This window comes from Pseudomonas sp. FSL R10-0056 (assembly GCF_009600105.1).
Taxonomy (GTDB): domain Bacteria; phylum Pseudomonadota; class Gammaproteobacteria; order Pseudomonadales; family Pseudomonadaceae; genus Aquipseudomonas; species Aquipseudomonas bubulae.
This window is the reverse complement of sequence record NZ_WIWL01000185.1, coordinates 1-50,947: the sequence shown is the minus strand read 5'-3', so window position 1 is coordinate 50,947 and position 50,947 is coordinate 1. Positions and strand designations below refer to the sequence as shown.

At 56.2% G+C, this 50,947-nt stretch carries 57 protein-coding genes and 1 tRNA gene; 45 read left to right on the top strand and 13 right to left on the bottom strand.

Annotation, left to right across the window (positions count from 1 at the left end; translation table 11 throughout):
- Nucleotides 1-516, top strand: a 516-nt coding sequence (locus GHO42_RS15070) for an energy transducer TonB (RefSeq protein ID WP_153384161.1), incomplete at its 5' end; no start/stop codon positions are given.
- 150 nt (nt 517-666) lie between these two features.
- Here the strand turns inward: GHO42_RS15070 and GHO42_RS15065 are convergent.
- A complete protein-coding gene (locus GHO42_RS15065; RefSeq protein WP_368668064.1) occupies nt 667-1,812 on the bottom strand; it encodes an IS481 family transposase in 1,146 nt (381 codons plus the stop codon).
- A gap of 192 nt (nt 1,813-2,004) precedes the next feature.
- On the opposite strand from GHO42_RS15065, the gene GHO42_RS15060 reads away from it, so the two are divergent.
- The gene (locus GHO42_RS15060; RefSeq protein WP_095000592.1) at nt 2,005-3,495 is read left to right on the top strand and encodes a DASS family sodium-coupled anion symporter; all 1,491 of its coding nucleotides are present in this window, start codon (nt 2,005-2,007) and stop codon (nt 3,493-3,495) included.
- Nucleotides 3,496-3,592: 97 nt separating this feature from the next.
- Here GHO42_RS15060 and GHO42_RS15055 read toward each other — a convergent pair whose 3' ends face one another.
- From GHO42_RS15055 to GHO42_RS15025, 7 genes are all read right to left on the bottom strand, one after another.
- Entirely contained in the window at nt 3,593-3,946 is a 354-nt protein-coding gene (locus GHO42_RS15055) for a Na+/H+ antiporter subunit G (protein WP_095000591.1), read from the bottom strand.
- Nucleotides 3,943-4,221: a K+/H+ antiporter subunit F gene (locus tag GHO42_RS15050; RefSeq protein ID WP_048358261.1), complete on the bottom strand. Its 279-nt coding sequence runs from the start codon at nt 4,219-4,221 to the stop codon at nt 3,943-3,945. The genes GHO42_RS15055 and GHO42_RS15050 overlap by 4 nt, the downstream gene beginning before the upstream one ends.
- Entirely contained in the window at nt 4,218-4,706 is a 489-nt protein-coding gene (locus tag GHO42_RS15045) for a Na+/H+ antiporter subunit E (RefSeq protein ID WP_095000590.1), read from the bottom strand. The genes GHO42_RS15050 and GHO42_RS15045 overlap by 4 nt, the downstream gene beginning before the upstream one ends.
- Nucleotides 4,703-6,388 carry a monovalent cation/H+ antiporter subunit D gene (locus tag GHO42_RS15040; RefSeq protein WP_153327610.1) on the bottom strand — a complete coding sequence of 562 codons (1,686 nt, stop codon included), beginning with the start codon at nt 6,386-6,388 and terminating at the stop codon, nt 4,703-4,705. Before GHO42_RS15040 ends, GHO42_RS15045 begins: the two co-directional genes overlap by 4 nt.
- Nucleotides 6,385-6,729 carry a Na+/H+ antiporter subunit C gene (locus tag GHO42_RS15035; protein WP_003446102.1) on the bottom strand — a complete coding sequence of 115 codons (345 nt, stop codon included), beginning with the start codon at nt 6,727-6,729 and terminating at the stop codon, nt 6,385-6,387. The genes GHO42_RS15040 and GHO42_RS15035 overlap by 4 nt, the downstream gene beginning before the upstream one ends.
- The gene (locus GHO42_RS15030) at nt 6,729-9,671 is read right to left on the bottom strand and encodes a monovalent cation/H+ antiporter subunit A (RefSeq protein WP_095019769.1); all 2,943 of its coding nucleotides are present in this window, start codon (nt 9,669-9,671) and stop codon (nt 6,729-6,731) included. Before GHO42_RS15030 ends, GHO42_RS15035 begins: the two co-directional genes overlap by 1 nt.
- Before the next feature lie 180 nt (nt 9,672-9,851).
- The gene (locus GHO42_RS15025) at nt 9,852-10,787 is read right to left on the bottom strand and encodes a DMT family transporter (RefSeq protein WP_256670599.1); all 936 of its coding nucleotides are present in this window, start codon (nt 10,785-10,787) and stop codon (nt 9,852-9,854) included.
- Nucleotides 10,788-10,874: 87 nt separating this feature from the next.
- Between GHO42_RS15025 and GHO42_RS15020 the strand changes: the two genes are divergently transcribed.
- The 5 genes from GHO42_RS15020 (at nt 10,875) to GHO42_RS15000 (ending at nt 15,600) form a co-directional block, all read left to right on the top strand.
- Nucleotides 10,875-11,438 carry an XRE family transcriptional regulator gene (locus GHO42_RS15020; RefSeq protein ID WP_178126971.1) on the top strand — a complete coding sequence of 188 codons (564 nt, stop codon included), beginning with the start codon at nt 10,875-10,877 and terminating at the stop codon, nt 11,436-11,438.
- A gap of 194 nt (nt 11,439-11,632) precedes the next feature.
- Nucleotides 11,633-11,706 (top strand) — tRNA-Cys (locus GHO42_RS15015).
- A gap of 417 nt (nt 11,707-12,123) precedes the next feature.
- On the top strand, nt 12,124-13,299 hold the full coding sequence (locus GHO42_RS15010) for a PP2C family serine/threonine-protein phosphatase (protein ID WP_153327609.1): 1,176 nt from the start codon (nt 12,124-12,126) through the stop codon (nt 13,297-13,299).
- Nucleotides 13,300-13,411: 112 nt separating this feature from the next.
- Complete coding sequence (locus GHO42_RS15005; RefSeq protein ID WP_153327606.1) at nt 13,412-14,476, top strand: protein kinase; 1,065 nt, start codon at nt 13,412-13,414, stop codon at nt 14,474-14,476.
- Nucleotides 14,473-15,600, top strand: coding sequence for a serine/threonine-protein kinase (locus GHO42_RS15000; protein ID WP_153327604.1), 1,128 nt, complete (start codon nt 14,473-14,475; stop codon nt 15,598-15,600). Before GHO42_RS15005 ends, GHO42_RS15000 begins: the two co-directional genes overlap by 4 nt.
- A 121-nt stretch (nt 15,601-15,721) precedes the next feature.
- Here the strand turns inward: GHO42_RS15000 and GHO42_RS14995 are convergent, their stop codons facing one another.
- The 4 genes from GHO42_RS14995 to GHO42_RS14980 form a co-directional block, all read right to left on the bottom strand.
- The gene (locus tag GHO42_RS14995; protein WP_153327602.1) at nt 15,722-16,786 is read right to left on the bottom strand and encodes a tyrosine-type recombinase/integrase; all 1,065 of its coding nucleotides are present in this window, start codon (nt 16,784-16,786) and stop codon (nt 15,722-15,724) included.
- A gap of 3 nt (nt 16,787-16,789) precedes the next feature.
- Complete coding sequence (locus GHO42_RS14990) at nt 16,790-17,026, bottom strand: DUF4224 domain-containing protein (RefSeq protein ID WP_153327600.1); 237 nt, start codon at nt 17,024-17,026, stop codon at nt 16,790-16,792.
- A gap of 7 nt (nt 17,027-17,033) precedes the next feature.
- Nucleotides 17,034-17,315, bottom strand: coding sequence for a pyocin activator PrtN family protein (locus GHO42_RS14985; protein WP_153327636.1), 282 nt, complete (start codon nt 17,313-17,315; stop codon nt 17,034-17,036).
- 187 nt (nt 17,316-17,502) lie between these two features.
- A complete protein-coding gene (locus tag GHO42_RS14980; RefSeq protein ID WP_153327598.1) occupies nt 17,503-18,165 on the bottom strand; it encodes a S24 family peptidase in 663 nt (220 codons plus the stop codon).
- 104 nt (nt 18,166-18,269) lie between these two features.
- Here GHO42_RS14980 and GHO42_RS14975 point away from each other — a divergent pair, with 104 nt between their 5' ends.
- The 36 genes from GHO42_RS14975 to GHO42_RS26430 all read left to right on the top strand — a co-directional run bounded on the left by GHO42_RS14975 (nt 18,270) and on the right by GHO42_RS26430 (nt 46,631).
- Complete coding sequence (locus tag GHO42_RS14975; RefSeq protein WP_153327596.1) at nt 18,270-18,497, top strand: YdaS family helix-turn-helix protein; 228 nt, start codon at nt 18,270-18,272, stop codon at nt 18,495-18,497.
- A gap of 64 nt (nt 18,498-18,561) precedes the next feature.
- The gene (locus GHO42_RS14970) at nt 18,562-20,916 is read left to right on the top strand and encodes a VapE domain-containing protein (RefSeq protein WP_153327594.1); all 2,355 of its coding nucleotides are present in this window, start codon (nt 18,562-18,564) and stop codon (nt 20,914-20,916) included.
- 267 nt (nt 20,917-21,183) lie between these two features.
- Nucleotides 21,184-21,597 (top strand): hypothetical protein, encoded by a 414-nt coding sequence (locus GHO42_RS14965; RefSeq protein WP_153327592.1) that lies wholly within the window; start codon nt 21,184-21,186, stop codon nt 21,595-21,597.
- Between the two features lie 219 nt (nt 21,598-21,816).
- Nucleotides 21,817-22,149 (top strand): phage holin, lambda family, encoded by a 333-nt coding sequence (locus tag GHO42_RS14960; RefSeq protein ID WP_153327590.1) that lies wholly within the window; start codon nt 21,817-21,819, stop codon nt 22,147-22,149.
- A gap of 2 nt (nt 22,150-22,151) precedes the next feature.
- Nucleotides 22,152-22,445: an HNH endonuclease gene (locus GHO42_RS14955; protein ID WP_153327589.1), complete on the top strand. Its 294-nt coding sequence runs from the start codon at nt 22,152-22,154 to the stop codon at nt 22,443-22,445.
- 117 nt (nt 22,446-22,562) lie between these two features.
- Nucleotides 22,563-23,084 carry a phage terminase small subunit P27 family gene (locus GHO42_RS14950; RefSeq protein ID WP_153327587.1) on the top strand — a complete coding sequence of 174 codons (522 nt, stop codon included), beginning with the start codon at nt 22,563-22,565 and terminating at the stop codon, nt 23,082-23,084.
- Nucleotides 23,050-24,810, top strand: coding sequence for a terminase large subunit (locus tag GHO42_RS14945; RefSeq protein WP_153327585.1), 1,761 nt, complete (start codon nt 23,050-23,052; stop codon nt 24,808-24,810). The genes GHO42_RS14950 and GHO42_RS14945 overlap by 35 nt, the downstream gene beginning before the upstream one ends.
- Nucleotides 24,810-26,072 (top strand): phage portal protein, encoded by a 1,263-nt coding sequence (locus GHO42_RS14940; protein ID WP_153327583.1) that lies wholly within the window; start codon nt 24,810-24,812, stop codon nt 26,070-26,072. The genes GHO42_RS14945 and GHO42_RS14940 overlap by 1 nt, the downstream gene beginning before the upstream one ends.
- Complete coding sequence (locus GHO42_RS14935; RefSeq protein ID WP_153327581.1) at nt 26,069-26,815, top strand: head maturation protease, ClpP-related; 747 nt, start codon at nt 26,069-26,071, stop codon at nt 26,813-26,815. The genes GHO42_RS14940 and GHO42_RS14935 overlap by 4 nt, the downstream gene beginning before the upstream one ends.
- A complete protein-coding gene (locus tag GHO42_RS14930) occupies nt 26,808-28,052 on the top strand; it encodes a phage major capsid protein (RefSeq protein WP_153327579.1) in 1,245 nt (414 codons plus the stop codon). Before GHO42_RS14935 ends, GHO42_RS14930 begins: the two co-directional genes overlap by 8 nt.
- A 1-nt stretch (nt 28,053) precedes the next feature.
- On the top strand, nt 28,054-28,395 hold the full coding sequence (locus GHO42_RS14925; RefSeq protein ID WP_153327577.1) for a head-tail connector protein: 342 nt from the start codon (nt 28,054-28,056) through the stop codon (nt 28,393-28,395).
- Nucleotides 28,395-28,718 carry a phage head closure protein gene (locus GHO42_RS14920; protein WP_153327575.1) on the top strand — a complete coding sequence of 108 codons (324 nt, stop codon included), beginning with the start codon at nt 28,395-28,397 and terminating at the stop codon, nt 28,716-28,718. The genes GHO42_RS14925 and GHO42_RS14920 overlap by 1 nt, the downstream gene beginning before the upstream one ends.
- Nucleotides 28,711-29,145, top strand: a complete 435-nt coding sequence (locus tag GHO42_RS14915; protein ID WP_153327574.1) for an HK97-gp10 family putative phage morphogenesis protein — start codon at nt 28,711-28,713, stop codon at nt 29,143-29,145. Before GHO42_RS14920 ends, GHO42_RS14915 begins: the two co-directional genes overlap by 8 nt.
- Before the next feature lie 2 nt (nt 29,146-29,147).
- Complete coding sequence (locus tag GHO42_RS14910; RefSeq protein WP_153327572.1) at nt 29,148-29,495, top strand: DUF3168 domain-containing protein; 348 nt, start codon at nt 29,148-29,150, stop codon at nt 29,493-29,495.
- 8 nt (nt 29,496-29,503) lie between these two features.
- A complete protein-coding gene (locus GHO42_RS14905; RefSeq protein ID WP_153327570.1) occupies nt 29,504-29,974 on the top strand; it encodes a phage tail tube protein in 471 nt (156 codons plus the stop codon).
- The gene (locus GHO42_RS14900) at nt 29,974-30,414 is read left to right on the top strand and encodes a phage tail assembly chaperone (RefSeq protein WP_153327568.1); all 441 of its coding nucleotides are present in this window, start codon (nt 29,974-29,976) and stop codon (nt 30,412-30,414) included. The genes GHO42_RS14905 and GHO42_RS14900 overlap by 1 nt, the downstream gene beginning before the upstream one ends.
- Nucleotides 30,415-30,428: 14 nt before the next feature.
- Nucleotides 30,429-30,734 (top strand): DUF4035 domain-containing protein, encoded by a 306-nt coding sequence (locus tag GHO42_RS14895; protein ID WP_218576007.1) that lies wholly within the window; start codon nt 30,429-30,431, stop codon nt 30,732-30,734.
- 43 nt (nt 30,735-30,777) lie between these two features.
- Nucleotides 30,778-31,383: a hypothetical protein gene (locus GHO42_RS14890; RefSeq protein ID WP_153327566.1), complete on the top strand. Its 606-nt coding sequence runs from the start codon at nt 30,778-30,780 to the stop codon at nt 31,381-31,383.
- A gap of 77 nt (nt 31,384-31,460) precedes the next feature.
- Entirely contained in the window at nt 31,461-31,775 is a 315-nt protein-coding gene (locus GHO42_RS14885) for a hypothetical protein (protein ID WP_153327564.1), read from the top strand.
- A complete protein-coding gene (locus GHO42_RS14880; protein ID WP_048358209.1) occupies nt 31,775-32,068 on the top strand; it encodes a DNA-binding transcriptional regulator in 294 nt (97 codons plus the stop codon). Before GHO42_RS14885 ends, GHO42_RS14880 begins: the two co-directional genes overlap by 1 nt.
- An 83-nt stretch (nt 32,069-32,151) precedes the next feature.
- Nucleotides 32,152-35,400 carry a tape measure protein gene (locus GHO42_RS14875; protein WP_178114922.1) on the top strand — a complete coding sequence of 1,083 codons (3,249 nt, stop codon included), beginning with the start codon at nt 32,152-32,154 and terminating at the stop codon, nt 35,398-35,400.
- Complete coding sequence (locus GHO42_RS14870) at nt 35,400-35,741, top strand: phage tail protein (RefSeq protein ID WP_153327559.1); 342 nt, start codon at nt 35,400-35,402, stop codon at nt 35,739-35,741. The genes GHO42_RS14875 and GHO42_RS14870 overlap by 1 nt, the downstream gene beginning before the upstream one ends.
- A 90-nt stretch (nt 35,742-35,831) precedes the next feature.
- Complete coding sequence (locus GHO42_RS14865) at nt 35,832-36,191, top strand: hypothetical protein (protein WP_153327557.1); 360 nt, start codon at nt 35,832-35,834, stop codon at nt 36,189-36,191.
- Nucleotides 36,192-36,256: 65 nt separating this feature from the next.
- Nucleotides 36,257-36,955, top strand: a complete 699-nt coding sequence (locus GHO42_RS14860; protein WP_153327555.1) for a phage minor tail protein L — start codon at nt 36,257-36,259, stop codon at nt 36,953-36,955.
- Nucleotides 36,956-36,957: 2 nt separating this feature from the next.
- A complete protein-coding gene (locus GHO42_RS14855) occupies nt 36,958-37,728 on the top strand; it encodes a C40 family peptidase (RefSeq protein ID WP_153327553.1) in 771 nt (256 codons plus the stop codon).
- The gene (locus GHO42_RS14850) at nt 37,725-38,306 is read left to right on the top strand and encodes a tail assembly protein (RefSeq protein ID WP_153327552.1); all 582 of its coding nucleotides are present in this window, start codon (nt 37,725-37,727) and stop codon (nt 38,304-38,306) included. Before GHO42_RS14855 ends, GHO42_RS14850 begins: the two co-directional genes overlap by 4 nt.
- Nucleotides 38,307-38,309: 3 nt before the next feature.
- The gene (locus GHO42_RS26135; protein ID WP_256670598.1) at nt 38,310-39,725 is read left to right on the top strand and encodes a host specificity protein J; all 1,416 of its coding nucleotides are present in this window, start codon (nt 38,310-38,312) and stop codon (nt 39,723-39,725) included.
- Nucleotides 39,726-39,743: 18 nt separating this feature from the next.
- Nucleotides 39,744-41,789, top strand: a complete 2,046-nt coding sequence (locus GHO42_RS26130) for a host specificity protein J (protein WP_256670597.1) — start codon at nt 39,744-39,746, stop codon at nt 41,787-41,789.
- Entirely contained in the window at nt 41,789-42,082 is a 294-nt protein-coding gene (locus GHO42_RS14840; protein ID WP_153327550.1) for a hypothetical protein, read from the top strand. The genes GHO42_RS26130 and GHO42_RS14840 overlap by 1 nt, the downstream gene beginning before the upstream one ends.
- Nucleotides 42,082-42,756: a hypothetical protein gene (locus tag GHO42_RS14835; protein WP_153327548.1), complete on the top strand. Its 675-nt coding sequence runs from the start codon at nt 42,082-42,084 to the stop codon at nt 42,754-42,756. The genes GHO42_RS14840 and GHO42_RS14835 overlap by 1 nt, the downstream gene beginning before the upstream one ends.
- Nucleotides 42,757-42,788: 32 nt before the next feature.
- Complete coding sequence (locus GHO42_RS14830; protein ID WP_153327546.1) at nt 42,789-43,361, top strand: glycoside hydrolase family 19 protein; 573 nt, start codon at nt 42,789-42,791, stop codon at nt 43,359-43,361.
- Nucleotides 43,362-43,522: 161 nt separating this feature from the next.
- Nucleotides 43,523-43,768, top strand: coding sequence for a type II toxin-antitoxin system Phd/YefM family antitoxin (locus GHO42_RS14825; RefSeq protein ID WP_153327544.1), 246 nt, complete (start codon nt 43,523-43,525; stop codon nt 43,766-43,768).
- Complete coding sequence (locus GHO42_RS14820; RefSeq protein WP_153327542.1) at nt 43,758-44,039, top strand: type II toxin-antitoxin system RelE/ParE family toxin; 282 nt, start codon at nt 43,758-43,760, stop codon at nt 44,037-44,039. Before GHO42_RS14825 ends, GHO42_RS14820 begins: the two co-directional genes overlap by 11 nt.
- Before the next feature lie 155 nt (nt 44,040-44,194).
- Nucleotides 44,195-44,989, top strand: a complete 795-nt coding sequence (locus GHO42_RS14815; RefSeq protein WP_153327540.1) for a DNA adenine methylase — start codon at nt 44,195-44,197, stop codon at nt 44,987-44,989.
- 251 nt (nt 44,990-45,240) lie between these two features.
- A protein-coding gene (locus tag GHO42_RS14810) for an IS3 family transposase (RefSeq protein WP_153327538.1) occupies nt 45,241-46,403 on the top strand; the annotation gives its coding sequence in 2 pieces (ribosomal slippage) (nt 45,241-45,496 and nt 45,496-46,403; 1,164 coding nt in all).
- 9 nt (nt 46,404-46,412) lie between these two features.
- On the top strand, nt 46,413-46,631 hold the full coding sequence (locus GHO42_RS26430) for a DUF2514 family protein (RefSeq protein ID WP_178126972.1): 219 nt from the start codon (nt 46,413-46,415) through the stop codon (nt 46,629-46,631).
- A gap of 429 nt (nt 46,632-47,060) precedes the next feature.
- On the opposite strand, the gene GHO42_RS14800 is transcribed toward GHO42_RS26430, so the two are convergent.
- Complete coding sequence (locus tag GHO42_RS14800; protein ID WP_153327534.1) at nt 47,061-47,873, bottom strand: glycosyltransferase family 32 protein; 813 nt, start codon at nt 47,871-47,873, stop codon at nt 47,061-47,063.
- A 588-nt stretch (nt 47,874-48,461) separates the two neighbouring features.
- Between GHO42_RS14800 and GHO42_RS14795 the strand changes: the two genes are divergently transcribed.
- Both GHO42_RS14795 and GHO42_RS14790 read left to right on the top strand, forming a co-directional pair.
- Nucleotides 48,462-49,549, top strand: a protein-coding gene (locus tag GHO42_RS14795; protein ID WP_178126970.1) for an IS3 family transposase whose coding sequence is annotated in 2 segments (ribosomal slippage) — nt 48,462-48,714 and nt 48,714-49,549 — 1,089 coding nt in all. Because the reading frame shifts where the segments join, the coding sequence is not laid out codon by codon here.
- A 98-nt stretch (nt 49,550-49,647) separates the two neighbouring features.
- Complete coding sequence (locus GHO42_RS14790; RefSeq protein WP_153327531.1) at nt 49,648-50,286, top strand: hypothetical protein; 639 nt, start codon at nt 49,648-49,650, stop codon at nt 50,284-50,286.
- Nucleotides 50,287-50,947 lie beyond the last annotated feature (661 nt).

Here is a 50,947-nt window from a genome sequence, read left to right as displayed (position 1 = left end):
GTTGAGGCCAGGCCCGAGGTGGTCAAGCCTAAAGTGGACCCGCAGATCCAGGCGCGCAAACTGGAACAGGCGGCACTGGCGCGCAAGCGGGTCGAGGAGCAGAAGCAGGCGCAAGTGGAGCAACAAAAAGCCGCGCAGCAGCGCGCCGAACAGGTTGAGGCCCAGCGTCAGCAGGCCGTGGCTGAACAGGCCCGGGTTGCAGCGGCGGATAATGCCCGCCGAGCGCAACAGGCCGCTGCGGCGGATGTGCGTCAGTACCTGCCCATCAGCAAACAAGCCCCGGACTACCCGCAACGGGCACTGGACAAGGGCATTCAGGGCGATTGCACGGTGGAGTACTCGGTAACGCCCCAGGGCAAGGTCGACAACCCCAAAGTGGTGGGCAACTGTCACCCGGCGTTTATTCGTCCTTCACTGGTGGCGGCGGCGACGTTCCGCTACCAGCCGCGCATGGTCGATGGCCAGGCAGTGACGGTGCCGGGGGTGCGTAATACCTTTCACTACAAGATCCAGTAGCCCAAAGCCCCCTCACCCTAACCCTCTCCCAGAGGGAGAGGGGACTGATTGGCGTTGAGTTTGAATCCGCGTGCGGTCAGCTCCCTCTCCCTCTGGGAGTGTATGGACCGGGGACATCGCGAACACTTTGTTCGGAGACATAGCGAACAGTTAGCGCAGCGATTTCCCTGATATTACAACTCCGGTCACCCTGTCAATTTGGGCAATACGATGGCTTCCCCAGAAGACATCGTATTGCCCATCCCGAGTACCGTCTCTTACCCCTACACGCTCGCCTACAAACCCTTTCCCCAATTTCCAGGCTTGGCCGTGCCAGTAAATCTCACCTTTGGGCTGTACTTTTCGTACGTCTAGATCACTACTGTATTCGAGCGGAGCCAGTACTTCCTGATACGCCCTTGAGCTGGACGTGTAGCGAGAAGCCGGTACCTGCATGCCGATACCACCATGCGGGCGCTCGTGGTTGTAGACCTGGCGCCATTCATCCAGTGTGAGCTGTGCGCTGGACAGGTCTATCAGGCACATTCCCTTGAACACTTCCCTGATCATGCTGCGATGTTGTCTCTCCAGCTTGCCCTGCGTTTGAGGGTGATAGGGCCGCGAGTGGCTCACCTTTACGCCCTGGCGCATGATCCAGATCTCCAGCCCCGTGTAGCTCTCCGGCTCGTCGCCCCACGGCGCGCCGTTGTCCATCGTCATGCGGTTCGGCAGCCCGTACTGGCGAAAAGCATTGATCAGATGGGCCTGAACCGTGCCGCGCTGCTCGTTGCCGCAGGCAGCGATGGTCAAAAGAAAGCGAGAGTGGTCATCCAGCACGGTCAAGGGATGACAGCGCCCGGTGCGCATGGGCACATGGCCTTTAAAGTCCATTTGCCACAGGTCATTGGGCTGCTCGTGCTCGAATGAGGTGAAGGGCCTGACGAGGCCTGCTTGAGGGTCAATGCGGTCATTACGCTTGAGAATGGCATGAACCGTACTCGCTGCCGGCATGGTGCTGCCACGTCGCTCAAGGCACCCCTTGATCTTGCGTGCGCCCCAGCCGGTGTGCTCGATGTTGAGCGCCAGGATTTGTTGCTCGGGCTCCGGCGCGGTTCGATTGGGCGAAGTGTGGGGGCGACGGGACTGATTTCTCAGCCCGTCCTTACCCGCACACTGGAAGCGTTTGAGCCATTTATAGGCAGTTGTCCGACCGATATTGAAGTGCTCGCACAATGCTGTGATGTTGGCGCCTTCGGCCAAAGCTAAGGAGACAAATTCAAGACGAAGATCCATGGCGGACATCTCTTTCCAGGACACATCACACCTCCTTAAGGGGTCAATGTGTCGTATTAAAAGTGTTCGCGATGTCTCCGAACATTATGTTCGCCATGTCCCCGGTCCATACAGGGAGAGGGTTGGGGTGAGGGTGCCTCTGAGCTGATCAATATCAAAACCCATCCGCTGCTCTTGACCTATGCTCCACGGGTTTTCAAGCTCAAGGAGATGGCCATGAATGCGCCTGCAACCAGCCCCACGCCGGCTACGGCAAAAGCAAAACTTCCCATTGGTCTGGTGATAGCAGTCCTGGTCATGATCGGCATCCTGCTGCTGCCACTGCCCGCCGACTTGCCGGTAGCCGGTCATCGCATGCTGGCGATCCTGGCATTTGCCGTGGTGGTATGGATCACTGAAGCGGTGTCGTACGAAGCCAGCGCCATCATGATTACCTCCCTGATGGCATTCCTGATCGGCATGGCGCCCACCCTGGCGGACCCGTCCAGGCTTTACGGCACCTCTGCTGGCATCACCATGGCCCTGACCGGGTTTTCCAATGCTGCCCTGGCCCTGGTGGCGGGTGCCCTGTTTATCGCGGCTGCCATGACCCACACCGGCCTTGACCGGCGTATTGCCCTGGTCACCTTGTCGCGTATCGGCACCAGCACCCGACGCATTTTGCTGGGGGCGATTGCGGTCACCATTTTGCTCAGCCTGGTGGTACCCAGTGCTACGGCGCGCAGTGCCTGCGTGGTACCGATCATGATGGGGGTGATCCTGGCCTTCGGCGTGGACAAACGCTCCAACATTGCTGCCGGGATCATGATTGTCGTGGCCCAGGGCACCAGTATCTGGAACGTCGGCATTCAAACCGCGGCGGCACAGAACCTGCTGACCGTAGGCTTTATGGACAAGATGCTCGGTGCGCGGGTGAACTGGCTCGACTGGCTGATCGCCGGTGCACCCTGGGCCATCATCATGTCGGCGGTGCTGCTGTTTGTGGTGCTGAAAATGCTCCCGCCAGAGAGTGACAGCATCCCCGGCGGCAAAGAGGCCGTAGAAAAATCGCTGGCCGAACTGGGCCCCATGACCGGCCCGCAGAAGCGCCTGATGGGCGTATCGATCGCCTTGCTGCTGGCCTGGGCCACCGAGGGCAAGCTGCACAGTTTTGACACCACTTCGACCACCTATGCCGGCCTTGTATTCTTGCTGCTGCCGCGCTTTGGCGTGATGACCTGGAAAGACGTGCAGTCGCGTATCCCCTGGGGCACCGTGATTGTGTTCGGGGTGGGTATCAGTTTGGGTACGGCCTTGCTCACCACCCAGGCCGGGCAGTGGCTGGGCGGGCAGGTGGTGGCCAATACCGGGCTGGATCAGGTAGGGCCGCTGGGGATCTTTGCGATTCTGGGCGCGTTTTTGATATTGATTCACCTGGGCTTTGCCAGTGCCACGGCATTGACCTCGGCCTTGCTGCCGATTCTGATCGCGGTGCTGCAAACCTTGCCGGGCGAATTCAACCGCCTGGGTATGACCATGCTGCTGGGTTTTGTGGTCAGCTACGGTTTTATCCTGCCGATTAACGCCCCGCAAAATATGGTGTGCCTGGGCACCCAGACCTTTACCGCGAAACAGTTCGCCAAGGTCGGGTTGATCGTTACGGCGGTGGGTTATCTGCTGATGCTGCTGTTCGGTGCCACGTACTGGAGCTGGCTGGGCTGGATGTAGCCCAGTGGGTGGGAGCGGGCTTGCCCGCGATGGGCGCACTGCGGTCTGACAGACACACCGCGTCGTTCCTATCGCGAGCAAGCCCGCTCCCACAGGTTCAGTTAGCGTTTTCGCTACGTCCGCCGCTGCTGACTTCCGCAGGTACATCCTCGCCCGCCATGCGCTTGCGGAACAGCGAAGTCCGCGCCAGCAGCAAGGTGGTCACCGGCACGGTAATCGACAACAGGATCGGCATCAGCCAGGCATGCAGTACCGGGGTCGATTTAAGGGCGGAAAAGTACAGAATCGAGGCCAGGGCCACGCCCCAAGCGCCAAGAGTCGAAGCCAGTGCCGGCGGGTGCATGCGCTGAAAAAAATCCTTGAGGCGCAACAACCCGATAGCGCCGCACAAGGCAAACAGGCTGCTGAGCACCAGCAGCACAGCCACCGATATTTCGATCCAGAGACTCATTCGATCACCTCGCCACGCAGCAGGAATTTGGCCAGCGCAAACGAGCCGACAAAGCCAAACAGGGCAATCAGCAGTGCGCCTTCAAAGTAGGTGTCACTGGCGTATCTGATACCCAGCACCAGCATCATCAACATGGCCAGGATATACAGATAGTCCAGCGCCAGAACCCGGTCCTGGGCCGAAGGGCCCTTGAACAGGCGGATCACGGTCAAGACCATTGCCAGGCTGAAAATAAACAGGCTGAGCAGGATGGCATTGGTGAGCAGGGCACTCATTCAAAAATCTCCATCAATGGGCGCTCGTAGGCGGTTTTGAAGTGCTCGATAAACGACGCCTCGTCATCCAGGTCGAACACGTGCAGCAACAGCACGCTGCGGTCCAGCGCCAGTTCCGACCAGATGGTGCCGGGCACCACGGTGGTGATCATCGACAGGGCGGCAAGACCGTTGGCATCGCGCAGGTCCAGGGGGATTTTGATAAACCGCGAACGGGGCGGATTTTTGCCGGCGCGCAGTACACCCCAGGCCACGGCAATATTGGAGGCCACCACATCGCGGCCTACCAAAAAGAACAGCTTGATAATCACCCCGGGACGGCGAATCCGCACCGGCAGCGGGCGCAGCGGCGCAAACATCACCGGCGCCAGAATGGCCAGCGCCGCGCCCAGCAGCAGATTGCCGGCACTCAGGGACAGGTTGAGCAACAGCCACAATGCCCACAGTGCCAGGGACAGCCAGGGAGCAGGGAACAGGCGCCTCATGGTTGCACCTCCTGTAGTGTCGCCTTGGCCTGCGGGCTTGGTACAGGGCGGGTGGCAATCACGGCCATGACATAACGCTCGGGGTTGTTCAGGGTGTCGGCGGCGGCCTGGGTATAACGCAGGACCGGCTCAGCCTTGAACGTCAGCACCACACACAGCCCCAGCAGCAGCACGATGGGCAGGCATTCAATGCGGCGCAGGATCGGCGACGGGCGCTCAAGGGGGGTCCAGAAACGCTGGATGCCCATGCGTGCAAAGCCGATCAACGAGGCCAGCCCGGAAAGAATCAACAAGGCCAGCAGGCTCCAGGCCGCGGTTGAGATTGGCGCATCGGTGGCATTGCCCAGCCCCAGCGGATTGAGCAGGGCATTGAGCAGGCCAAGTTTGCCGATAAAGCCCGACAGCGGCGGCATGCCGATGATTAGCAGCGCGCAGGCGATAAAGCTCAGGCCCAGAAAGGCCATCGTCCACGGGATGACCAGCCCGACCACCACTTTCTGTTCGTCGTCCAGGTTGCTGCCCCGGGGCGGGGCCGTGGGCTCGCTGAGGCTGGGCGTGACCTCGACATCATCCTCAAGCACAAGGTCGGCAGAAGAACGCGAGCGTTCAATCAGCTCGGCCAGCAGGAACAGCGCACTCAGGGCCAGGGTGGAACTGACCAGATAGAACAGTGCGGCGCTGGTCAGGTTGGGCTGGGCGAAGCCCACGGCCGACAACAGGATCCCGGCAGACACCAGAATACTCAGGCTGGCCATGCGCTCCAGGCGCTGGGCGGCGAGGATGGCGATGGCGGCGCAAACAATGGTGGCCATGCCGCCGTAGATCAGCCAGTCACCGGCAAAGTACGCCGATGCCCCGGCTTGCCCGGAGAACAGCAGGGTCCACAGGCGCAGCACGGTATAGATACCGACCTTGGTCATGATCGCAAACAGCGCCGCCACCGGCGCACTGGCCGACGAGTACGCCGGTACCAGCCAGAAGTTAAGCGGCCACATGCCGGCCTTGGCCAGAAAGGCCACCGCCAGAATGGCCGTGCCGGCATGCAGCAAGCCGCGATCGGCCTCGGGCACCAAAGGGATCTTCAGCGCCAGATCGGCCATGTTCAAGGTGCCGGTCACCCCGTAGATCAACGCCGCACCGATCAGGAACAGCGACGATGCCAGCAGGTTGATAGAGATGTAATGCAGCCCCGCCGACACCCGCGCCTTGCCCGAACCATGCAGCATCAAACCGTAGGAGGCGGCCAGCAGCACTTCGAAAAACACGAACAGATTGAACAGGTCGGCAGTCAGGAAGGCGCCGTACAGGCCCATCAGCTGGATCTGGAACAACGCGTGGAAGCTGGCCCCGGCACGGTCCCAGCGGGCCATGGCGAACAGCAGGGCGCAACTGGCGATGATACCGGTCAGCACCAGCATCAAGGCGCTCAGGTGATCGACCACCAGGGCAATCCCGAACGGCACTTGCCAGTTGCTCGGCAGGTACACGCCAATCGAAGCCGGAATCGCTTGCTCGCGAGTCCACAGCAACAGCATCACCGAAATACCCAGGCCGAGCAGGGTCGAGACCAGGTTGATCCGCGCCTTGAGCGGGCGGTGTTTTTCCCCCAGCAACAGCATGCAGGCAGCGGTCAGCAGCGGCAGCAGAATGGGCGCGACAATCAGGTGCGGCATTACATTCATTCTTTTGGCTCCCGGCCATCAACGTGGTCGGTACCGGTCAGGCCCCGAGAGGCCAGCAAGACCACCAGAAACAGCGCGGTCATGGCAAAACTGATGACGATGGCAGTGAGTACCAGTGCCTGGGGCAGCGGGTCGGTGTAATTGAGCAAGTCCTGGGGCACGCCGTCCTTGATCACCGGCTCCTTGCCGATAAACAGGCTGCCCATGCTGAAGATAAACAGGTTAACCCCGTAAGACAGCAGGCACAGGCCCATGACCACCTGAAAGGTTCGCGGGCGCAGAACCAGCCAGGTGCCCGATGCGGCCAATACTCCGATAGCGATGGCGATGACTTCTTCCATCAGGCGGCTCCTTCTTTGGATGCAAGAGGCGGTTGCAGGGCAGGCAGCGGGGCAAGCTGATTGCTCGGGCGATGGGCGCGCACCGACTGGTGAGCCAGTGCCGTCAGGATCAGCAGCGTTGCACCGACCACCACCGCATACACGCCAATATCGAAGAACAGGGCGCTGGCCACATGAATATCGCCCAACAGCGGCAGGCTGAAGTGAGCGGTGTGGGTGGTCAGGAACGGATAGCCCAGGGGGATCGAGCCCAGCCCGGTCAGGGTTGCGCATAACAGCCCGGTACCCATCCAGCGCAGCGGTCGCAGGCTCATTTGCGCCTCCACCCACTGCGTGCCGGCAACCATGTACTGCAGGATAAACGCCACACTCATCACCAGGCCGGCGACAAAGCCACCGCCGGGCTGGTTGTGACCGCGCATGAACAGATACATCGACACCACAAAGGCGATCGGCAGCAACAGGCGCACCAGCACCGCTGGCACCATCATAAAGCCCAGGGCGGTGTCACTGGCGCTGCGCGGGTTGACCAGGTCGGTCATCACGTCCTTGGCCAGCAAGCGCTGCTGGGCAGGCAATTGCATGCTCTCTTTGGACGGGCGGAAGCGGCGCAGCAGGGCAAACACGGTCAGCGCCACGGCGGCCAGTACGGTGATCTCGCCGAGGGTGTCGAAGCCGCGGAAGTCCACCAGCATCACATTCACCACATTGCTGCCGCCGCCTTCAGGCAGGGCGCGGCTGAGGTAGAACGAGGAGATATCGTTGGGTGTTTGACGGGTCAGCATCGCGTAGGACAGCAACGCCATGCCGCCACCGACCGCGGTGGACAGCAGCAAGTCGCGCAAGCGACGGACCTGGGCCTTGCGCAACGTGCCCGGCAGCGGTGAAACCTCTTCGATCCGACGCGGCAGCCAGCGCAGGCCCAGCAGGATCAACACCGTGGTCACCACTTCAACCACCAGTTGGGTCAACGCCAGATCAGGCGCCGAAAACCATACGAAGGTCACGCAGGTCATCAGGCCGCATACGCTGACCATGGTCAGGGCTGCGAGACGGTGGTACTTGGCTTGCCAGGCAGCGCCCAGGGCACAGGCAATCGCAATCAGCCACAGGGTGATAAACACGATCGAGCCCGGTATTTTCGGGCGGTCGCCCCAGCCCAGCCCGCTGTACAACATCGGGATCAGCCCGGCGATCACGGCGACCAGAATCAACAAAAACAGCTGGGTTTGCAGGCGCTGGGTGCTGATGCGGCGTTCCAGGCGCCGCGCGCCGCGCATGATCACCACCAGGCTGCGCTCGAAGAAGCGTTTGCCATTGAAATACTGGATCAGCGGCGGCAGCGGGAAGCGGTCGAGCTTGAGCTGCTTGCGCAACAGCACATACAGCACGATACCGCCGGACATGGCGATCAGGCTCATGATCATGGGGGCATTCAGGCCGTGCCAGATGGCCAGGCTGTACTCGGGCAACTCACCCCCCACCACGGGTTGAGCCGCTGCAGCAAGCAGCGGGCCGACGGTTTGCGCCGGGAAAATGCCCACGGTCAGGCAGGTAAGCACCAGCAGTTCAACCGGGGCACGCATCCAGCGCGGTGGCTCGTGGGGTGTATGGGGCAAGTTGGTCGCGGGTGGGCCGAAGAACACATCCACCGTAAAGCGCAGGGCATAAGCCACGCTGAAGGTACCGGCGATCGTCGCAATGACCGGCAGGGCGATTTCTACCCAAGCCGTGGAATTGATAAACACGGTTTCGGCAAAGAACATCTCTTTGGACAGAAACCCGTTCAACAGCGGCACCCCGGCCATCGAGGCACTGGCCACCATGGCCAGGGTCGCGGTGTAAGGCATGAGCTTGAACAGGCCGCTGAGCTTGCGGATATCCCGTGTGCCAGTCTCATGGTCGATAATCCCCGCCGCCATAAACAGCGACGCCTTGAACGTGGCGTGGTTGAGGATATGGAACACCGCAGCCACAGCGGCCAGCGGGCTGTTCAGGCCCAACAGCAGGGTAATCAGGCCCAGATGGCTGATGGTGGAGTAGGCCAGCAGGCCTTTAAGGTCATTTTGAAACATCGCGCAATAGGCGCCCAGCACCAGGGTGCAGGCGCCGGCGCCACTGACAATCCAGAACCACTCTTCGCTGCCCGACAGCGAAGGCCACAGGCGCGCAAGCAAAAAGACCCCGGCCTTGACCATGGTTGCCGAGTGCAGATAGGCCGATACGGGGGTTGGCGCCGCCATGGCGTGGGGCAACCAGAAATGGAACGGGAACTGCGCGCTCTTGCTCAGGGCGCCGATCAGGATCAGCGGCAGCAGGATCGGATACAGGCTGTGGGCGCGGATCTTGTCGCCAGCAGCCAGCACGGCATCCAGATCATAGCTGCCGACGACATGGCCGAGCAGCATAACCCCCGCCAGCAGACACAACCCACCCGCGCCCGTGACCATCAGCGCCATATAAGCGCCGCGACGGGCATCCGAGCGGTGGTGCCAATAACCAATCAGCAAGAATGAAAAGAGGCTGGTGAGCTCCCAGAAAAACACGATCTGGATCAGGTTACCCGACAACACCAGGCCCAGCATGGCCCCCATAAACGCCAGGAAAAACGCAAAAAAGCGCGGGACCGGGTCCTCGGGTGACATGTAATAACGGGCGTACAGCGACACCAGCGTGCCGATGCCAAGCACCAGAATCGAGAACAGCCAGGCGAACCCGTCCAGGCGCAGAACGAAATTCAGGCCGAGGCTGGGCAGCCACATGAACTCTTCACGGATAACCCCACCGTGGGCAATCTGTGGATAGAGCAGGGCTACTTGTACAGTACCGATCAAAGCAATCAGACCGGCCAACAGTGATTCACTGTTACGTGCGTTATGCGGCAAAACAGCCGCCAGACAGCTGCCGATAAAGGGCAGAAGCAGTAGAACTATCAGGGACATAGGCTTCTAATCTGCAGGAGTTTGTAAGCGATCATACGGGGCGGGCTGCAGATCACCAACAGCAAACCTGTGGCTGAATCCTACAAAGACTGTCGATAACCTGTCTGGTTTCCTACAGCTCTACCCCTATATAAGCGCTTGTAAGTAAAAAAAATCGTACCGTCTTACAGGCTTGCAGCTTTAATCGCAGGCTTGATCGCCTTGCTTGTCCTCAAGCGCTTCGGGCTTTTTACCCTTGGTTTTTAACTCACTGACGATCACCGCTGCAACAATCAATACGGCACCCAGCAAGGCAATGCCTGGCAAACGCTCGCCCGCCAGGCGCCCGGCGATGCCTGCCCAGACCGGCTCGCCGGCATAAATCAGGGTGGCGCGGGTGGGTGAAACGCTTTTCTGTGCCCAGTTCATGGCCACCTGAATCACCGCACTGGCGCCACCCAGGCCGACAGCACTGGCTAACAATAGCCATGAAAAGCCAGGAATGGCCTCTTGTGTTGGAATAATCATCAAAAAGGCCAGAATGGACGCCGTACTGAGCTGCACCACCGTGACGCGGCGCACATCCACCTTGCCCGCATAAGCACTGATCAGAATAATCTCCGCCGCTATGGCAATGGCACTGATCAACGTGGCGATTTCCCCCGGGCTGAAATCCAGCGATGCGCCGCCGGGGCCGGACAGCAGCATGAGCCCGGTAAAGGCCAGCATGATCCCCAGGCTCGGCATCAACCCGGGCCTGCGCCCCAGCACCAGCCATTGCAGCAGGGGCACGAAAGGCACATACAGCGCGGTAATAAACGCCGACTGGCTACTGGGAATGGTTTGCAGGCCGATCGTCTGCAAACCGTAGCCGAGCATGATCGACACCCCGATAAACATCCCTGCCTTGAGCTCGAACAGCGTGATGCCACGCAAACTGCGCAGAGAAAACAGCGCGACCATGGCCGCCGCGGCCGCAAAACGCAGGCCGACAAAAAACATCGGCCCACTTGCCGTCAAGGCATGTTGTACCAATAGAAAGGTGATGCCCCAGACCATGGTGATCAGGATCAGCACACACTCCGCTTTACTGAAGCGGGACGTCAATGACAGCAACCCGGGTAGTTTCAATGACATTGCAACCTTGCGTGTGACGGGAATGGAGACGCACAATGCGCCAAAGCTGGGCAGTATACTGCGCAGCCCCACAAGGTGAGCAATATAGTGCCCAAAGAAAATTCACAACGCACATCCGTTCTCCAGCACGTCAGCCAGAACGTACGACGTCTCAGGCTGCTTGCGCACCTGAGCCAGAGCGCATTGTCAGAACAGTCCGGGGTAAGCCGGCGAATGCTGGTGGCGATCGAGGCAGGCGAAAAGAACGTCAGCCTGAGCACCCTTGACCGTGTGGCGGAGGCGTTGAACGTAGCCTTTAGCGACCTGATCCAGGCCCCGGGTTCCGCGGACCCGAGCCGCATCAACGAAGTGGCCTGGACGGGCACGCGGGTGGGCAGCAAGGCAGTTCTACTGTCCAAGGCCAGCGCCACACGGGAAGTAGAACTGTGGGAATGGACCCTGGAGCCGGGTGAGGAATACCACTCCCAGGCGGATGCCGAGGGCTGGAGCGAACAGCTCTACGTATTTGAGGGTTGCCTGACCCTGGTGATGGACGACCGGACGCTGCATATAGCGGCGGGCGAGTTCCATATGTACGCCAGTAACCGCCCCCATGCCTACCGCAACGAAGGCGACGGACTACTGCGCTTTGTACGCAACGTCGTGATCTGAAAACGGGGGGCTGAAAAATAACTAAAAATTATTAGAATTCAGGGGGTTGCCAGCTTCCAGCTTCTAGTACATAATGCGCGCCATCAGCCCGGGGGCAACAACCTGAAGTGCTGAAGAATCAAATGCTTGTAGCGATATAGTCGCAGTAACAAACTCTTGTTTTTGATGTTTCCAAGGAATCATCAAGCACAATTGGCCGAATAGCAAAATGGTTATGCAGCGGATTGCAAATCCGCCCACGCCGGTTCGATTCCGGCTTCGGCCTCCACATTCGAAAGCCCCGTAGATCAAGGTCTGCGGGGTTTTTTTATGCCTGCGATTTGGCGTATCACTTCCGCAATTTTTGGGATCGCTTCCGCAACCAACTTTGGGTCAGTGCGTAATTTGGACGCTTTGCTTGGATATTCCCCCGCCACCCTTCACTACTGAGGGGTTGTTGCCTATGATTCAGCTCTTTCGGCAATAGCTGAAAGCGCCTGTTAGCGTGGCCGTAGAATCAGGTACTATCGGCATCATTCAAATTGATCGTTTGCCTGAGTCATTCCTTGTCTTTCTCCTTGCGTGTTTGCGTCTGTGGTGTGGGCGCTAGGTTATCAATGGGCTATAGTGGAATGATGGAAATGACCTTCGGCTACGACTCTGTGGACGAATTTGGTCCGAAGAATATCTACTTTAAAGAGCGCACATGAATTTAGATATCGAGTCATTAGCCCGCGAGATGACTGGAGAAATAGGAGAGGCCTTGTTCCTCGAACTGAGTAATGCCTCATGGGACCAGTTGAAGTGTAATGAAATTAAAGACCTTGGCATTTCTTTTGGGTCTCACCAAGGGGTAGTCAGAAATCGTCACGAGGATCGGTCGGCAGTAGCGCAGATATCCGCAGCAAATGGAGAAAGCTACCTCGTTGCTGTGGTGTGCGATGGGGTGGGAGGGTCGAAAAATGGTGATTTAGCTGCTTCAATCGCAGTAGCGACCCTTTTTTCCGAACTATCCCGTGTCAAGACGGCAATTTCAGGAGAGCAAATTCTTACTCATGTTATACGTAGAATGGATGACAAAGTTAGAGATTGCTTGTCTGGGAGTGGCTCTACAACGGCAAGTATTATCCTTGCAACCTCCGCTGGCGAGTTTGTCGGTGGCAGTATAGGTGATAGTAGAATATATACGTGGGATCCTTCTAAGGATAAGAAGCTCACGCAAATAAGTGAGGATGATACTCTTGCTAATGAAGCTAAAAAGCTTAATTTACAGGATGTATCTGCTCTTGCCCAAAAAGGACTCCTGGCAAGTCTTTCGCAGGCGATTGGCGAGTCTGGTAGAGAGTCAAGAGAGTTAAATATTGTCGTAAACAAGATTGAGGAGTTCTCAAGCTCGGTTGTTCTCTGTTCGGACGGATGCTGGAAACATGATTCGACAGGGTTTGAGTTAGTTGTTGTTAATGCAAAATCCTCAATAGAATCCAGTAGAAGAGCTCTGGCGTTGGCGAATTGGACTGGAGGAACGGATAACTCCTCTATAATTATTATTGAAGATGTATCGAAATTGATTGGCTGGTGTAGGCTTAATGCGATAAAGAGATCTGAGAGTGCTCGGTTAACAGTTTGGCTAGCAGATCAGAGATTTACGCTTCTCATGAGTTATGTTTTTTCTGCGCATCGCTCAGAGCTGACCCCGTCTGTAGTAGAGAAAAACACACTCAAACGTTATGCTCGATCCAAATTAAAAAAAGATATAGAGCTTCCTAGGCAATTGGATCTAGTAGAAAAGACAGAGGCAAAAATTCGTCAGAGATCGCTTACCCGTCCAAAGATACAGATAACAGTTGATGGGGCAGAAGAAGCTGATGGCAATAATAAATAATAAATAATAAATAATAAATAATAAATAATAAATAATAAATAATAAATAATAAATAATAAATAATAAATAGTAAATAGTAAATAGTAAATAGTAAATAGTAAATGGAATTCTTATGTTACCTCCGCGATATAAAATATTGTCTGCAAGACCTATGCTGGGTGGCTTTGGTGCAGTTGAAGTGGTGCATGATACATTCTTAGATAGGTCGGTAATGTTTAAGTCAATGCAAAGCATTGATGATGCTGATCAGTTGCTTAACGAAGTAAGGCATTTGTCGAGTGCCCGCTCGCGTCACATTGTAGAAATCTACGATGTCATTCTTAATCAGGATGGAGTGCCCGAGGGTATAATCATCGAGCGGTTGACTGGACGGGATTATTCCGCCTTTTATGCGGAGGCTCCTGGTGATATTTATGGGTATATAAAAACGCTCTATCAAATTTCAACAGCGCTGGCCAGTCTTCATAGCAACGGTATAGTGCATCGCGACTTAAAATTAGACAATTTTAGAGATTCAGCATCTGGAATTTTGAAGCTTTTTGACTTTGGGATATCTACTGCGGACCCTGGCTACTACACAATAAATAGTAGGGCTACTCTAGTTTATGCGGCTCCAGAGTTCTGGAGTAATAATGTCAAGATCACTCCAGAGATGGATGTTTATGCATTTGGTATCTGTGCTTGGGCCCTAGCACAAAATACATTTCCATCTCAGCTTATGCAGCAACCCCCACAGTCTCTCAGTTTGGCACCTTCTATACAGACTGCTCTCCCTGATCTGCCAAGTGAGATTTCAATCCTAATAGACTCTTGTTTGTGTGTTGATTATTTGCGGCGTCCAAAAGCAAGTGCGATTAGTGATTTGTGTGCGCGTTATTTGGTTAGAAATAAACATAGAGGCCTTTTTGTAGTGGGCCAGAATGCAATATACGAGTTAACAAATACGAATCGTAATGTAAGTATAGATCTCGGTTATCTTGGGAAAATTCGGGTTGACTACAATGGTCTTGATTTTGAAGTGGGTGCTGTTGCAGGTGATGTTTATATAAATAACAATCCTCTACTGCCAGGCGCAAAGCTTTCTGAGGCATGTGTTCTAACCTTTGGTAAGGCAGAGCTTAGCTATAATCGTGAGTGGGTAACCTTCTCTTCATCTCGTCCTGAGGTTGTATTATGAGTAACGTGTTTTCGGCGGGGCAAATTTTGGCTGGACGTTATGAAATAATCAAGTACCATGCAGCGGGTGGTATGCAGGAAGTGTATGTCGCGCAAGACCTATCGCTGGGCCGTATAGTTGCGTTGAAAACGCCAAAGGCCGGCGTTGTAGATCGACGGTTTAGGCGTGGCGCTGAAATGGGGGCCCGTGTAGTACATCCAAATATTGCTGCTACATTTGATTACTTTGAAGATGAAAATATAACATTTTTAGTCGAGGAGTTTGTGCAAGGTAGAGATCTTGCAAAGCTTCTTGAAGATGAATTTTATTACTTAGATCCTGCTTTGGCGGCTCATATATTACATCATATGGCAAAGGCTATAAATGAAGCTCATCGAGTTGGGATTTGTCATCGAGATCTAAAGCCAAGTAATATAATGACATCTGGAGATCCAGGTGTTACTACTTTGAAGCTCACTGATTTTGGTATTGCAAAACTTGCAGAGTCAGAAATTGAAGTTGAAATGAACTTGTTCGATGAGGACGAGTCGACGCTAACCACGTCTAATACTTTGCTAGGTGCGGTTCCTTATATGGCTCCCGAATGTTGGGTGAATTGGAAAGCTGCAGGTCGTCCTATGGACGTATGGGCTTTTGGCTGCATTGCATATCAGCTATTGGTCGGGGTCCCCCCTTTCGGTGTGGGTCGTGCAGCTATCTTCAACGTGGGGCGATTATTGTATACAGGAGTAAGCATCACTAAGCCGGATTGGTTTAACTCTCATAAAGTGACTGAAGTATTAGAAGATGGTCTCTGGGATATCATCCAAAGATGTTTATCTTTGGAAGCCGATAATCGTCCAAAGTCCTCTGAAATCGTGGATGCATTCAATCTTTTGTGTTACGCCTCTACCGATCGGAATGTTGGGCATGTAAGTGATTTTCGTATTAGTTTGTACGGTGGAGGGACCGGGAACTACGGATTTATTGATGCCGGAGTTGGGGGGTCTACTTTTTTTCATAATAGTGTTTTTTTCGGAAATAAAGCTGCTGCTAAAGGTCAGCGAGTGAGCTTCAGTAGATACCCTGGAGTTCCTTATGCAAGGTGCTCTCCTGTACTGTTGTTAAAGCCAGGTGTTGCTTAGTTTTCGTTGAAAAAAGGCTAAGCTTGCCTGCCTTTATCTTAAGGCAGGCTTGGTGCTATTGGTTTAATAGTTTTCGTAAAATGGTTATCATTTGAAACGGAACGGAAGGGCGGTATGCGAATTATTTCGTAGGTTTAACTATCTCCCCAATCCGCCGATATACTTTCTTCGTAATATCCTCGGTCGAGTGCCCTAGCAAGCGGCTTGCATGCGCCAACTCAATCTCACTCGCCACCTTGGGCCGAATATCCTTGAACTGAAACTGCCGAATGCTGGCAGCAAGTACCGGGTCACCATCCGCAGATGCTTTAATTGCGGCTTTCTCCCGCGCATCATCCCATCGGTTACGCAGCATCTGCTGGCTCATTCGCAGGCCCGACGCATTGGTGATCAGTGTCGAGGTCTTGATGCCGTTGATGGCTCTGCGCTCCAGCAGATCATTGATAAAGGCACTTAGCCCTGATTGGACGCCAGCTTCTTCCAGCCGAAGGCGGAGGCGCTTTTCAGTTTTGCCTTGGCCGATCAACAAAAAGCCATTGCTCAAGTCTGTTTTCGCGATTTTGAGTACATCGGCAGGGCGCTGGCCGGTCAGGTAGGCCAGGTCCATTGCGTCTTTGAGTTCTTGCGCTGCCTCGGCATAGACCGCGTTCCACACAGCCTCTCCGGCGTAAAAGTCCCGTGGTTTTTCTTTGTTACGGCGCACGCCTAAGCAGGGGTTGGCTTTTTCCGTCAGGCCCCATTCGCGGGCGATGGTGAAGGCGTGGGAGAGCAGTGCGATTTCACGGTTGGCCCTGACCTTTGCCGTTCTGGCATCACGGTATTGGGCCACTACCTGGGGCGTGATCGATTCAATTGGGGCGCTCTCAAAGGCTCGTCTGAGCTGTTTGAGTTCTTTATGGTTGTCGGATTGGGTGCGGATGGATTTGCCGGGGATGATTTCTTTTTCGTACCGGTCAAACAGGTAACCCATCAAGCGGCTGGATTTCGGAGGGGCTTTGCGTTCCAGTCTGGCCCATTCCACCTTGGCTTGGTCGAGGTCTGTGCCTAGGGGGATCTCCTTGCGTTTACCGGCTGTATCCCTGCCATTGTAATAATACGTAATCCAGACCTGTCCCTTTTTCCCCTTGCGGGTGCGGCGGATCATGCGCGGTGGGAGGTCGCGGTTTTCCGGTTTTTTGTGGCGCATGACTCAGCTCACTTTTGACAGGTCGAGCGTCCAGGTTTCGACCACGGCATTGGTTTCTGAAGGAGTCACTCCGGCCAGTTTCAACCGTGCATAAATACGGCCTACGATAGGGCGCCGTGCGCCGGTCAATTCGTAATGCCAGCCATGCTGTTCCAGCCAGTTTATTTGCGAGCGGGCCAGCTTGAAGCCCGTAATTGCGCTGATCTCGTCTTGTGCGAGAATTTCGCTTTGGATATCCATGGATTGATTAACCTCCTGATTTAGGAGTTTCAGCCAGTCTTGTTTTTTGGTTGTAGGGAGCACATGCGTCCAGAAACTGAGCCAGATCTTGCAGAAAAATCACAGGCGCTGCCCGAATTGACCCATGCAGACGTGTGAGCCGGATCTGGATCTTCCCGGATTTGATTGCATGCAGGAGATAGCGCTCTGTCTTGATATGCGGGAGATATGACTCCCGAAATTGTGTCAGCGACAGGCAGGGTGTATCCCAGTGTCTTAGTAACTGCTCATAAGTAGAATTCGGAACCATCCACTCCGAAGACACGATCAGCCCCTCGCAGGAAACAGGTATTCCAAATAATTAGCATAAGTGAGGGTTTCTGCAATAGCGTAAGCTATTTTGTGGAGTGTTGAATTTACTATTTGCTAAATACACATTTTGGAAATTGTAATGAAATCTAATGATTAGCTTTTGTTTTTCAGCTTCAGAGTGAGCGTTAAAGTGATTGCTCAGATTGATACAAAATTTTGCTGCCCGGCAAAATTCCGCCTACATGATGAATATGCTTGATCTCTTCACGGCTTAACGAGAGTCGCCCGGTGCTGCCAGTCAAAGGCATCAGGCTAAATACCCCTTCATTCTCGAATAAAAGCTCTTTGATCATGCCAGTACCGTCCAGCAGTTCGATGATTACATACTCCCCAGGTACCAGCGAATGGTTGGGTTCAACCCAAACAGCCCAGCCATTGCGTATGGCTGGCGCCAAGGCATCGCCTTTGAATCTCAGCGAATAAGTCTCTGGGTCGCTGCTTGGTACAAGAAGCCACCCTGCGACAGGTTCCAGGGATGACCAGTGATCGCTGTTTTTCAGTGGTACTACACCGCGTATTTTTGAACGCAGAAATAGCGGGTAGCTCTGGGAGTCAACACCGTTGATTGCATTAGCGACCATGTCCGTCCTTGGCATCACTAAAGTGCCGGTTGTTAGGCCTATCTTGTGTTCGAGCTTTGTTGCTGCCCGGTCACCCATTGGGCGATGACCATTGAGCATTTGAGAGAGGTATGACGCATCGAGGTCGTATTGTTCGGCGAAATCCTTGGTTTTTCGCACACCGATAATGCTTCTAAGTGTGTCAACGCGAAGCTGGTTAATGTCCATAGGCTTCTATTCCGGCTTATTTAGCGTTTAGTAAAATCTATTTTGCGCTTGCGGTCAAAATTAGCTAGAGCTAACATTTTAAGTTCAAGGGGAGGGTCGCCGTTATGAACCTGCGTTCCTATATCAAGACCTTGGACAAACCTACATTCGAACACTTTGCGGGTGCCTGCCAAACAACTGTTGGTCAGCTGCGACAAGTGGCCTACGACAACAGGCGTGCCAGCGCCAAGCTGGCAATCAATATCGAACGTGAGACTTGCGGGGCCGTGACTTGTGAAGAACTACGAAACGATATTGATTGGGCATTTTTACGCAGGTCCAGCCTGGCGTAAATTTTCAGGCGTTGAGTGACCAACGAATCTTCGTCCTCAGGTTTAGCCATGCAGGAGGTACTGCATGAACCATCCGCCAACGTGTGCTGATTGGGCAAAACGTTATATAGACGCTTTCGATCTTGCGCTAGTGGCCATTGAGCCCGGCAAGAAAGCGCCCAAAGGAAAGGCCTGGAACAAAGCCGGTGGCTACTTCTCAGATGCCGACCAAGCTACGGCGTTTTGGCTCAAGCACCCACATCACAACATGGGTGTTGTACTCGGCCCCAGTCAACTGTGCTCGCTGGATGTAGATGATGTGCAGTGGACACGTCAGGTGTTGAGCGATCAGTTAGGAGTAGACCTGGATCATCTTGCTCTGACGTGCCCCACTGTAGTGGGCAATCCGCAGCGCATGCGTCTTTTGTTTCGCGTGCCCGTCGGGATCGAATTAGGCCGGCATGCACTGGCTTGGCCCAACCAGAAAGATCCGGATGGCTCGTTATTTAAATCAGTCGTCCAGTTACTGAAGGCGGCAGAAGCCTCTGCTGATCAATCGGCAGTTGCCACTTTGAAAGCGCAGGCTGAAGCGCTCAAAAGATTTATCGTATTCGAGTTTCGCGCCGGTCTGGTTCAGGATGTATTGCCGCCTTCTATTCACCCCGGCACCGGCAAGCCTTATGTCTGGAAAACCCCGCCTTCAATCGAAGGTTTCCCGGTACTCATCCCTCAACTCCTTAACGCCTGGAAGAACTGGGATCTGTTCAAACGTGACGCCGAAATGGCCTGCCCATGGTGGGTCAAAACCAAACCTTCTCTCAAGACCAGAGCATCCCGAGTTGAAGGCGCAAGCCCCTCTGTGATCGAGCAATTCAACCACGCCCACAATGTCGAGTCATTGCTCAGCTCCCACGGTTACACCCAACACGGCCAACGCTGGCTATGCCCGCAAAGCAGCACGGGATTGCCCGGCGTTTCAGTGACTGATGGTAAGGTGTATTCCCATCACGGTGCAGACCCGTTGGCTAATGGACATCAGAATGATGCCTTTGCCGTGTATTGCCTGCTGCAGCATGGCGGCGATGTGTCGAAAGCGGTCAAGGCTGCCGCATGCTTGCTTGGGCTCAACGAAAAATCAGCCAGCAAAACCTGCACCCCGAGCAAGTCACTCAAGCCAGTTCCTGTGGAACCCGGCACAGACTGGAAATCCTGCCTGCGCCGCACCGAGGACAATGCCCTGCGTGCCGAGCTGACCAACGCCTATCTGATCCTCAAGCACGCGCCTGAATGGCAAGGTGTACTGGCCTTTAACGAGTTCTCCTGTCGGATTGAAAAACTCAAACTTCCTCCGGTTTTCGGCGGCGAGGTGGGGCCGTGGCTGGATGTGGATGCTGGTAAAACCTTGGTGTGGTTGCAGATGGTATGGAATCTGCGTTTGCGCAGCAGCCTGGTTGTCGAAGAGGCTGCCCAACTGGTGGCCTGTGATGCCCGCTTTCATCCCGTGCGCGAATGGCTCGAACGCCTCCCTCCTTGGGACGGACAACCCCGTTTGCCGCACTTGTTACCTACGGTGTTCGGAACCGAGGACAACGATTACACCCGGCATATCGGACAGTCATTGTTGGTGTCTTCCGTCGCCCGTGTGATGCAACCGGGCTGCAAGGTCGATGAAATGGTGGTGCTGGAAGGCGGGCAGGGGCTGGGCAAGTCGACCTGCATTGCCGAGCTGTTCGGGTTTGACTGGTATCTGGAAACCAGCGAGCCGCCGACCACCAAGGACTTTTATGTGACGATGCAGGGCCATACCGTGGTTGAAATTGGCGAGATGCAGAGTTTTTCCAAGGCCGATATCAACCAGGTAAAAATGGCCATAACCCGCCGCGATGACAAGTACCGTGCGCCCTACGAGCGGCACGGGGAAAGTCATCCCCGCCAGTGCGTATTTATCGGCACCACCAATGCTGACACCTACCTTAGCGATCCAACGGGGGCGCGACGTTTTCTGCCGGTGCTCGTGCACAAGGCAGACGTTGAGTACATCCGCCAATGGCGCAAAGAGCTATGGGCAGAAGCACTGCATCTGTACACGACCGGGTTCCAGTGGTGGGACTACCCCCAGGATATTGCCCGCGAGGAGCAGGACGCCCGCTATGTGGAGGACCCTTGGGAGGAAATCATCATCAACTACCTGGAAGGGCAGGCACCGCAAGCCCATTACCCGGATGGTTTATGGGGGCCCATTAATGAGGTCACGACCATGACACTGCTAAAAAATGCACTGCAAATGGACATCGCCAAAATGAACAAACCTGAGCAGCGCCGGGTGGCGGAAATTCTGCGGCGGTTGGGCTGGCTCAAGTCCAGGCAAAAGCGGGTCCCAGGCACCCTCAAGCGCATAAGGCCGTATTTGCGGCCGGAGGCCGAGCGTTCAGCGGCTTAGGTGTCACTAGTGTCACCGGCTCTGTCACCAATGCATGACTGATAAAAGTTAACGAAATCAAACGTGTCACTAATGTCACCAGTGTCACTACGGGTTTTGTAACCCTATACACACTGCTTTTTCCCCGCAGCGATATAGCCCGTAAAAGCGTTGTATATGTTTTTACTTTTTAAGTGGTGACAGTAGTGACATTGGTGACAGCTTTGATTTGAAGAGAGTTCTTGTGTCACCAACCGTCACCAATGTCACTAGTGGGAGTAAGCGCCGATGATCACTGAAATCGAAACCCTGATGCATCACTGGGCCGAGCAGACCCGACGCTGCGGGATGGAAGCCAGCCTTAGCAGCCCGATGGGTACCTTGATGGAGTTTGCCGGGGGTATGCCGCGTAATCTGCCGGGGCCGCGTGAACTGATGGCCAACGGGGCAGGGCCGGATCATATTGCTCGCGAAATTGAAGCGGCCCTGGCTCGACTGGAGCACCGAGGTGAACGGGGGCAGTTGTTGGTCAAGCTAGCGAGCCTGCGCTATCTGCCTGTACCGGCATTGTCGGTCCCCCGGCAGATGCAGTTGCTCGCGTTGCCGTCGACGGCAGATCGCACTTATCGCAACTGGGTTCAGAGCCTGCACGAGCAGGTGATGAGCGACCTGTTAAGGCGTGCCAATCACCGCGCTGCCTGACCGTTTGTCAGGGTACTTCCCTCAACCCTGCGCCAACTGTGCGTCAACCTTGCGTCAACTCCACAGACCGAAAAATGGCGCTTCACGGGCTTTCCGTTCGGGGGTAAAAGATCACTATGTTGTTTTACCTGCGCCCGAGTCCCCTCCCTCAAGCGGCGCCCCGTTAGCCCTGCCTCTGCCGCAGGGCTTTTTTATTCCATCTGTCCGGAGATCGTGCAGATGTCAGGCTGGTCTGAGAAACCCTATGTGATTGCGGCAATTCTGGCGTGGCTCAGCGAGCAAGCGCCTGTGATTTTCGCCGCGACTTTGGCCTTTTTCATGGCTGCACTGCGGATCATCTACGGTGGCGGCTCCAGGCGTCGGGCGCTGCTGGAAGGTGCCCTCTGCGGTGGGCTGACCATCACCATGATCTCGGGCATGGACTACTTTGGACTGCCTCTGGCCATGGCCGGATTTGTCGGTGGCTGGATTGGTTTTCTGGGCGTCGAGAAGGTCCGCGATCTGGCCGAACGCTTTGTCGGCTACAAACTCCCCCGGCGCAACGGCGACTGAGCATGTACAGCTATCGCTGGCAGCGCGCCCGGATTGGCTGGTTGAGAAAACACCCACTGTGCGCCGAATGCGAACACCATGGCCGCGTCACCCAGGCAACAGTGGTTGATCATATTCAGGCCCATCACGGCGATACCGAACTGTTCTGGGATCGCACCAACTGGCAGTCGCTGTGCAAGCATTGCCACGATGCCCACAAGCAGCGTTTCGAGAAGTCCGGTGTTGTGCTCGGTTGTACTGCCGCTGGTGACCCTATCGACCCCAAACATCCATGGAATCAGGGGAGGGTGGGGTAAAAGTTGCCCGGCCTTTCGCTCCTAGACCCCGCGCCCCCCTTTTTGTGCAACGCCGGGAAATATCAGGGGTAGGCCTTTGAGGGAGAGGGCGCTCCAGGTTGAAATCTGAGGTGTTGGATGGCAGGAAATCAAAACTCTGGACGTCATGCAAAGCCCGCTATCGTGCATTTGCTCAACGGCAACCCCAGCAAGAAGAACCGAGAGGCGCTTGAGCAAGAGCAAGCCCAGCCGCTGGCGCCGGTTGAAGCACCGCCGATGCCGGACTGGCTCAGCCCCGAGGCGCAGGCCGAATGGGCGCGCATCGTGCCCGATCTGGAAATGCTCGGTTTGATCTCGCGCCTTGATCGCCAAGCCATGGCCCATTACTGCGAGGCCGCCGCCGAATACCGATTTTGGACATTGAAAATGCGCGAGTTCAGCCAGGGCCAATCCCTGCGTGGCGACGTTCAGACCTACCGCAGCGGCGCCCAGGATCTGTCGGTATGGCGCAAGTTACGCAATGACGCCGAGCGTCGGGCCAACGAAGCCGGTTCGCGCTTTGGCCTTTCGCCCTTGGCGCGGCGATCCCTCAAGGCCGTGCCGCCCCAAGGCGAGCTATTCCCCAATGAGCAAAAGCGCATCGCGGACAAGTATTTCTGATCGCGCCACTGCCTTTGCGCGGGATGTTATGGACGGCCGGATCATGGCCGGGCCGGATGTGCGCAATGCCTGCCAACGCCATCTCAATGACCTGGAGCGCGGCCCGGCTCGGGGATTATTCTGGGATCTGGACTCGGCCAACCGGGTCATGGGCTACTTCGAGGACGTGCTCTGCCTCAATGGCGGCGAGTACGAGGGCCAAGCCTTCCATTTGTTGCCATGGCAGGCCTTCATCCTCGGCAGCCTGTTTGGCTGGAAAGGCCCGGACGGTTTTCGCCGCTTTCGCACCGGCTATATCGAGACCGCAAAGGGCTCGGGCAAGTCGCCACTGGCAGCCGGGATCGGCCTTTACGGTATGACCTCGGACGATGAGGCCCGCGCCGAGATTTATGCAGCTGCAACGAAAAAGGATCAGGCGATGATCCTGTTTCGCGATGCGGTGTCGATGGTCGATCAGTCGGCGCTGCTGGCGGATCGGCTTGAGAAGTCCGGGCGCGGCGAGAAAGTGTGGAATCTGGCGCACTTCGCCTCGGGCAGTTTCTTCCGGCCGATCAGTGCCGATGACGGTCAGTCCGGGCCACGGCCCCATGTGGCTTTGCTCGATGAGATTCACGAGCACAAGACCCGTGTGGTGGTGGATATGATCCGCGCCGGGACCAAGGGGCGCCGTCAGGCCATGATCGTGATGATCACCAACAGTGGGCATGACCGCACTTCGGTCTGTTACGAGTATCACCAGTACGGGCAAGCGATTTGCTCGGGGCAGCAGCAGGACGATAGTTTTTTCGCCTTTATCTGCTCGCTGGACGAAGGCGATGACCCGTTCAAGGATGAAGCCTGCTGGCACAAGTCCAATCCCAGTCTGGCCTTTGGCAAGCCGGGTGACGGCAACGGCGGCCTGCCGGGTCTCAAGTATCTGCGGGAGCAAGTCACCGAAGCACGGGGCATGCCCGCCAAGGAATCCAGCGTCAGGCGCCTGAATTTCTGTCAGTGGGTGGATGCGGAAAACCCGTGGTTGTCGGCGGATACCTGGCTCAGTTGCGAGCAGGACCTGGACATTGATGACATCCCTGAAGACGAGCCCTGTTACGGCGGTCTTGATCTGTCCGGCACCCGCGACCTCACGGCGTTGGCGTTGTACTTTCCGCGATTGCGCACCGCGCTGGTTGAATTCTGGACTCCGAAAGACACCTTGCTGGATCGCGTGCGCACCGATCGGGTGCCCTACGACGCCTGGGTGCGTGCAGGTTATCTGCATGCACACTCGGGTGTTGCGGTGAACTACGGCGCTGTGGCGGTGCGAGTGGGCGAGCTGGCGGCACGGTTTTCGATTCAAGGCGTGGCCTTCGATGCCTATCGCATCAAGTACTTTCTGCCCGAACTGGAAAGCCTGGGCATCTCGGTTCCGCTGTTCGCTCACGGCCAGGGTTACACCGTGGCCAAGGACTCCGGGCTGTGGATGCCGCGTTCAATTGAGCTGACCGAAACCTTGCTCGCCGAGCAGCGCATCGTCATTCAGGCCAACCCGGTGTTGCGCTGGAATGCCGCCAGCGCCGTGCTCGAGGCCGATCAGAAGAACAACCGCATCTTCGCCAAACGCAAAAGCACTGGCCGCATCGACGGGGTTGTCGCCCTGGCCATGAGCATCGGCGCTTCTGAGCTGCAACCGCTGGTGCCGGGCGACCGCGAGGGCTTTTTCTCTGACCCGATCATGGTGGGCCTGTAATGGCAAAACTCTGGAAACCCGGCCGCATCCGCGCCGCGTTGCAGCAGTGGCTGGGCGTGCCTGTAGGCCTCACGGACTCGGTGTTCTGGAAGGATTGGTTCGGCGTTTCCAGTAGCGGCAAGACGGTATCGGTGGACGCGGCCATGCGCCTGTCCACGGTCTGGGCCTGTGTGCGGTTGTTGTCCGAGTCCGTATCAACCTTGCCACTCAAGCTCTACCGGCGTAAGCCCGATGGCTCGCGGGAACCCGCCACCGACCATCCGCTGTACCGCGTACTGTGCCGCTCGCCCAATATCGAGATGACCCCGCAGCGCTTTATGTTGATGGTGGTGGCGAGCATTTGCCTGCGCGGCAATGCCTTTATCGAGAAGAAGATGATCGGCAACCGGCTGGTGGCGCTGGTGCCCTTGTTACCGCAATGCATGATCGTCAAACGCCTGGATAACGGGCGGCTGGAGTACCGCTACAACGAGCGCAAAGGCCAGCGGGAAATCCCCGAGAAACGGCTACTGCATATCCGAGGCTTTGGTATCGACGGCATCTGCGGGATGCTGCCGATCACCACGGGGCGGGATATTTTCGGCTCGTCCATGTCCGCCGAAGAAGCGGCCGCCAAGGTGTTTGCCAACGGCCTGCAAGCCTCTGGTTTTCTGACGGTGGAGGGCGGCGCCGCCCAAGGTGCCGGAACCCTGACCAAGGAGCAGCGCGACTTGCTGCGCAAAAGCCTGGAGGAGTTCAGCAGCTCCAAAAACGCAGGCAAGACCATGGTGCTGGAGGCGGGCCTCAAGTATCAGGGCATCACCATGAACCCCGAAGACGCCCAGATGCTGGAAACCCGCGCCTTCAATGTCGAAGAGATCTGCCGCTGGTTTCGGGTGCCGCCGTTTATGGTCGGGCATATGACCAAGCAGAGCAGTTGGGCCGCCAGTGTCGAAGCACAGAACCTGCACTTTTTGACCAATAGCCTGCGACCGTTGCTGGTCAATATCGAACAGGAAATCAACCGTGGCCTGATCGACGAATACGAAACCGAGCAGGTATTTGTCGAGTTTTCAGTCGAGGGCCTGCTGCGCGCCGACAGCGCCGGGCGCGCCAGTTTCTATATCAGCGGCCTGACCCACGGCTGGATCAATCGCAACGAAGTCCGCCGCCTTGAGAACCTGCCGCCGATCCCCGGTGGCGAGCTGTTCACCGTGCAGGCGGCGATGGTTTCCCTTGAAACCCTGGGCCAGCCGGTGCCTGAACCCGAGAAGTCGCCATGAACGAAACCGCCTTGCCCGCGCCCTGCGAGATCAAGCCGCTGGCGCTGAAACGCTGGAACCCCGGCATTCGCGCTGCCAGTGAAGAGGAACACAGCATCTCGATCTATGACGCCATCGGCCAGGACCCGTGGAGCGGAGAGGGCGTGACCACCAAGCGTATCGCCGCCGCATTGCGCAGCGTGAATGGCGCCGATGTGACAGTGAATATCAACTCACCCGGCGGTGATATGTTCGAGGGCTTGGCCATCTATAACCTGCTGCGCGATTACAGCGGCAAGGTCACGGTCAAGGTGCTGGGGCTGGCCGCCTCGGCGGCTTCGATCATTGCCATGGCGGGAGACGAAATCCGCATCGCCCGCGCCGGTTTTTTGAATATCCATAACTGTTGGGTTGTTGCCCTGGGCAATCGTCAGGACTTGCTGGAAGTGGCGAGCAGGCTTGAGCCTTTCGATCAGGCTATGGCCGAGATCTACGCGAGCCGCACCCAGTCACAGCTCAGTGCCATGCAGCAGTTGATGGACGCCGATACCTGGCTCAACGGCAGCGCGGCGGTTGAGCAGGGCTTTGCCGATCAACTTTTGGCGGCTGATGCCGTCAGGCAGGGCCCGGTCGATCAAAGCCGATTCAAAACCCTTCAATCACCGCCCGCAGATATGAGTCAGGCCCTCGCTGATTTTCAACAGGCCATGACCCAGTTCAAAACGGCCGCCGCTACCTCTCTCGGGAGTCTTCACCATGTCTGATTCAACCCATGACCTGCTCAAACAGGTTTCCGCCGAGCTGGCCCAGGCGTCCAGCGACTTCAGCAAACAAGCCGAAGAGGCCATGACCGAAGCCCGCAAGGCGGGCGGTCTGTCCGAGCAAACCAAAGTGGCGGTCGATGAGCTGGCGCTTCGTTTTAACAGCCTGACCGAAGCCGAAGCACAACTGAAAACCCGCCTCGGCGAGATTGAGCAGGAATTCGCCCGCGTGCCCAGCCAAACCGCACTGGAACCCCGGGACAGCCTCGGTTCTGTGGTGATCAAAAGCGAAGCCCTCAAGGCTTTTGCATCGAGCCTGGAAGGTGGCAAGCGCTTGAGTATTCCGGTCAATGCCGCGTTGCTGTCCAGCGATATTCCACCCAATGTGGTTGAGCCGGAACGTTTGCCGGGCATTGATGTAATGCCCAAACAACGGCTGTTCATCCGCGACCTGATCGCTCCCGGTCGTACCACCGCACCGGCCATTTTCTGGGTGCAGCAGACCGGTTTCACCAATGCCGCGAGTGTGATTGCAGAAGGGCAGGCCAAGCCGTATTCGGATATCAAGTTCGATATCAAGATCACCGCCGTTTCCACCCTGGCGCATATGTTCAAGGCGGCGAAGCAGATCCTCGACGATTTCTCCCAACTGCAATCCACCATCGATGTGGAGATGCGCTACGGCCTTAAATATGTGGAAGAGGAAGAGGTGTTGTTTGGCGACGGTACTGGCGTTCACCTGAAGGGCATCGTGCCGCAAGCGTCAGTGTTCAGCCCGGCTTTTGAAGTGGCTCAACCATCGGGCATTGATGATCTGCGTTTGGCCATGCTCCAGGCACAGCTGGCGCGGCTACCTGCCAGTGGCCATGTGCTGCACTTTATCGACTGGGCCAAGATCGAGCTGACCAAAGACTCCTTGGGCCGCTACATTCTGGGCAATCCGCTGGGGCTTGCCGGGCCGCTGTTATGGGGCTTGCCGGTAGTCGCTACCGAGGCTCAGGCATTTGAAGGCCGCTTCCTGACCGGTGCTTTCCGCACGGGCGCGCAGCTGTTCGACCGTGAAGACGCCAATGTGGTGATCAGCACCGAAAACGCCGATGATTTTGAAAAGAACCTGATCTCTATTCGTTGCGAAGAGCGGGTAGCCCTGGCAGTGAAACGCCCGGAAGCCTTCATCTACGGACCATTTACCGTCCCCACCCCTGAACCTGAAACCCGCAGCAAGTTGAAGGCGGCCTGAGATGAGCGTGATCGATATCGAAGTCGGCATGCAGCATCTTCGCGCCGAAGCCGAGGACCAGTCGCTGGTGCAGCGTTATCTGGATGCGGCTGAAGACAGTGCGATGCAGTATTTGCAGCGGCGCTTTTACGTCGACAACGCCGCCCTGGAACAGGCCGTGCTGAATGACAAAGCGGGGCGCGATCCGATGTTGATCACACCTTCGATTCTTGCAGCCTGTTTGCTCATCCTCGGCCACTTTTATGACAACCGCATTGATGTGTTCAGTGACAGCGGTCGCACCGATTTGCCGACGGGATCGCGCAGTTTACTGGCGCCGTTTCGAGTGGCGCTGGGTGTGTGATGCGAGCCGGGCGTTTGCGCCATCGGGTGATGCTGCAACGCCTGACCCGTATCCCTGACGATATTGGCGGCTGGTCAGAGGTCTGGCTGGACGTCGGTCAAACCTGGGCCGAGATTCGGCCGGTTTCGGGCAGGGCGTGGATGGCGGCCGCGCAGGAGCAGCGTGAAGTCACCGCCGAAGTGCTGATCCGACCGCGTCAGGGCATTGAAGCGGGCATGCGTGTGGTGAAAGACGACACCTTCTACCTGATCGAAGCCGCGCTGCTGGATTACACCCGTTGCGAACTCAAGTTGATGTGCAAAACGGTGAGCGCCCATGCCTGATATCTCCCTGGATCTGCTCGGGTTGGGTGAGCTGGAAGCCGACCTTCAACGCCTGTCCAGGTCACTCGCCAACAAGGCAGTGCGTGATGCAGTGATGGCGGGAGCGAAATTGGCTCGGGACAAAACCCGGCAAAGCGCGCCTGTTCGCAGTGGCAAGCTGAAAAAGAACATCGTGGTGACCCGGCAGCGGGACTCGTCCGACGCTGCGGTGGCGGGTGTCAGCGTAAAGCGTCCAGCGGGTAAAAAACGCCAATCCCCCAAACCTGAAAGTGCCCCGTACTACTGGCGGTTTCTGGAGTTTGGCACCTCGCAAATGAACGCTAAACCTTTTCTCCGACCGGCCTGGGACAACAACTTGCCGCAGATCGAAGACGCGGTGCGCAGCAAGTTGGCGCAGGCCATTGATCAGGCGCTGTTACGGTATTAAGCATGATTGAAGTCGCCATCGCCGCCCGCTTGGCATCACTGGCGGGTGGTCATGTGTATCCGCAAATCGCGCCGCCGGACGCACCGTCGCCACGCATCACCTGGACTCTGGTCAGTGGCAGTGCGGGCGTGACGCTCTCGGGTTGGGACGGCTCCACCGATGCCCAATTGCAAGTCGATGCCTGGGCACTGAGCAAGCGCGAAGCACTGGTGCTGGCCGCGCAGGTTTTTGATGCACTGCTGGGCAGCGACATCAACTTTTGCGTCAGCGATGCCGGGCGTCTGCCCGATGACTATGAACCCGATACACGTTTGTTTCGCGTGAGCTGGGAATACACCCTGCAGCCGTAGGAGGCGAAATGGCCAGTCAGAATCCGATCAAATCCAAGTTCGTTAAATCCCAGGGCACGCGACTCAATGTGTCGACTACCGCCACCCAGGACCCCGGCGATGCGGATCTAGAATTCGCGGATCTGTCCGTCACCATCAAACAGCCGCAGTTTCAGGGCGGTCAGTCGGATGAAATTGAAACCACTACCCTGGCCAGTGACGCCAAGGAGTTCACCACTGGCTTGGCTGACAACGGCACCTTCAGCATGTCCGGCAACTGGAAGGCCGACGATACGGCGCAGACCGTGTTGCGCAAAGCCCGAGATGATGGACTGGCCCGCGCTTTTCATGTGACCTTCAAGGACTCGACCACCACCGAGTTTCTCGGGCTGGTCACTCAGTTCACCTGGGATGCTGCGCCCAACAGCACGGTCAACGGCACCTTCAATGTGCGTATCACCGGCGCTGTGAAGTTCGGCGTGCCTACGGGAGGTGCGTGATGCGTGAGAAGCCGTCAGCCTCGGGCATTCGCGACAAGATTCTCGACCCGCTGCGCAACTTCAAACATGAGGTGATGGAAGTGCCGGAATGGGACTCGGCCAAGGTCATCGTCCGCGCCCTGAGTGCCGGTGACTGGCTGGAATACCGTCACCGTGCCTTGCAGCAGGTGGAGGCAGCGCGCATAGCCGCTGGGCTGAGCCCGCACGCGGAAGAAGGGCAGAGTGACCCGGCACTCGATATTTTCAGCACGCCGCTGTACGCCTTTGTTATGGCCCGCACTCTATTTGAACCGCCGGGGCAGCGGATTTTCACGGATGACGATGTTCCTGAACTGACCGAAGCCTACAGCCCTGTACACGACCGTTTGGTGGCCAGGGCGCTGGAGTTGAGTGGCGTTGCTCTGGAAACCGACCCGGTGGACACGGCGGGAAACGGTTAAAGGAGGAGCCGGGGTTGGCGTTTCTGCTGACCCTGGCCCTCCGCCTGGGCAAAACACTTCAGGAAATATGTAACCAGTTATCTGCCGAGGAGTTGTTTCTCTGGCAAGCCTACGACCGCGAATCCCCGCTATGTGATCAGCGCGCTGACGTATTGGCGGCCATCACTGCAGCCGCTTCATTTCAGGCCCAGGGGGCGAAAGTCACGGCGCTGGATCTGCTTCCCACTTGGAGAGCAGAGCCGCCTGAGGTCGACGAGCAGGAAGAGGGGGAAGAAATCCTTAGGACGTATCTGTCAGATCGAGCTGACTTACAGCCGTGAAACCTGGTGGTAGGTTCTGCGCTTTACACCCCGGAGCCTGACCGTGCGCCCCATCTACAAGAAAGTGTTGGTAACTGTGGCGGCCATTCTTGGCGTGTTGATACTGGTCGCTTCGTTCAGTTATTGCCGTTTTGGCAAAGATCCACGTTTGGCCTACGGCATTTTGGAAAACTGCGAAGCCGCGTTGTTGAAACTGGTCAAGTCTCCTGAAGACATGAGGCTGCTCAGGGTCCTGATCTTCCCTGATGGTCTGGAAACCTTGCCCATTGCCGACACCAAGCTGCTGGAAGCGGGAACTCGTTACAAGACTCTGGTCGAGCGTGAGCATGGGAAATTTATCTACCCGGCCGTGAAGTTTGCGTTCAGGGCAACCAATACAACGGGCGCGCCCCAGAATGAAGAAGTGACCTGCCAATACGGCGGCGTTCAATACAAGGACGGGGCGGTGTTGAGCATGCGCCTGATGTACGTCGACCTTGGGCCGATCTCAATCAAAAATCCGTTTCTATACAAGGAAGACGGCTTTCATGGCTGGGTGAAGCAAGGTCTTGAGGAATGGGTCGAGCTAAACGACATGACCCCGACGGCGCATTGGAAGCATTTTCTCGATCGACGGATCAAGGTGCTGGAAATGTTGGGTGGTACGTGAATTTAAACACGATCGAACGAATGAACTGTGTTCCCTTATTTCATCCGACATACGCCACTGGCGGATAGTGGGCAAAAATGATATTTATCGAATCTCAAATATTTACCGAGGACCTTAAAGGTTTGCTTTCAGACGACAGCTACCGTGAATTTCAATGTTATCTGTCGGATCATCCTACTGCGGGTGATGTGATTCAAGGCACCAACGGTTTACGCAAGATTCGTTGGGCCGCACAAGGTAAAGGTAAAAGCGGCGGGGTCAGGGTGATTTATTACCACCTTTGCGCGATGCAGCAGATCCGATTGATCCTGATCTACCGAAAAGGGATCAAAGATGATCTTTCTCCCGTCGAGAAGAAAATATTGAGCGATTTGAATAAAGGGTGGCAGTGATGGAGAAAAATTTGTTCAATCGTCTGGTCGAAAGCATGACCCAGATGGATGAAATTGATCGAGGTGAACGCGCGCCCTCCCGCGAATTTCATGTCGATGCACTGCAAGTGAAAATGATTCGCCAAGCGACCGGGTTGTCGCAAGCCCGATTTGCCAAGGCCATAGATGTCCCGATAGGTACTTTGCAAAACTGGGAGCAAGGGCGACGTGAGCCTGAAGGGCCTGCACGGGCTTTATTGCGCGCTATTCACAATGACCCTGGACATGTGCTGGCAGCTCTCGAATATCGTTAATGATAAATTGATCCAAACCAAAGGACGCGAAAGCGTCCTTTGTGGTTTAGAACTTCCCCCCGTCTTGGTTCATGGAGCCTCCCATGCCCGGCAAAACGCTACGATCACTGATAGTCAGTGTCTCGGCGCAGACCGGTGCCTATCAGCGCGAGATGGCACGGGCAGGGCGGATGGGGCGCGATTACCTGCGTACCATCACAAGCGGCAATCGCGAAGCCTCGGCAGGTTGGCGGGCGCAGGAAGCGGCGATTCGTTCTCAGCATCAGGCCTTGGGCTCACTGACCGGCGCAGTCGGCGGTTATGTGCGGGCGATGACCGGGGCGCTGGCGGTGGGCAATCTGATCGGCATTGCCGATGAATGGGGGCAGATCGCGTCAAGGCTGAAACTTGCCACCCGTTCGCAAGATGACTTTGTAGAAGCGCAAACCCGGCTGATGGATATAGGTCGTTTGACCTTCAAGGCTTACTCGGAAAACGCCGAGCTGTTTATCCGCACGGTCGCGGTGTTGCGTGAATTTGGCGGTACTGCTGAAGACGCACTGAACATGACCGAAGCCCTGTCGCTTGGCTTGGCTGTCAGCGGAACCAAGGCCCAGGCCACTGCGTCGGTTATTGATCAGGTCAGCAAATCCCTGCAAAACGGCAAGCTGCAGGGCGACGGTTTCAATGCCGTAGTCACCCAGGCTCCGCGTTTGCTCCAGGCTTTGCAGGATGCCCTGGGTAAAAGCCGCGCCGAACTCCAGCGCATGGCCAGTGACGGCCAGCTCACGGTGGATGTGGTCGCCAAAGGCTGGATCAGCCAGATCGGCTTGATGCGTCAGGAAACCGAAGGCATGGCCACATCCGTGGCGGATGCCGGTTTGCGGTTGCGCGATGCTTTCGCCCAGTACATCGGCACTGCCGACAATGGCGCCCAAGTCACTGCCCGATTGGCCCAAACCATCAATCTGGTTGCCGATAATCTGGGCACGTTTTCGGCCGTTGCCATTGGCGCAGGACTCGGTTTGATCGCCAAGGCTGCCGCGCAAAATATCAAAGCTCTTTATGGGCAGGTTGCCGCTTCACGTTTAGCGTATTCCGCCGAGCTGGGTCGTGCCCGAGGTGCTCTGGATACAGCCTTGCTGGTGCAGCGTTCGACACAGGCCGAAGTGATTCTGGCCGAGCGGCGTCTGGCGGCCGTGACCTCGGCTCAACATCTGAGCCGCGCTACCCATGCACTCACCGCCGCCAAGCTGGCGGACTATCAAGCGACCCGTGCGGCAACGGCTGCTCAAGCCGCGTATACAACAGCGTCCTCTTTGAGTGCGTGGGCCCTGTCCGGTGTGGGCGCCATTCTGGGTGGGCCTGTAGGGCTGGCGCTGCTGGTAGGCACCACGGCTGCCAGCTTTTTGTTGTTCAGTGAGAATGCCGATAAAGCGGGCGCCTCGGCCTACGACCTGCAACGGCCGCTGTCCGAGCTGCGTAAAGAATGGGAAGCCCTGAGCAATGCCCAGCGCCGTCCCATTCTCAAGCAATTGCTGGATCAGCAGGCAGAGGCCAAACGGCAGGCCGATCAGGCATTGCGCGATATCCAGCAGCGGGCGCAACTGCTGGATAAATGGGGTAACACCTATAGCGCAGGCCCCAATGCACGGCGCAGTGCAGCTCTGGAGTTCGGCCGTAATGTGGCGGCAGGTCAGGATATTGATCGCGCTGCTCAAGCATTGGCTCAAGCTATTGGTCCCAGCCAGAAGTTGCGCGATGAAATCGAAGGCTTGGCCGGAGCCTATTCCCGCAGCATGGCAATTGCCGATCAAACCGGCCTGCGTATTGATGCCCTGAGCGGGATTTTGCGTGAAGCGCAGAGTGCGGTCGAAGGCGTCAGTGCCGGTTTGCAAAGTATCAAGCCACCGGATGCTGAACTGACCTCGGCGTGGGAGCGGCGGATATCCAGCCTCACCGAACAGCTCGACCGGCTGCGCGACGACTCGGCATTGGGCGAGATCAACCGACAGGCCGAGCGCGACAACCTGAATCAAACCGAACAGGGCCGCGCATTACTGGCTCGTGCTCAGGCAGCGGCAAAACTCAAGGATGCAGAACAAGCCGCCATTCGCGCTCGCGAACAGGCCCAGCGTTCAGCCCAACAGGCCGCCGCCGCAGCCTTGCGTGAGGCGCAGCAACTGGAGGATCAGTATCAGCGCACCCTGCAAACCCTGCGTGAGCAACTGAAAACCGATGAGCAGAAAACGGAACTGGCCAAAGTCCGGGCGCAGATCAATCAAGGCGATCTGGCCTGGCTCGACCAGCTCAAGAAAACGGAACTGCAACGCACCGCACTGGCGGTGGATCAGCTTAATACCCAGCGCGGCTATCGGGCGCTGCTCAGTGAAATCCAGCAGCAGGAAGACAGTCTGCTGGAGACCAGTCGCAAGCGCTTTGTCGAGCTGGAGCGTCTGCGCAAACAGGGTGGTTTGTCCCCTGAGAATTATCAGGCTGGCGCTGCGGCGATATCCGGAGCCTCGGTCGGCAAGGCACCCATGTTCTCCGGCCTCGATGCCTCAGTTGGCGGCCCCAGTGCCGAGCTGATGCGTATTGCCGAAGTCGAGCGTGAATTGCAGCTCTGGCGCGAAAAAGAGCTGGAGCGGCAACAGCAGTTTCTCGACGAAAAGCTGATCAACGAACAGCTTTTTCAGGATCGCGTGGCCGAGATCACCCAGCAGAGCAACGACCGACTCAGTGCGATTCAGGACGCCTATCGTTCGGCCACACTCAGCGTGTTTGCCGAACTGACCGGCAATGCCGCCGATATGCTCAAACAACTGGCAGGCGAAGGCGCGGCGGCCTACAAGCTGCTGTTTCTGGCCAGCAAGGCAGCGGCCATGGCCCAGGCCATCATCAATACCGAAGTGGCGGCCACCAAGGCGCTGGAGCTTGGGCCTGCGGGCCCGGCCGCCGCAGCCATTGTCCGGGCATTGGGTTATGCCTCGGTGGGCATGATTGCCGCCACCACCCTGGTCGGCATGGCACACGAAGGGCTGGATAACGTGCCCAAGACCGGCACTTGGCTATTGCAACAGGGCGAGCGGGTGGTGGATGGCCGCACCAATCGGGATCTAAAACAGTTTCTGGCACAGCCCGCCAAGGCGGTAGGCGCCGCGCAGTCCATGCCATCGATTCAGGTACAGATCAGCGTCGATGCGCGGGGCAATAGCTCGTTGGCGGTTACCACCCAATCTGGCGCCCAGCAATTCGCCCAGCAGATGGGGGAAATGATTGATGCGGCGGTGCGGCAGGTGATCCGTCAGGAACAACGTCAGAACGGTTTGCTGGATGCCACGGGGAGACGCTAATGGACACATTTATCTGGCCCGTGCGCCTTGGCTCATCCGGCCAGATCGAGCAGCGGGTGCAGACCAACGAGTTTGGTGACGGCTATATGCAGGTGATCGGCATAGGGCTGAACAATCAGGCCGAGTCCTGGGAGGTGTCGGCCACCGGCTATTTCGGTGATGCGCCTGACATTACCCCCGTGCGCGAGTTTCTCGACAGGCACCGAGGCTCGAAATCCTTTCTCTGGACGCCGCCCGCCGGGAAAGCAGCGCGTTTTCGCGCCACCAGTTACCGGCTCTTGCCCCACGGCAAAGGCGTTTACACCTTGAGCTGGACGTTTCAGCAGGTTTTTTATCCCTGAAGAAAAGCCCAAGCCTGTCAACGCGACTATTTATAAATGTATGCGTGATGGCGTTTTGATATATTCCCGCCACTTTCAACGGAGGGAACAATGAAGAAGTTATTTTTGGCAGTTGTCATCGGCTCGTTAGCGCTTTCAGGTTGCACCATACGAGTTGCTGACATGACCGTCGCCAGTAGTAAGAATTACAATATCAACGCAGGCAAATTTACCAAGGGTGTTCGCGTGATCGGTGAAGATCGCTACCCGGTTGTTATCATCCCTTTTGGCTTACCTAACATCAAAACAGCCATGGATAACGCCATCCAGAAGGATCGCTGTGCTGTCGGCCTCAGTGATGTTGTGATGAGCCAGCTGAATCATTCTTTCTTGTTTGGGACAATTGGTTACCGTGTTGAGGGTGATTTGATCATCGACAATACCCTGCCGGGTTGCGCCAACCACATCTGATTTGTAAGTTGTATTTGAAGCCCAGACCCAGCCATGTGCTGGGTTTTGTATTTCTGGAATACACCATGAGCATGTCCACCGACGTTCAACTGCTTGAACCCGGTGATGCCGTGCGCCTCTACGAAGTCGATGCCACCCACCTGGGCGGCGAAGTGATGCGCTTTCACGGGCACCTGCAGGAAGGCACGATCATCTGGCAGGGGCAGGTGTACGAGCCGATCAGTATCGAAGCCAAGGGTTTTGACTTGAACGGCGACGGCCGCCCGGCGTTGCCCACGTTGACGGTCGGCAACTCGATTGCCGGAGTGCGCGGGGCCTTGTCTGCCTTGTGTTTGCATCTGGATGATCTGGCCGGTGCGCGGGTGACGGTGCGCGAGACGTTTCGTCATTATCTCGACGCGGCCAACTTCCCCGACGGCAACGCCCAGGCCAGTGACCAGCAAAGGGTGATGAGCTGGTATATCGAACAGAAAACCGAGGAAGACGAGCAGCAGCTCGAATTCCAGCTTTCCAGCCCTGCGGATTTGCAGGGCATCAAGGTCCCTACCCAGCAGATCACCAGCCTGTGCCGCTGGGCCTGCATGAACCGGTATCGCGGCGAGGCTTGCGGCTATCTGGGCGGCGCGATGTTTGGCAAGGATGATCAGCCCACCGATGATCCATCGCAGGACCGATGTGGCGGGCGCTTGCGCAGTTGCAAGGTGCGGGCTAACACGGCGCGGTTTGGTGGTGCGCCGGGATCGAGCCTGATTGTGCGGAGGTAGTTATGCGCATCAGTCAAAAACTGGAAACCGAAATTCGTCGGCATGCCGAGCAGACCTTCCCCGCTGAAGCATGCGGGTTATTAGTCCGCACAGGCACCGGGCGAATCTATATGCCGTGCCGCAATGCAGCAACCACGGTGGCGGAGCATTTTGTGATCGCCCAGGAGTCATGGTGCGCGGCCGAGGATCAAGGTCAGGTGCTGGCGGTGGTGCATAGCCATCCCAATGGCAGCCCCCGGCCTAGTCAGGCTGATCGGGTCAGTTGTGAGTTACATGAGTTGCCGTGGGCCATCGTGGCATGGCCGGGCGGGGCGATTCAGTGGTTCGAGCCCAGCGGCTATACCGCGCCCTTGTTGGGCCGCGACTTCGCCCACGGTGTGCTGGATTGCTACACCTTGGTGCGTGACTGGTATGCCCGTGAATGGGATCTGCATCTGCCGGACTACCCGCGCCACGACCTGTGGTGGGAAGACAAGAACGGCCCGAGCCTGTACGAGCAGCATTTTGCCGAAGCCGGTTTTGTGCAGGTCGATACTCCGCATCGCGGTGACGCACTGGTGATGATATTGGGTCGTAGCTATCACCCCAACCATGCAGCGATTTATCTGGGCGAAGACGGTTCGCTGTCCAGTGAACCCGCTGCGGCGTTGGGTGGTTCAGGGCCGTTCTTTATCCATCATCTTTACGGGCGCTGCTCGACCCGTGCGGTCTACGGCCCTGAATGGGCCATGCGTACACGTTTGATCCTCAGACATCTGCAGGCCAAGCCATGAAGCGCACCGTTCGCTTGTATGGCGTTCTGCGCCAACACTTTGGCCGCGACTTCCCGCTGGAGCTGTCGAGCCCGGCCGAAGGCATTAATGCCCTGTGCTATCTGCTGCCCGGGTTCGAGTGTTTTTTGCGTAATGCGCAAGCGCGTGGATTGGTCTTCAGTGTGTTCGCCGGGCCGCGCAATCTGACCGAGCACGACTTGCTGTTGAATACCGCAGACGACAGCCCGATCCGCATCGTGCCGCTGATTGCCGGCAGCAAGAATGCCGGTCTGTTTCAAACCATCCTCGGTATCGCCCTGGTAGCCATCGGCTATTTCAGCTTCGGCGCTACATCGCCATGGGGCATGGGCTTGATCGCGGCGGGCACCGGCGCGGCGGTAGGCGGGGTGATGCAAATGCTGTCGCCCATCCCCGGTATCGGTGAAGGTCGGGATGAAGAGGGCAACCGTGCCAGCTATGCCTTTGGCGGCGCGACCACTACTGTAGCGCAGGGCAATCCGTGGCCGGTGTTGTACGGCGAACGCGAGATTGGCGGTGCGGTACTGAGCGGCGGGATCTACGCCCAGGATCAGGTGTGAGACATGGCCCGGCGTATCGCAGGTGCCAAAGCCGGGAGCCAGAAGCCTCATCGCCCGAGCATTGCCAGCGACAGCACGCCCTCACTGGCCACCGCCAAACTGTTGTTTGCCTATAGCTGGGGCGAAATCGTGGGGCCGGTGAACGGCCTGAAATCGATCAAACTGGACGGCACGCCGATTGAAGCGGCGGACGGCACCCTCAACTTTCCGCGCACGCATTGGCAATTCCGGCCCGGCACCCTGCATCAGGAGCGGCTGTCAGGCTTCCCGGAAATCAACAATGAAATCGCCATCGGCGTTGAGCTGCATTCGGACACGCCGTGGGTGCGCTCGGTCAGCACATCACAGATCGATGCCGTGCGCGTGCGCCTGTCGTGGCCGCAACTTCAGGCCCAGGACAGCAACGGCAATATCACCGGCTACCGCATCGAATACGCGGTGGATATCGCCACGGACAATGGCGCTTTTGTGCCGGTGCTGGCGGCTTTTGTCGAACGCAAAAACACCACCCGCTACGAACGCTCCCATCGTCTCGAACTGCCCACCGGCAGCGAGTGGCTGGTACGTATCCGCCGCCTGACACCCAACCAGAACAGCAGCCTGATTGCCGATGTAATGCGCATTGAAGCCTTTAGTGAAGTGATCGATGCCGAGCTGACCTACCCGCTGACTGCCGTGGGCGGTATCGAGTTTGATGCCGAGCAGTTCAGCAATGTGCCAAAAGTCTCGGCGGTGATGCGCGGCCGCATCCTGCAAGTGCCCAGCAATTACGACCCGGAAACTCGCACCTATGTGGGCGTCTGGGATGGCAGCTTCAAACTCGGCTACAGCAACAACCCGGCCTGGGTCTGGTATGACCTGGTGCTGCATCCTTACTACGGGCTGGGCGAGCGCATCACTGCGGCCATGGTCAATCGCTACGCGCTGTATCGCATCGCCCAGTGGTGCGACCAGATGGTGCCCGATGGCAAGGGCGGGCTGGAGCCGCGTTTTACCTGCAATCTGTATCTGCAAACCCAGCAAGAGGCGTACATCGTGCTGGAGGATATCGCCTCGATCTTTCACGGCATGTCGTATTGGGATGGCAGCCAACTGGTGGTCAACGCCGATATGCCGGAAGACCCGGTCTACAACTTCCATCGCGGCAATATCATCAGCCTCAAGTACCAGGGTATCCGCAAGCGTGACCGCCACTCGCGGGCAATGGTCAGTTGGGATAATCCCGACAACAGTTTCGAGACTGAACAGGAACCGGTGTTCGATGAGGCATCCATCGCCAAATTCGGCGTGCAGGACTTGCCCATCGGCGCGGTAGGCTGTACCAGTCGCGGACAAGCCCAGCGCGCCGGTTTGTTCGCCCTGATCAGCGAGAAAACCCAGACCCGCCCGGCAACCATACGTGTCGGGTTGGACGGGTAGATCCCGCGTCCGGGGCAATTGATCCGCCTCAGTGATGAACTGCTGGCGGGGCGCGCCAATGGTGGACGTATCAGTCAGGCAGCTGGGCGGATAATTACTCTGGACCGTGATATCGAGATCAGTCCGGGTATGCGCCTGATCTGCAACCTGCCCAGTGGTGTGTCCGAGACTCGCGAAGTCTCCCGCGTCGAAGGCCGCAAGGTCACGGTCGCCGTGTCATACAGCGAACCCCTGCACGCCGAGTGTGGCTGGGTGCTGGAGGCGGATGATCTGGCCACCCTGCAATTCAAGGTGATGAGCATCACCCGTCCGCAATGGCATCAATACCAGCTCAGCCTGTTGCAGCATGAACCGGGTAAATACGATGCCGTCGACCACGGCACCTATATCGACCCACCGCCTATCACGGTCATCCCTCCGGGTATCCAGGCGCCGCCCACGGGCGTGCAGATCAGCCAGCATATTTCCATGGAACAAGGCTTGGCCATCACCACCATGACCATCGCATGGCAGGCGCCCGAACATGCTGTGTCCTACGACGTGGAATGGCGCAAAGGCGCCGGGGACTGGGTGAGGGTGCCGCGTACCGGTGATTTGGGTGTCGATGTGGTGGGGGTGTATTCCGGCCAGTATCTGGCGCGGGTGAGGGCGGTCAATGCCCTGGGTGTTGTGTCGATTCCAGCCAGTTCAGTGCTGACCAGCCTCGAAGGAAAAACCACGCCGCCACCCTCCACAGTCTTTCTGCGGTCCCAATCGATGCTGTTTGCCATCGGCCTGGAGTGGGGCTTTCCCGCTGGCGCTGAAGACACCCAGCGCAGCGAAATCTGGTACAGCCGCACGCCGACGTTCAGCGAGGGAAGCAAGCTGGGCGACTTCGCCTATCCGCAGGCGCGCCATGATCTTCAAGGGCTGGCAGCCGGTGCCAAGTTCCATTTCTGGGCACGGCTGGTAGATCGCAGCGGCAATATCGGGCCGTGGTATCCCGAGGGCAATGGCATCGCGGGTCAAGCCAGCGCGGACGCCGGGCCGATTCTGGATTATCTGGCAGGACAAATCAGTGCCAGCCATTTAGGACAGGAGCTGCTGGGCGAGATCGACTTGATTGGCGGCGATGGCCCCGGCTCGGTAAACAGTCGCCTGAACCAAGCCCGGCAAGAGCTGGAAGCACTGATTGGCCAAGTCTCTGATGCGCTGAACTACGACGGTGACAAGACCTATCAGACGGGTGAAATCGTCCGCCAGGGCAATCGCCTGTATCAGGCCCGCGCCGCTGTCAGCGGGCACGCACCGCCCGATCCGGTCTACTGGCTGGATATCGGCACCGTCGCGCAAACGGCGGAAGGGCTTGCCACTCAGGTCAATCAGAACGTTACCAGCATCGAACAGCAGGGCGACAGGTTGGTCGTCCACGGCGAACAGTTGAGTGCCGTCACCAGCAAGGTTGATGACCCCACCACGGGGTTGAGCGCCACCGCCAGTGGCTTAAAGACGACGACCACCGAGGTCACCCGGATTGGCGATGAGCTGCAAAGTATCAGTCAACATGTTGACAGCGTTGAAGCCTCGGTGGGTGATGCCGTCGCCACCGTGCAGCAAGTCAGCGAAGCGCTGGCCAGCACCGACGGCAAACTCGAAGCCATGTGGGCCGTGAAAATGGAGCTGACCCAGGACGGCCAGTATGTGGCAGCCGGGTTCGGGCTGGGTATTGAAAACACCGAAGCCGGATTGCAGAGCCAGTTTCTGGTGAGCGCGGACCGCTTTGCGATGGTCAACACGCTGGCGGGTGGTGAGCGGGTTACGCCGTTTCTGGTGCAGAACGGACAGATGTTTATCAATCAGGCGTTTATTCAGGATGGGTCGATATCCATGCTGAAAATCAGCGAAGCGCTGCAATCCAATGACTATGTGCCTGCGCAGCGGGGGTGGCGACTCGATAAAACCGGGTCGATTGAATTCAATGGACCGGTTGCTGAAGGCGGAAGATTGAGTATCAATAACCGCCTGGTGCAGGTGTATGACGTCAACGGTGTGCTGCGTGTGCGCCTGGGTATATGGGGGTGGTGATGTCTGCAGGACTTCAGTGCTTTTCTGCCACGGGCGAGCTGACGGTCAACGTTACCGATACATTACCCAGATTGATCGGAAGCGTATCCACGGGGTTGAATGCAGGATCCATCAAAGTTCCGGCGTTCGCAGATGGACGTGGTTTTGCGTTTTCTATGGATGCCGGAGGCTATTACCCAGGCGAGGCCGTCAACCGCGCGCAGTTCGTGGTCACTACGGCAGGTATCGATTGGTACTTTCCAGCAGGTTCTCCTCGGCTCAAGTCCATCGTTATCGTTTATGGGGTGATGTAATGGAAGCTGGCCTGCAAGTCCTCAATCAATCCGGGGCCTTACAAATCGACTCCCTGTACGTCAACTTTGTCCTGATCAGTTCGGGGGTGGCAGCAACCTCGGTGAACAGCGGGTTTTCAGAGGTCTGGTATTACACAGAAATAGCGTCCCAGAGAAAAGAAAGTGTCATAGCGGTGCGCTGTGAAACCGAGTTCGTGTGTTTCAACTCCCTTGATAGCAATGGCAACGTGGTACATCGGGTGCTCACGCATTATTACCCCGTGGGTTTTGCTTACTGGATATTTGCCGCCGATCCTCCGGCTGACTCGGGGTTTGGTCTCGAAGTGTTTAACGCGGCAGGCACTCGGGTTTTTCAGGCGAGCGAGAAGTACATGCGATTGATCAGCTACACCAACATTCCCGTTCCCTCGGGGCAGGACTGGGCAGCAATATCCAGTCGAGGATTACGTTCAGCATTTGCGCAGGGGTCTTACTGCGCGTTTCTCGAAGGCGCAACAATACCCGTGCCAGGAGGCCCGCCCGTATCTTTTGGTGCCATACGTGTACTCACCGCGAGAACCACCCGTGACGGGGCTCAATACAGAATTACCCCGCTCAATATTTTCAATGTGAACCTGGGAAATACCGATAGAGGTCGAGCAGTTTTTATGATGATCGATGTCACAGGTTATTAACAGAAATGCCCTTTGTGAGATGGAGATAAGCAATGAACATCGCCGAAGCACAACTGCATAAAATCTTCCCCTATGCCCGCGACCAAGCGGGCATTTTTTTGTCTGCGTTAAATGACGCCATGGGCCGCCGGCAAATCGACACACCTCAGCGCCAAGCCGCGTTTCTGGCGCAAGTCGGCCATGAGTCCGGGCAGCTTCGCTTTGTGCGAGAGCAGGGCAGTGAACGCTATCTCAAGCGTTATGACGTGGGAGCTTTGGCTGAAGTGCTGGGCAATGATGGATCGGCCGGTGACGGTCTGCGCTATCGAGGGCGCGGGTTGCTGCAGATCACAGGCAGAACCAACTACCTGAATTGCAGCATGGCGCTGTTCGGGGACAGGCGCTTGCTCAAACAGCCCGAACTGCTGGAGCAAACGATGTGGGCGGCAGAGTCGGCAGCATGGTACTGGTGGTGGAAAGGTCTCAACACCCTGGCCGACCGCGACGACTTCATCACCATCACCCGCCGCATCAATGGCGGCCTGAATGGGCTGGAGGAACGCGTCGAACTTTGGGAGCGGGCAAGGGCAGTGCTATGTCTTTCTTCGGCCTTTTCCCAGGGCTGACACGTTCAATCCTGATCTTTGTCCTCGCAACTGTCTGGCTACTGCTGATGTGCGACTGTCAGTCCTGCTCGCCCAATCCGGTGCCGACAGGACAATAGGCTGCCGGGTTGAAATGGAAACCTAAATAGACCAATATAATGACCTATTTAGGAGTCTTAATTATGCAAAATGTAATGGCAGACCGAGCCGTTAGCGTCTCCGAACTCAAGAAAAACCCGTCTGCAGTCATGAGCGGCGCACACGGTGGTGCGGTGGCCGTGCTCAACCATAACCGGGTCATGGCCTATATGGTTCCGACGGATGTATACGAAGCCATGATGGAACGCCTGGACGACATGGACTTGGCGGAGCTGGTAAAAGCGCGCAGCAAAGAGACGCCAATCCCGGTAAGCCTGGATGACCTATAAGCTCGAATTCCTGCCTTCCGCCTTGAAAGAATGGGGAAAGCTGGGGCACACGCTGCAGCAACAATTCAAAAAGAAACTGGCAGAACGCCTGGAAGCACCGCGCATCAGCGCCGATGCCCTGCACGGCATGCCTGACTGCTACAAAATCAAGCTGAAGGCTGCGGGCTATCGGCTGGTGTACAAGGTCATTGATGAGCGAATCGTCGTGTCGGTGATTGCTGTCGGCAAACGAGAACGCAGCGCAGTTTACGATCAAGCCAAAAAGCGTTGAATTGATCCGAGAAAGAGCGGCCAGCCCGAATGCACGAACATTCAGACTGACCACCAAACCTGCAGACATTACCTGCAAGCCCAGCCAAGGCTCTCCGCTTTGCGCGCAAAGCAATTAAAGCCTAGCACCTGTCTGATTCAGAGAGGAGGCTTGTCATGTCCAGCCCCGTCATCCCGTGGATGGGCGGCAAACGCCGCTTGGCCGACCGCCTGATCCCGCTGTTCCCGCCCCACGAGTGCTACGTCGAAGTCTTCGCCGGAAGCGCTGCCTTGTTCTTCCTCCGTCCCCAACCTGCACCTGTTGAAGTCCTCAACGACATCAACGGTGATCTCGTTTGCCTGTACCGCGTGATTCAAAACCACCTTGAAGAATTTGTGCGTCAATTCAAGTGGTCGCTCAGCTCCAGGCAGATCTTCGATTGGCAAAAAATGACCCGGGCGGAAACGCTGACGGATATCCAGCGGGCGGCAAGGTTCTTCTACCTGCAGCAACATGCGTTTGGCGGCAAGGTAACGGGACAGACCTTTGGCACTGTCACCACTGGCCCGCCGATCAATCTGCTGCGGATTGAAGAAAACCTGTCAGCGGCATGGCAGCGGCTGGCTGGGGTTTATATTGAGAATTTACCTTGGCTTGAATGCGCTGAGCGCTACGACCGACCACATACGTTTCACTACATGGATCCGCCGTATTGGCAGGTAGCTGGGTATGGGGTCGAATTCGGGTTCGAGAATTACGAGCGGATGGCGGAGTTTATGCGCCGGTGCCAGGGGAGGGTGATGGTTAGCATCAATGATCATCCGGAGATTCGGCGGGTTTTTGATGGGTTTTATTTTGAGCGGCTGGATGTGAGGTATACGACGGTGAATCAGAGGCAGGGCAAGGCAGAGGTTTCGGGGGAGTTGATTGTGACGAATTGGGAGGCTGGGGTTTTGGGTGGGCTTTTTTAGGGGGGGTGAAGTCGGACGTGCTTGCTGGAGAAGGCTGCTTCCGGCCAAAAGCCGACTGACAGAACCTTGCCTAAGCTTGCGTCCTTTTGAGGCTTCGATATCTCTAAGATAGCCGGGGTGATTCAGTTATCAGAATCAGCTGTCTGCCTCGATTGGCCGTTTGCCGCGATCTACGAAGGGTAGCTACTGTAGTGGTCTAATGAAACCGGACACCCATTTAGGCGAGAATGCTCGCCATATCGAGGTGTCAGATGACCAAACAACGTCGTGTTTTTTCCGCTGAATTCAAACGCGAGGCTGCCGACCTCGTACTCAAGCAAAACTACAGTTTCATTGAAGCCAGTCGTTCACTCGGCATTGGCGAGTCGGCCCTGCGCCGTTGGGTTAGTCAGCTTCTGCAGGAACGCACTGGCGTCACCCCGCAGAGCAAGGCGCTGACCCCAGAGCAGCAAAAGATCCAGGAGCTGGAAGCCCGAATCGCCCGCCTCGAACGAGAGAAATTGATATTAAAAAAGGCTACCGCGCTCTTGATGTCGGAAGATCTCGAGCGTTCGCGCTGATCCATCAGCTAAGCGCCCATGAACCTGTTGACTGCTTGTGCAAGGTGTTCGAAATCACCCGTTCGACTTACTACGCCCATCGCCTCAGGCGGCGATCTGCGGGCGTCGAGAGAATTCGATTACGCAGTCGAGTCAACGAACTGTTCACCCAGAGCCGAAGCGCTGCTGGCAGCCGCAGTATCGTGTCGATGATGCAGGAAGATGGCGAGCAGATCGGGCGTTTCAAGGTGCGTGGCTTGATGCGGGAACTGAGGTTGATAAGCAAGCAGCCGGGCTCGCATGCCTACAAAAAAGCAACGGTCGAGCGGCCTGACATTCCAAATACACTGAATCGTGAGTTCGATGTTCCCGAGCCAAATAAGGTTTGGTGCGGCGACATCACCTACATCTGGGCGCAAGGGAAATGGCACTACCTGGCCGTGGTTATGGATCTCTATGCTCGTCGGATAGTGGGCTGGGCGTTGTCAGGAAACCCGGATGCTGACTTGGTCACCAAAGCGCTGGATATGGCCTATGAGCAACGCGGGAAGCCTCAAGGGCTGCTGTTTCATTCGGATCAGGGGTCGCAATATGGAAGTCGCCACTTCCGTCAGCGTCTGTGGCGGTACCGCATCAACCAGAGCATGAGTCGCCGGGGCAATTGCTACGACAACTCGCCTATGGAGCGTGTATTTCGCAGCTTGAAAACCGAGTGGATACCTTCAGGGGGTTATATGTCGGTTCAGCAGGCGCAACGGGACATCAGCCATTATTTGATGCATCGCTACAACTGGATACGGCCTCATACATTCAATGGCGGGCTCACGCCCGCTCAGGCCGAGAAAAAACTTAACGTCGTGTCCGGGATTAGTTGACCACTACAAATCGGACAACTACTTGCCGACAAAGGAATCCTCAATACCCTCCTTGCCGAGCGAGGCAAGACAATCAACGACCTTGTCGATTTGCTCGCCGAGTTGCGATCAGAAGCTGATGGATATGCGGGAGAGTTGGCGGCAGCGCTTACAACAAGTCGTCGGGCTGGATTTGCCTGTGAAGCCAGCTATGACGCCGTAGCCAAGGATCTGAGAAGGAGTCGTTGATTAGTAAGAGCGAAGAGCCCGGCACTGGGCCGGGCTTTGGATGGATGCGAATCGAGAAGTACAAGACGTTTGCTGCGATCGGGTAAAGTAGAAACTACATCTACTTAGGTGGAAACTCGAAAATTGGTAGATTTTCTAAATTGTCGCGCTCTGTTTTATTTGCACGGTAAACCAAGGCCCCATTGTGGTAGGTGGGGCTTATGGCTCGGTTACCACCCAGTTGGCAGATTTGAGGGATTGCATTGTTTGACTTCAACTAGGCTCTCTCCGGAAGTCAAACAAATAAAAATAGGGTTGTTGTGCTGTACCGTATTGGAAGGATGCTTGTGACTCGAGACCGACCAAGCTCCTCGCCACATTCTTGGTCGGCTGAATACGATAAAGTCTTGCGACCATGGAGCGGCTTTCCAGAGATGCGAGACTAAACCATTAGCCAACCTTAGAGTTGGTTAATATTATGGTGCGCATACGATTTATTATTTTACAAGATAATCCATAACAACAAGCAAGAGCATCGTAAAAAGGGTTGCGTAGAATAACTGTGGTGAATTTTGAGGAATAATGGTTTTTATAAATTCGGGTGGGGAACTCAGCATCATTTCTGTAAAAAAATCCATTCACTTCATTGTTTCCAGCGAAGCGTATGCCCATACCATCATTTACAATTTCTATTGCATTGGTATATGGTATGGGTCCAGTTGTTTTAAGTACCCCCTCCCAACCTACGCCGCTCCTAATGAAGGAATAACACTCTATTTGTTTTGTTATAGCCTCAACAACAGAAGATATATATTTGTTCTCGGCGGTTGATATTATATTCCATTGTTGATATTCAAAACCTCTGTTGATGTCCTTGTGTACTCCATAATTAGCATATAAACCTCTTGGATTTCCCTGCCAAGAAAAAACAACAAATTCATCATTTTCATGCAGAATTGACTCTATTGGTACAGCTGTGAAGCTTTTAGTATCCAAATAAACCCCGCCGACCTTTTTAATCAAAAGGTATCTAAAATAGTCGGCTAGTGCAGCTCCGTAAATTGGGTTAATCATAAGAAATGCTCTTACATACCTGTCGGTGTAATTGCTTTTTACAAACAAAAGCATTTCTTGGTAGTCATAAAATCTATAATCCCAGTCTGGGTTATTGGACTTGAGTAGATGAATGGCTCTTGCCTCTTCCTCTCCGAGTGCGGTTATTCCATTGGTGTGCACTTGGTGGATGACTCTAGGTATTTTCATCTTTATTTCTCGTGTGAAAAGTTGTCATGCTTGATATAGGGCTCTAAGTATTGTTACTTATTTTTCTATTTATATCTATATCGGATCCTAAAACCTTACGGCAACCCCTCGGGAGATTTGGGCGCCCTGCGGCCACGACAGACCAAAGGGATGGCGCGCTAATGATCTGTGGGAGGAGTCTAAAGCCTCAGTGACTTTTCGAGTGACATCGTTACTCGGTATCCAGCAGCGTAGGACATCGTTGCAGCGAGCGCCTGGTGCTGGAGTCCCGTATTTGCCGGCGCTGAGTAAGTCCAGCTTGAATGGGGTGCTAGGCGGGTAGAGGATACCGTTAGATTTCATATCGTGGACTGGGTTTAAAAAATCGTTAGAGAAGTCTGAGGTCCATTCGACGAATGAAGAGGATTTCTGACAGGCAGTTATCGACCCATCGCAGTCGTTAAACCGAGCCAAGGTAAGCGAGCGAAAGGACGCACATAACGTGCCTTATGGAAAACTGACTTACTTAGCCTCTGGGCGGTAATCCCCCCTGAAAAAAGTACTCATCAGAAGTAGAATTTTCTCCTGACCGGATCAAGGAAGTTTTGCGTGAAGACATCGCGTTTTTCAGACAGCCAAATCATGGCCATCCTCAAACAAGCCGAGGCGGGAAGCCCAGCCCCAGAGCTGTGCCGCGAGCATGGAATCAGTTCGGCTACGTTCTACAAGTGGCGCACCAAGTTCGGCGGTATGGACGCATCGTTGCTGTCTCGGCTGCGTGAGTTGGAGGACGAGAATCGGCGACTTAAAAAAATGTACGCTGATGAACGTCTTAAAGCCGAAATCATCCAGGAAGCCATGGCAAAAAAGTGGTGAAGCCATCGCGGCGACGAGAGATGGCGCAGGAAGTGGTTCGCTCAGGTCGGTGCAGTATCAAGTTGGCGTGCCTGGTTTTCAGGGTTAGTCCCACGTGCTATCGCTATCAGCCGCGTTTGGCACCTGAAAACGCCGAGATCGCCGACAAATTGATCCAGCTCACCTACAACCAGCGTAACTGGGGATTTGGCTTGTGCTTTCTGTACCTGCGCAACGTCAAAGGCTATCGCTGGAACCACAAGCGGGTGTACCGGATTTACCGCGAGCTGGAACTGAATCTGCGTATCAAGCCGCGCAAACGTATTGTGCGCGAGAAGCCCGAGCCGCTGGCTGTTCCTGAAGCCAGCAACCAGTGCTGGTCGATGGATTTCATGCACGATCAATTAGCGGACGGACGCAGCTTTCGAGTTTTCAATCTGATCGATGACTTCAACCGCGAAGCCCTGAGCATGGAAATTGATTTTTCGCTTCCGGCTGAACGTGTGGTGCGAGCGCTGGATCAGGTCATTGAGTGGCGCGGGAAGCCACAAGTCATCCGCAGTGACAACGGCCCGGAATTCATCAGTGCCAAACTCACGGGTTGGGCTGAAAAACGGGGCATTCGTTTGGACTATATTCAGCCGGGCAACCCGCAGCAAAACGCTTACGTCGAGCGCTATAACCGCACAGTACGTTACGACTGGCTGGGGCATTACTTGTTTGGATCGATAGCGGAAGTTCAGAATTACGGCACAAGCTGGATCTGGACATACAATCACGAGCGCCCGAATATGGCACTCGGCGGCATAACCCCTAAACAGAAATTGGCCCTGGTGGCCTGACCTCTATTTTTGACGAGTATTAAAAATGGGGGGATTACCGGGCGCTAGACAGTCGTTGGGTCATGCATGAGATAATGGCCTTTTGCCATAGAGATAACATGATGACCTTACGCAGTGTGGTCTTGAGTCTAATGTTGGCTTGCGGTTCCTCGGTCGCACAAGCTGCGGATGATGTATACCACGAGATTGGTGTGTACTTGATGGTCTGCGATAGCCCATCTCAAGCAGTAAAACTGTCCCGGCTAGGGCTTAACGAAGAAAAGATGCGTGCCTTTGTCTTGGCAGACAAGAGCGGCTGTGCTTTCTGGAAGAACCCGGCTACCTACCGAGTAATTCCAGGCACAGCCACTAACGGCATCGAGCAGATCCAGATCGATAACGACAACAGGGTGGGAACCAATCCAGGGATGGGCTGGATAACACAGCAACAGCTCGATTTTGCAAACGGTAGGGCGACAACTTTGTCGATGCTGGTGACGCCAGTTCTCGGGTGTAACACATTGGAGGGTGCAAAAAAAAATATTCCTGCCAGCATGCGTGCGACTAAAGCAGGTATTGCAGTTCTTAGCGCCTTTGACGGTTCCAAGGCTCACCCAACGCAAAACTATGCTTGCAGACGCATCGAGCCGGTCACGTACGCCATTGGTTACCCGGATTCTGTAAATTCAGGGTTTGCCCATTACAAGCTTATGGATGCTAAGAACACCGACGTGTGGATGATCAAACTCTGGAAATGAGGTGGCTCTGGAGACCTTTTCCATCTCTGGTCTTGGGAGGAGTCTCCGATAAAATCCGATCCTTTGACGGTAAATGAATCGCGTCGCCATTTCTAGACGCCTGCTATTTCCATCTAGGACCGCGTTGCCCGCCCGTTATGGATGGATAGCATCAGGTCACTCCAAGCTAAGGCTGTCGCTTAACTCCAGAGTTCTGCGACGACTCATTCAGGCCTGATGGAAAAGGCATTTCGATGTCGCGCGAGTCTGTCGCAGGTACTCAATTATCTGCGACATGACATGCGACAAATGTGGCATTGAGACGGAGGGATATTAAACCGATACCTGTCACGGCCGACCGGAAATGTCCGACTTCCGCCTTTCAGGGTAGGCGGGCGTCGACAAAAATCAGATAATTTTTCTGAAGCAGATGAGATGTATTTGGTCGGCAGGACGCCGGAGAAGGGCAGCAGGCTGCGTGACTTTTGCGTGACTCTCTCACGAACCTATATGCATCTATGGCTATTGGATTGCAGCGAGCGCCAGAGATAGCGGCCATGTTTAAAGGGTTAGCTACGCCATTGCGGACATGGTGTGCTAGGCGGGTTGAATCGCCCCGGGTTTCCTAGACACTCTCCAGGCTCGCTGCGTAACGCTTTTCAAACTCTACCGGTGACAGCTG

Coding starts and splice junctions, on each gene's coding strand:
- GHO42_RS15060 (WP_095000592.1), top strand. CDS start 2,005: ATGAATGCGCCTGCAACCAGCCCCACGCCGGCTACGGCAAAAGCAAAA.
- GHO42_RS14880 (WP_048358209.1), top strand. CDS start 31,775: ATGGAGAAAAATTTGTTCAATCGTCTGGTCGAAAGCATGACCCAGATG.
- GHO42_RS14960 (WP_153327590.1), top strand. CDS start 21,817: ATGTCAGGCTGGTCTGAGAAACCCTATGTGATTGCGGCAATTCTGGCG.
- GHO42_RS14875 (WP_178114922.1), top strand. CDS start 32,152: ATGCCCGGCAAAACGCTACGATCACTGATAGTCAGTGTCTCGGCGCAG.
- GHO42_RS14990 (WP_153327600.1), bottom strand. CDS start 17,026: ATGGATATCCAAAGCGAAATTCTCGCACAAGACGAGATCAGCGCAATT.
- GHO42_RS14900 (WP_153327568.1), top strand. CDS start 29,974: ATGCGTGAGAAGCCGTCAGCCTCGGGCATTCGCGACAAGATTCTCGAC.
- GHO42_RS14905 (WP_153327570.1), top strand. CDS start 29,504: ATGGCCAGTCAGAATCCGATCAAATCCAAGTTCGTTAAATCCCAGGGC.
- GHO42_RS14870 (WP_153327559.1), top strand. CDS start 35,400: ATGGACACATTTATCTGGCCCGTGCGCCTTGGCTCATCCGGCCAGATC.
- GHO42_RS14980 (WP_153327598.1), bottom strand. CDS start 18,165: ATGGACATTAACCAGCTTCGCGTTGACACACTTAGAAGCATTATCGGT.
- GHO42_RS14910 (WP_153327572.1), top strand. CDS start 29,148: ATGATTGAAGTCGCCATCGCCGCCCGCTTGGCATCACTGGCGGGTGGT.
- GHO42_RS15050 (WP_048358261.1), bottom strand. CDS start 4,221: ATGAGTGCCCTGCTCACCAATGCCATCCTGCTCAGCCTGTTTATTTTC.
- GHO42_RS14860 (WP_153327555.1), top strand. CDS start 36,257: ATGAGCATGTCCACCGACGTTCAACTGCTTGAACCCGGTGATGCCGTG.
- GHO42_RS14940 (WP_153327583.1), top strand. CDS start 24,810: ATGGCAAAACTCTGGAAACCCGGCCGCATCCGCGCCGCGTTGCAGCAG.
- GHO42_RS14865 (WP_153327557.1), top strand. CDS start 35,832: ATGAAGAAGTTATTTTTGGCAGTTGTCATCGGCTCGTTAGCGCTTTCA.
- GHO42_RS14975 (WP_153327596.1), top strand. CDS start 18,270: ATGAACCTGCGTTCCTATATCAAGACCTTGGACAAACCTACATTCGAA.
- GHO42_RS15055 (WP_095000591.1), bottom strand. CDS start 3,946: ATGAGTCTCTGGATCGAAATATCGGTGGCTGTGCTGCTGGTGCTCAGC.
- GHO42_RS15000 (WP_153327604.1), top strand. CDS start 14,473: ATGAGTAACGTGTTTTCGGCGGGGCAAATTTTGGCTGGACGTTATGAA.
- GHO42_RS15035 (WP_003446102.1), bottom strand. CDS start 6,729: ATGGAAGAAGTCATCGCCATCGCTATCGGAGTATTGGCCGCATCGGGC.
- GHO42_RS14935 (WP_153327581.1), top strand. CDS start 26,069: ATGAACGAAACCGCCTTGCCCGCGCCCTGCGAGATCAAGCCGCTGGCG.
- GHO42_RS14885 (WP_153327564.1), top strand. CDS start 31,461: ATGATATTTATCGAATCTCAAATATTTACCGAGGACCTTAAAGGTTTG.
- GHO42_RS14850 (WP_153327552.1), top strand. CDS start 37,725: ATGAAGCGCACCGTTCGCTTGTATGGCGTTCTGCGCCAACACTTTGGC.
- GHO42_RS14800 (WP_153327534.1), bottom strand. CDS start 47,873: ATGAAAATACCTAGAGTCATCCACCAAGTGCACACCAATGGAATAACC.
- GHO42_RS15005 (WP_153327606.1), top strand. CDS start 13,412: ATGTTACCTCCGCGATATAAAATATTGTCTGCAAGACCTATGCTGGGT.
- GHO42_RS15045 (WP_095000590.1), bottom strand. CDS start 4,706: ATGAGGCGCCTGTTCCCTGCTCCCTGGCTGTCCCTGGCACTGTGGGCA.
- GHO42_RS14985 (WP_153327636.1), bottom strand. CDS start 17,315: ATGGTTCCGAATTCTACTTATGAGCAGTTACTAAGACACTGGGATACA.
- GHO42_RS15040 (WP_153327610.1), bottom strand. CDS start 6,388: ATGAATGTAATGCCGCACCTGATTGTCGCGCCCATTCTGCTGCCGCTG.
- GHO42_RS14820 (WP_153327542.1), top strand. CDS start 43,758: ATGACCTATAAGCTCGAATTCCTGCCTTCCGCCTTGAAAGAATGGGGA.
- GHO42_RS14815 (WP_153327540.1), top strand. CDS start 44,195: ATGTCCAGCCCCGTCATCCCGTGGATGGGCGGCAAACGCCGCTTGGCC.
- GHO42_RS14825 (WP_153327544.1), top strand. CDS start 43,523: ATGCAAAATGTAATGGCAGACCGAGCCGTTAGCGTCTCCGAACTCAAG.
- GHO42_RS14970 (WP_153327594.1), top strand. CDS start 18,562: ATGAACCATCCGCCAACGTGTGCTGATTGGGCAAAACGTTATATAGAC.
- GHO42_RS14995 (WP_153327602.1), bottom strand. CDS start 16,786: ATGCGCCACAAAAAACCGGAAAACCGCGACCTCCCACCGCGCATGATC.
- GHO42_RS14950 (WP_153327587.1), top strand. CDS start 22,563: ATGGCAGGAAATCAAAACTCTGGACGTCATGCAAAGCCCGCTATCGTG.
- GHO42_RS14835 (WP_153327548.1), top strand. CDS start 42,082: ATGGAAGCTGGCCTGCAAGTCCTCAATCAATCCGGGGCCTTACAAATC.
- GHO42_RS14790 (WP_153327531.1), top strand. CDS start 49,648: ATGATGACCTTACGCAGTGTGGTCTTGAGTCTAATGTTGGCTTGCGGT.
- GHO42_RS15010 (WP_153327609.1), top strand. CDS start 12,124: ATGAATTTAGATATCGAGTCATTAGCCCGCGAGATGACTGGAGAAATA.
- GHO42_RS14930 (WP_153327579.1), top strand. CDS start 26,808: ATGTCTGATTCAACCCATGACCTGCTCAAACAGGTTTCCGCCGAGCTG.
- GHO42_RS14925 (WP_153327577.1), top strand. CDS start 28,054: ATGAGCGTGATCGATATCGAAGTCGGCATGCAGCATCTTCGCGCCGAA.
- GHO42_RS15030 (WP_095019769.1), bottom strand. CDS start 9,671: ATGTCCCTGATAGTTCTACTGCTTCTGCCCTTTATCGGCAGCTGTCTG.
- GHO42_RS14830 (WP_153327546.1), top strand. CDS start 42,789: ATGAACATCGCCGAAGCACAACTGCATAAAATCTTCCCCTATGCCCGC.
- GHO42_RS14965 (WP_153327592.1), top strand. CDS start 21,184: ATGATCACTGAAATCGAAACCCTGATGCATCACTGGGCCGAGCAGACC.
- GHO42_RS14840 (WP_153327550.1), top strand. CDS start 41,789: ATGTCTGCAGGACTTCAGTGCTTTTCTGCCACGGGCGAGCTGACGGTC.
- GHO42_RS14945 (WP_153327585.1), top strand. CDS start 23,050: ATGAGCAAAAGCGCATCGCGGACAAGTATTTCTGATCGCGCCACTGCC.
- GHO42_RS14955 (WP_153327589.1), top strand. CDS start 22,152: ATGTACAGCTATCGCTGGCAGCGCGCCCGGATTGGCTGGTTGAGAAAA.
- GHO42_RS14915 (WP_153327574.1), top strand. CDS start 28,711: ATGCCTGATATCTCCCTGGATCTGCTCGGGTTGGGTGAGCTGGAAGCC.
- GHO42_RS26135 (WP_256670598.1), top strand. CDS start 38,310: ATGGCCCGGCGTATCGCAGGTGCCAAAGCCGGGAGCCAGAAGCCTCAT.
- GHO42_RS15025 (WP_256670599.1), bottom strand. CDS start 10,787: ATGTCATTGAAACTACCCGGGTTGCTGTCATTGACGTCCCGCTTCAGT.
- GHO42_RS14855 (WP_153327553.1), top strand. CDS start 36,958: ATGCGCATCAGTCAAAAACTGGAAACCGAAATTCGTCGGCATGCCGAG.
- GHO42_RS14920 (WP_153327575.1), top strand. CDS start 28,395: ATGCGAGCCGGGCGTTTGCGCCATCGGGTGATGCTGCAACGCCTGACC.